Genomic DNA, 56244 nt, shown 5'->3' with positions numbered 1-56244 from the left:
CGTCACCCTTGGCGACCGTCTTGCCCTCGCACCGGCACAGCTCGATGATCCGGCCGCGGATCAGGCTGGTCACCTTCGACCAGCGCACCGGCTCCACGGCCCCGGTCGCGTAGACGATCTCGGCCGCGGTGCCGCGCGCCGGATTCACCACGGTCACGTCGCGACCGCGGCCGTAGAGGAACCACCACGCCGCGCCGACGGCGAGACCGAGCAGCAGGATCACGACAGCACGGCGCAGCATCGGCCCCTCATCGGACAGCGGCGGCGCGACGCCGCGCCGGAGCCGACGTCACCGCGGCGAATCGACCTTTCGCGCCAGCATGGCGAACGCATAAGCATATTCGGGACCGGCGCGCCGACCAAGCACGCGCAGAATCTCGACCACCTCCGGATCCTCGTCCGTGATCGTGCGCACGTGCTCGTCGATGCCGGGAAGACCCCAGTAGGGAAACAGCAGGATGCCGTCGGCGTGCTCCGGCTCGAAGCCGGCGGCGCTCAGGAGCGCCGTCGTCTGCGGCAGCGAGAACTCGGCGATGTGCTGGTAGTTGGTCTTGAACTCCGGATAGCCGAGCTTGCGGGCCATCACCTGATTGAGGCTGCCGGTGTTGGCGACGGTGAGGAACAACCGGCCGCCCGGCCGGGTCACCCGGCCGATCTCGGCGAGGACGTGGGCCGCATCGCGCACATGCTCGATGGCGTCGACGAACAACACGGTGTCGAAGGCCCCGTCCGGAAAATCGAGGCGATGCGCGTCCATGGCGGCGAACGTGAACCGCGGCTGGTCGCGATGCCGCTCGCGCGCGATCTCGACGGCGGCGTCGGAGACGTCGACGCCGACCACCCGCTCGGCCGCCGTCAGGATGCCGGCGAGCCGGCCGGACCCGCAGGCGACGTCGAGCACGGTGTCGCCCGCCCCGTCGCCGACCCGGGTGGCGATCAGCTCGTCGATCTCCTCGTAATAGGCCTTGTCGCGCCGCGTGTCGTAGCGGTAGCCCCCGGCGCGCCAGAACGCGTTCATGGCGTCGCGGAACTGCACGTCGTCGAGGGTCTCGAACTTGACGATCTGGCCGCTCTCGGACGGCAGCGGATCGGCCGCCGGCGGCGCGGCGTCGAGCGCGGCGAGGCGCTCGGCGAGCGCCCGCAGATGCACGGACTCCCGGTCGAGCGCGGCCGTCCGCCCGGCCGGTCCGAACACGACGAACACGGCGTTGGCGAACAGCGGGATGGACTCGTGGGTGATGCGAGCCAGCACGGCCGGGGCGATCTGCGCGAGCTCGCCCTTGTGGACGACCGCCCAGTCGTAGCGCGCGTCGGGGTGCAGGCGCGTGTCGGCATACCGGTAGATCCGGTCGAACTGCCACCAGAAGATATCCGGCGCCAGGATGCGCTCGCCGGGTCGCGCATGCGCGCCGACGAAGGCCGCCGTCTCCGACCAGTATGGGTCATGATGCGGGAACGACATGACGTTCGACCTCACCTCGTCGGTGCGACAGCGAGGCGCCGGCCCGCATCGTCTCCCGCGACAGAAACCCGGCGCCTCAGGCGCAGCCGAGGCTCCCGTACAGCGCCGCAACCTTGGCCCGATAACGCGCGGCTGAAAACCGCTCGGCCTGCGCCCGGCCCGCATGGCCGGCGGCCGCGATCTCGTCCTCGCGCCAGCGCGAGACCGTGCGGACGGCCTCGCACAGCGATGCGCCATCGTACGGGTCGATATAGACGGCGGCATCCCCGCACACCTCGGGCAAGGCGCTGGTCTGCGAGGCGATGACCGGCGTGCCGAGCGCCATCGCCTCCAGGGCCGGAAGCCCGAAGCCCTCGTACAGCGACGGGAAGACCAGGGCCCGCGCCCCCTGGATCAGGGTCAGCAGCATGTCGCGCGGCACGTAGTCGAGAACCATGACCCGCGGCTGCAGATTGGCCCGCCCGTCCGGCACCGGGTTGCCGATGTGATGAAGGACGTGGCCGTGCCGCAGCTCCTCGGCGGACAGTGCGCCGCGCGGCCCGCAGATCACCAGCGGATACGGGCTGGCGCTGGCGATGTGCGCTTCGATGGCCCGAGCCGTGTTCTTGCGCGGCTCGATCGAGCCGACCATCAGGAAATAGCCGCGCAGGCCTAGACCGAGGAAGGTCTGCAGCAGCGCCTCGGTCGTCGCCGGCGGACGGGCCAGCACGGCGTCCGGAATGTCGGTGGCGAGCCCGGTGTTGACGACGCGCGACTCGTCGGCGCCCAGGATGGTCACGATGTCGCGGCGCGACGATTCCGAGTCGGTGGCGATCACGTCGGCCGTGTCGACGCAATGCTTCACCAGCCGGAAGTACAGATCCTTGTTCTCCAGCGTGTAGTAGGGCAGCCGCAGCGGGATGAGGTCGTGGATCGTGTAGATGTTCTTCGCCCCGCGGACCCGGATCGGCAGGTTCCAGGTGAAATGCGCGACCGCGACCGGCTCCGGCGGCGTCACCTCCAGCATCCGGCCGGTGGCGTCGAAGTAGCGCATCGACGCGCGGAACACGTCGTTGACGTTGACGAGCTCGTCGAAATGCCCGAGTCGGTCGCGCATGACCTTCATCTCGACCACGTCGGTGTCGTCGATCTTGACCGGGGTCGTGCCGCCGACCGAGTAGCCGAGCTTCATCGCCAGGGTACGGGCCGAGAAGATCGGGTTCCTGACCCACCACGGCACGCCTTCGCGGGTCATGGTGCCGACGCTCGATTTCTCACTGCCCGGATGATCGAAGGCGAGCACGGCGCGGGGCGGCATGGGCTTCTTGGCCGAGCCGCCATGCCGACGCCGCTGCCGCCCGCCGGTGAGCAGCGTCACGGTGTGGTCCAGCGCGTGGACGGTCCGGGTGAGGACCCGCGCAAACGACGCGATCCCGGTGCCTTCGGGGCTCGCTGTACAGAACGTGTCGACGAGCACGCGCTTCGGCATGGATCGGGGGGCCCTCGGTCGCGATCCGAACACCGGACCGGCCGACGCTTATGGCATGCCTTCGGGCCGACCGAAACAGACAGAAGCCCGAACCGGCGCATCATAGCGCGCCGGTCCGACGTCCTGCGTCACGACGGCGGCACCGCCGCAGGCGGCACCGCCGCAGGCGGCACCGCCACAGGCGGCAGGATGATCAGCGGCGCCCCGGCGGGCGGCACGATGGCGTATTGCAGGCGCACCGGCGCGACCTTGCCGCCGGCCTGGCGCGGCAGCATCACGCGGCCCCGCACCGTCGCGCCCGGGAACGTCTTCATCCACTCCTCGGCCAGCGCCGCGCCCTGCTCCTCCCAGACGATCAGCACGCCGCGCTTCGTCACGTCGTCCATGTCGATCCACGGGCTGAGCCTGGGGTCGCCGTGGACGATGACGTGCGGACGCGTCGGTCCATAGACGGCGACATTGTTGGCGGCAAACTCGGTGCCGGCCACATAGGTGAGCGGCCGCCCGGTCTTCTCGAAGAAATCACGTGAGACGATGTCGGCGAGGCGGCGGCCGGGGAACTGGGTCGCCTTGGGCCGGTCGCGCAGCATCGGCTCGACCTCCTCGACCGCCACATAGGCGAGCGGCATGATCACCATGACGGCGATGACGGCGGCGGCGAAGCGCCACAGCCGCACCGGCTCGAACGGCTGGTCGCGCCACGCCACGATGGCGAGCGGCAGCACGCTCCACAAGGGATAGCCCCACATGGCGACCGGCAGCCGGCCGAGCGGCAGCGCCACCAGGGTCGTCACCAGGAACGGCCCGATCGCCAGCCAGGCGAGATAGCGCCGGTCGAACGCCCCGGAGCGGATCACGTTGGGCTCGACCTCGCCGATCGTCAGCGGCGCCGTCGTGATCCGCCACGGCGCCGGATAGAGCAGTGCCACGAGGCCGAGCGTCGGCAGCAGGAAGAAGAGCTGCCCAAAGCTCCATTGCAGCGGAAACCAGACGTACTGCCACCAGTGCACGGCCGTCTTGGCGCGCGCGTCGACATAGCGGAACGGCAAGAAGTCGCTCTGCACCAGCGCCCAGGCATTGGGCGCGATGACGAGGACAAAAGCGATCGCCATCACGTAGGGCCCCGGCGTGCGCCACGCTTTTCGCGCGTCGCGGTCGACGAGAAGAAAGAGGCCGAGCGTCGCGGCGAGCGCGAAGGCGGCGTATTTGGACCAGAAGGACAGCGCCAGAAACGCGCCGGCCAGCGCCCAGTCGAGCACGCGCAGGCGAGCCTGCTCGCGGGTCAGCGCGCGGTGGAAGAACAACGCGGTCAGCGCCCAGAATGGAAGCTGGCACTGGTCGTGCGCGAACTTGACGACCGAGAAATTGAAGAAGTGCAGCCCTTCGAGGGCGAGCACCGCGAGCAAGGCGGGAAATCCGCCGACGATGTCCTTGCCGAGCCGCCAGACGGCCCACATCGCCACGGCCGCCGACAGCGGCCCGAGCAGATAGACGATCCGCACGTCGCCGGTGAGCTGATAGAGGCCGGCGGCGATCCACCACGGCAGCGGCGGATGCTTCCAATAGACGAGCTGCCACTCCTTGCCGAGCGCCAGATCCTCGGCGAGGTCGAGCTGCAGGTTGGCGTTGAGCAGAGCCGGCATCATGGTCCAGACGAAGACATGCACGACCAGCACGATGATCAGCACGTCGAACGGCTCGCGCCGGGCGAAGTCGACGAGCGGCACCAGGCCGAAACGGCGCGAGGTCATGGGAGGCTCCGCGACGAGCTACGCATCGCTTTCCCGTCATTCCGGGGCGCGCCGCAGGCGCGAGCCCGGAATCCATACTCACAGACAGGGGTTATGGATTCCGGACAGCCGAGCTTCGCTCGGCTTCCGGAATGACGGAAAAGGAGCCTCATGCCACCGCCTTGATGATGCGCGCCGTCTTGTCGACGATCTCGCCGATCTCGGTCTCGGTGACGATCAGCGACGGCGACAGCGCGATGGTGTCGCCCGAGATTCGGACGATGGCGTCCTGTCGGAAGAAGCCCTCGTCCATGGCGGCGTAGCCGCGCTTGCCCGGCCCGTCCGGGCTCGGCGCCAGGTCGATGCCGGCCGCGAGGCCGACGGTGCGGATGTCGAGCACGTTGGGCAGGCCCTTCAGGCTCATCACGGCATCGGCGAATTTCTGCTCCAGCGCGGCGCTGCGCTCGAACAGCTTCTCGTCGCGATAGAGGTCGAGCGTCGCCAAGCCGGCCGCGCAGGCGAGCGGGTGGGCCGAGTAGGTGTAGCCGTGAAAAAGCTCGGCCACATGCTCGGGCCCGCGCATGAATGTGTCGTAGATGCCCTTGCGGACCAGCACGCCGCCCATCGGCACGGTGCCGGACGTGACGCCTTTCGCGAACGTGATCATGTCGGGCTCGACGCCGTAGCGTTCCGCCGCAAAGCACGGGCCGAGCCGGCCGAACCCGGTGATCACCTCGTCGAAGATCAACAAGAGGCCGTATTTGTCGCAGATTTCGCGGAGCCGCTTCAGATAGCCCTTGGGCGCCGGCAGCACGCCGGTCGAGCCCGCCATCGGCTCTACAATGACGGCCGCGATCGTGGAGGCGTCGTGCAGGCCGACGATGCGCTCCAGCTCATCGGCGAGATGGGCGCCCCACTCCGGCTCGCCCTTGGTGAAGGCCTGCTGCTCGCGATTGTACGTGGTCGGCAGATGGTCGACGCCGGCCAAAAGCGTGCCGAACAGCTTTCGGTTGGGCACGATGCCGCCGACCGAGATGCCGCCGAAGCCGACGCCGTGATAGCCGCGCTCGCGGCCGATCAGCCGCGTGCGGGCGCCCTGCCCGGAAATGTTCTGGTACGCCAGCGCGATCTTGAGCGCGGTGTCGACCGCCTCCGAGCCCGAGTTGCAGAAGAAGACGTGGTCGAGATCGCCCGGCGCGAGCTGGGCGATGCGGCCCGCCAGCTCGAAGGCGGCCGGATGGGCGTGCTGGAAGGCCGTGACATAGTCGAGCTCGGCCGCCTGGCGCTGGATCGCGGCAACGATCGGGTCGCGGTTGTGGCCGGCATTGCAGCACCACATCCCCGCGATGGCATCGATCAGGGCCCGCCCGTCCGCCGTGTAGACGCGCATGTCCTTGGCCCGCACCACCAGCCGCGGTGCCTTCTTGAAAGCGCGGTTGGCCGTGAACGGCATCCAGTAGGGCTCGAGATCGTTGGGCACCCCGGCGGGGGTCTGGGCGGCGGCCTTGGCGGCGATCGACATCTTTGCAGGCTCCTACGGACGGCGCCCGCCGCCCGGCGGCCGGACCCTACCCGGATTTTTCCGCCAGCGGAACGGCTTGCCGGGCCGGATGGGGTGAGTTATCGACGGCAGCCGGCCGCGCGGGCACGCGTTTCCCCTCCGTCATTGCCGGGCTTGACCCGGCAGTCCATCCTTCTGAAAAGAATGTCTTTTTCGAAGATGGATACGCGGGTCGAGCCCGCGTATGACGCGCAGAGTGTGGACGAGCGCGCGTGCGCGACGACGCGATACGGAAAGAGTCACGCAGATCATGGCCACCGACAAGAAGAGCAAGCTCAAGGCGCGGCTGCCGCGCGGCCTCGCCGACCGCGGCCCGGGCGAGATCGCCGCGACGCAAGCGATGATCGACAAGATCCGCGCCGTCTACGAGCTGTACGGTTTCGAGCCGGTGGAAACCCCCGCGATCGAGTACACGGACGCGCTGGGCAAGTTCTTGCCCGACCAGGACCGGCCGAACGAGGGCGTCTTCTCGTTCCAGGACGACGACGAGCAGTGGCTGTCGCTCCGCTACGACCTCACCGCGCCGCTCGCCCGCCACGTCGCCGAGAATTTTCAGAACGTCGCCCTGCCCTATCGCTCGTATCGCTTCGGCTGGGTTTTCAGGAACGAGAAGCCCGGCCCGGGCCGCTTCCGCCAGTTCATGCAGTTCGACGCCGACACGGTGGGCAGTGCCTCGCCGGCGGCGGACGCCGAAATCTGCATGATGGCGGCGGACACCATGGAGGCGCTGGGAATTCCACGCGGCTCGTATGTGGTGAAGGTGAACAACAGGAAGGTTTTGGACGGCGTGCTGGAAGCCATCGGCCTGGGCGGCGACGCGAATGCCGGCCGCCGGCTCACGGTGCTACGGGCGATCGACAAGTTGGATCGGCTCGGCATCGAAGGCGTACGTCAGCTTCTGGGCGAAGGCCGCAAGGACGAGAGCGGGGATTTTACCAAAGGCGCTGGACTGGAAGACTGGCAGCGAGACCGGGTGCTGCTACTTTTTGGGTGGTCTCAAGGCTGGACCGAGACCGATCTCGATGGACAACAACGAACTCTATCCGACGTTCGAACAAACGTTACGAAATTGCAGCAGTTTGGGTCTCTGAGCGACTCGAATGCCTTAATTGATAACGGCGTCGAGGAGCTTCGAGCCATTGCCGAGCTGGTTTCGGCGTCAGGATACGACGAGACTCGTATCCGCATCGACGAAACCGTAGTTCGCGGCCTGGAGTACTACACCGGCCCCGTCTACGAGGTGGAGCTACTGCTCGACACCAAGGACGAGAAGGGGCGGCCCGTGCGGTTCGGCTCGGTCGGCGGCGGCGGGCGGTATGACGGGTTGGTATCGCGCTTCCGCGGCGAGCCGGTGCCGGCGACGGGTTTTTCCATCGGCGTGTCGCGCCTGCAGGCGGCGCTGCAGCTTCTGGGAAAGATCGACACCACGCCGGCGCCCGGCCCGGTGGTGGTGACGGTGTTCGACCGCGCCCGTCTCGCCGACTATCAGAAGATGGTGGCGACGCTGCGCGCGGCAAAAATCCGGGCCGAGCTATTTCTCGGCAATCCCAAAAACATGGGCAACCAGCTCAAATACGCGGACCGGCGCAGGAGCCCGTGCGTCATCATCCAGGGATCGGACGAGAAAGATCACGCGAGCGGCGTGCCGCACGTGATCGTCAAGGATCTGCTGCTCGGCGCCGAACTGGCAAAGCTCGACAAGGACCGCGAGGACTATCTGCAGCGGCAGGCGGACGCGCAGTTGCTGGTCCCGCAGGACGATCTCGTCGCCGCGGTCCGCAAGGTCTTGGACCGCCACGACGTACGGTGGGGCTGAAGGAACTCCGTCATTCCGGGGCGCGCCGCAGGCGCGAGCCCGGAATCCATAAACACAGTCCGGGGTTATGGGTCCCGGGCTCGCCGCTTCGCGACGCCCCGGGATGACGAGGCAGCGCCGTCTGTCACCGTCTGAGCTGGAACGCGAACAGCGCCGCGATCATCACGGCGGCGCCGACCGCCTGCACGGGCGCAAAAACCTCGCCCAGGAAAATCGCGCTGAGGATGGTGGCGAGCAGCGGCTCGAGGTTCATGGTCAGGGCGGTGCGGAACGGGCCGATTCGCGTGGTCGACATGAACAGCACGGCGACGCCGGTCGTGGTCGTCACGGCGAGCAGCACGATCCACAGCCAGCCGATCGCCACCACGGGCGGGACGAAGTGCAGCGTGGCGAGCGAGCCGACGCCGAACAAAACTGCCGTGGCCAGCCCCGAATACCAGGTGCTCAGCCGCGCGTCGGCGCGCATCAGCAGCTTGCGGCTGATCAGCAGCACGGCGATCCGGCAGGCGGCGCCGGCGAGCGCGTAGACAATCCCGAGCACGCTGAGATCGCTCGGGGAGGCCCCGATCATCACGGCGAGGCCGACGAAGGCCGCCAGCGCCGCCAGAAACCCGCGCCAGCCGAGCGTCTCGATGCCCATCAGGGCGCCGAGGAGACCGGTGACCAGCGGATAGATGAAATAAGTGAGGATCGCCATCGGCACAGTCAAAAGCTCGATGGCCTTGAAGACGCAGAAGATGATGCCGGCGTAGAGCACCCCGACCGCCAGGGCGACGCGGCGCTCGGTGCGGGTCAGCGGCACCGGAGTGCGGCCGAGCCCGATCCACAGCCCAGTCAGGCCGATGCCGAGCACCGAGCGCGCCGTCGCCATGGTGATCACGTCGGTGCCGGTCGCCAGCGCCACCTTGGTGAACAGGTCGGCGCCCGCGAACGCGACCGCCCCGGCGAGGCCGGGGCCGTAGTCGTGGAGCTTGCGGCCGATGTCCGAACGGGAGTTCACGGAACCTCGCTGGTTTCACCCTCCCCTGGGTTCCGCGGCTTCGCCGCGGCGGGAGGGTCGGGCGTGCGCGTCAGCGCACGACCGGGGTGGGGTGAAGCCCAGAACGCCGGCTTCGCCGATCACCCCCTCCCGCCGAGCTTCGCTCGGCGACCTCCCCCCTCCAGGGGGAGGTGAAAGGAGTGAGCCGGACCGGCGGAGATGAGGCGAAACAAGCCTGCCCGAAGACACGCCCGCGCCACTCCTCACTTCTGGCACGCCGGGCAGAAGAAGGTCGAGCGCCCGGACTGGACGATCCGCCGGATCGTCCCCTTGCAACCAGGGGTGACGCAGGCCTCGCTCTCGCGGTCGTAGACCCGGAAGCGATGCTGGAACAGGCCGAGCGTGCCGTCGGTCTGGCGGTGGTCGCGCAGCGACGAGCCGCCGGCACGAATAGCGTCGGCCAGCACGGCCTTGATGGCGTCGGTGAGCGCCACGGCCTTCGGGGTCGGCACCCCGCCGCGGCCGACCACGGTGCCGGCCGCCCGACGCGGCGACAGCTTCGAGCGGTGCAGCGCCTCGCACACATAGATGTTGCCGAGTCCGGCCACCACGGTCTGGTCGAGCAGCGCCGCCTTGAGGGGCGCCGCCTTGCCGGCGAGGGCTAAAGCGAGACGTGCCGCGTCAAAAGCCGGGTCGAGCGGCTCCGGCCCGACCTCGCGCATCAGCGGGTGCTCGAAAAGCTCGGCCGCCGGCACCACCAGCATCAGGCCGAAGCGGCGCGGATCGTTGAACACCACCCGGGCGCCCGACGACATCTCGAGCACCACATGGTCGTGCGCCAAAACCTCGGAGCGGGCGTGGTAGTAGGCGCCGGGCGTCAGGGTGGCGCCGTCCGCCAGCTCGACCCGGAACGATCCCGACATGCCGAGATGCATCACCAGCACGTCGCCGGTGGAGAGATCGGCGAGGAGGTACTTGGCCCGCCGGCGCAGAGCCGTGACGGTCGCTCCCTCCAGCCGCTGGCGGAAATCGTTGGGAAACGGCCGGCGCAGATCGGGCCGGCGCAGCGTCGCGACGAGGATTTTGGCGCCCTCCATGGCGGGCGCCAGGCCCCGCCGGACGGTCTCGACCTCCGGGAGCTCAGGCATGGTTCGCGACCGCTGCGCCCAAAATTCCGCTCATCCCCGCGAAAGCGGGGATCCAGAGCCTCGGACCGTGTGGCCCCTGGGTCCCCGCCTTCGCGGGGACGAGCGGATCGAGAGGCATCGGCTTGGCGTCTCGGCGGTTTCGGGTGGCGGACGGAGAGCGAGGGGCCATGGCACCTCAGAGATAGCGCCACCGCATCGCCCGCGCTATGGTCCGCCGCGCAAAAGCACGAGCCCGTCACAGACATCCCATGCCGACAGATCATTCCACAGAAACCCATTTCGGCTTCCGCACCGTGCCGCTCGCCGAGAAGCAGGCCCTGGTGGACGACGTTTTCCACACGGTGGCACGCCGCTACGACCTGATGAACGACCTGATGTCCGCCGGCCTGCACCGGGCCTGGAAGGACGTGCTGGTCACCGCCGTCAATCCGCCCAAGAGCGACCGGCCGTTCAGCCTGCTCGACGTCGCCGGCGGCACCGGCGATATCTCGTTCCGCACCATCGAGGCCGGCGGCGCCGGCACCCGCTCGACCGTCTGCGACATCAATACCGACATGCTGGAGGTCGGCCGCGAGCGCGCCTTTTCCCGCGGCGTCGACGACGTGGTGACGTTCGTCGAGGGCAACGCGGAAAACCTGCCGTTCCCGGACCAAGCCTTCGACGCCTACACGATCGCCTTCGGCATCCGCAACGTGCCGCGCATCGAGGCGGCGCTCGCGGAAGCCTATCGGGTGCTGCGCCCGGGCAGCCGGTTCCTGTGCCTGGAGTTCTCGACCGTCGACGTGCCGGGGCTGGAGAAGCTCTACGACCTCTACTCGTTCAACGTGATCCCGCGGATCGGCAGCATGGTGGCGGGCGACGCCGAGGCCTACCGGTATCTCGTCGAATCGATCCGTAAGTTCCCGAAGCCCCAGGCCTTCGCCCGGATGATCGCCGCCGCCGGATTCCGCCGGGTCGACGTGCGCATGATGACCGGCGGCATCGTCGCCCTGCATTCCGGCTGGCGGCTGTGAGGGACATCCGCCGAATAGCGTCATGCGCGGGCTCGACCCGCGCATCCATCCTCGAAAAGGATTCGTTTCGACACGATGGATTGCCGGGTCGAGCCCGGCAATGACCCCGTGGCCGACTCGATCCAACGGTTCCCGATGATCCCTCCCTTCTCCCACCTGATCCGCCTGACCCGCGCCGGCTTCGTTTTGGCCCGCGAGGGCGTCTTCGCCCTTGTCGATCCGACGCCGCTGCCCGGCGCCGCGCAGCTCGGCCTGAAGCTCGCGCGCCTGCTGGAACGCCCGACCGCGGCAACCGGCGCGGGCCGGCTGTCGGCGGCGCTGGGCCGGCTCGGCTCCAGCTACGTCAAGCTCGGCCAGTTCCTGGCGACGCGCCCGGACGTGGTCGGCATCGCCATCGCCACCGACCTTGAGAGCCTGCAGGACAGGATGCCGCCCTTTCCGCAGGACCAGGCGGAGGCGGCGATCGAGCGCGCGCTCGGCCGCCCCCTGCACGTCGCCTTCGCATCCTTCGGCCCGCCGATCGCGGCCGCCTCGGTCGCCCAGGTGCACCGCGCCGAGATCGTCACCGACACGGGCCGCAAGCAGGTGGCCGTCAAGGTGCTGCGGCCCGGCATCGAGCAGAACCTGCGCGCCGACATCCAGGCCTTCTTCTTCGCCGCCCGGATGGCCGAGAGGTTCTCGGCCGAGGCGCGGCGCCTGCGGCTGACCGAGGTGGTGGCGACGCTGGCCCGCTCCGTCACGGTCGAGATGGATCTCCGGCTGGAGGCGGCAGCCGCCTCGGAAATGGCCGACAACGTCAAGGACGACGACGATTTCCGCGTCCCGACCGTCGAGTGGGACCTGACCGCCCACAACGTGCTCACCACCGAGTGGATCGACGGCACGCCGCTGTCCGACCGCGGAGCTCTGGAACGGCGCGGCCTCGACCTGCCGAAGCTCGGCCGCTCGGTGATCCAGAGCTTCCTGCGCCACGCGGTGCGGGACGGCTTCTTCCACGCCGACATGCATCCCGGCAACCTGTTCGTCGACGATGCCGGCCGGCTGGTGGCGGTCGATTTCGGCATCATGGGCCGGCTCAACGAGAAGGAGCGGCGCTTCCTCGCGGAAATCCTCTACGGCTTCATCAGCCGCAACTACCGGCGGACCGCCGAGGTGCATTTCGAGGCCGGCTACGTGCCACCCTATCATTCGGTCGAAGCCTTCATGCAGGCGATCCGCGCCATCGGCGAGCCGATTCACAACCGCAGCGCCGAGGACATCTCGATGGCCAAGCTGCTCACCTTGCTGTTCGAGGTGACGGGGCTGTTCGACATGCGGACAAGGCCCGAGCTGCTGCTGCTGCAGAAGACCATGGTGGTGGTCGAAGGGGTCGGCCGCATGCTCGATCCCAAGCTCGACATGTGGCGCACCGCCGAGCCGGTGATGCGGGCCTGGATCGAGCGCAATCTCGGCCCGGCCGGCCGGGTCGAAGGTGCGGTGGAGGGCGCCGGCGAGGTCGGCCGCTTCCTCGGCGGCGTGCCGGAGCTGCTGGCGCACGGCGCGCGGATCGCCGCGCAGCTCGACCGCGCCACCCGCGACGGCATCGTGCTCGCCCCCGAGACGGTCGCCGGCATCGGCGAGGCGGAGGCCCGCCGCGGCCACGGCACCACGATCGCCCTGTGGGTGATCGCGTTGCTGCTGTTTTTGCACCTGTGGCGGTGAGGGTTCGCCGGTTTTGAGCCTGCCGCATGCGGTGATATGTATTCGCCGCGCATTCTGCACCGTCATGCCCGCGCTCGTCGCGGGCATCCACGGCGCGGCCGAAGGCCGCGAAACAAGTGGATGGCCGGGACAAGCCCGGCCATGACCGAGGTGAACATCCCTCAACGGGCGAACACCCGAGCCCCATGACCCTCTCCTCGACAAAAATCCTCCTCGTCATCAGCGGCGGCATCGCGGCCTACAAGGCGCTCGACTTGATCCGGCGGTTTCGCGAGCGCGGCGCCTCGGTGCGGGTGGTGATGACGCGCTCGGCGCAGGAATTCGTCACGCCGCTGTCGGCCGGCGCGCTCGCCGGCGAGCCCGCCTATACGGATCTGTTCGACAGCAAGACCGAGTTCGACATCGGCCATATCCGGCTCGCCCGCGAGACCGACCTGGTGGTGGTGGCGCCGGCGACCGCCAACCTGATGGCCAAGATGGCCGGCGGGCACGCCGACGATCTCGCCTCGACGGTGCTGCTGGCGACCGACAGGCCGATACTGATCGCGCCCGCCATGAACCCGGTGATGTGGGCCCACAAGGCGACGCGCCGCAACGTCGCCCAACTCGCCACCGACGGCATCACGATGGTCGGCCCGAACGCCGGCGAGATGGCGGAGAGCGGCGAGGCGGGCGTCGGCCGCATGGCCGAGCCGCTGGAGATCGTCGCCGCCGCCGAGGCGCTGCTCGCGACCCGCGATCCGGCGGCACGTCCCCTCGCCGGCCGGAAAATGTTGATCACCTCGGGGCCGACCCACGAGCCGATCGATCCGGTGCGCTACATCGCCAACCGCTCGTCCGGCAAGCAGGGCCACGCCATCGCCCGCGCCGCCGCCGCGGCCGGCGCCGCCGTCACGCTGATCTCCGGACCGGTGACGCTCGCCGACCCGCCGGGCGTCACCGTGGTGCGGGTCGAGAGCGCCCGCGAGATGCTGGCCGCCGTCGAGGCGGCGCTGCCGGTCGATGTCGCGGTGTTCGCGGCGGCGGTCGCCGATTGGCGGGTCGCCACCGCCGGAACCCACAAGCTGAAGAAGGGCCAGGCCGGCACGCCGCAGCTCGCGCTGGTCGAGAACCCGGACATCCTGGCGACCATCGCCCGCCGGACGAGCGAGCGGCCGCGTCTCGTCGTCGGCTTCGCGGCCGAGACCGAGAACGTCGTCGCCAATGCCCGCGACAAGTTGGCGCGAAAAGGCTGCGACTGGATCGTCGCCAACGATGTCTCGGCGGCGAGCGGCGTGATGGGCGGCGACCGCAACACCGTGCACGTGGTGACGGCAGCGGGTGTCGACTCCTGGCCGATCCAGTCGAAGGAAGAGGTCGCGCAGGCGCTCGTCGCCCGCATGGCCGAGACCCTCGAGGAATCCGTATGAACCACGTGGATCTGCGTATCCTGCGCCTGCCGCACGGCGCCGACCTGCCGCTGCCCGCCTACCAGAGCGCAGCCGCCGCCGGGCTCGACCTCGTCGCCGCCGTTCCGGCCGACGCACCTGTGACGATCGCGCCGGGCGCCCGCGCCACCATCCCGACCGGGCTCGCCATCGCGCTGCCGCCCGGCACCGAGGGCCAGGTGCGGCCGCGCTCCGGCCTCGCGGCACGGCACGGTGTTACGGTCCTCAATACGCCCGGCACGATCGACGCCGATTATCGCGGCGAGGTGCAGGTGGTGCTGGCGAACTTCGGCGACGCCCCGTTCCAGGTCGCGCGCGGCGCCCGCATCGCCCAGCTCGTGGTCGCGCCGGTGCTGCATGTCATGATCAGCGAGACCGGGACTCTCGACGAGACGGCACGCGGTGCCGGCGGCTTCGGATCCACCGGACTGCACGAGACGCGCTGATCCGAAAGAGCGCCGAACGTCCGCTCGTCGACACCAGCGGCTAGCCCACATCATCCGATGGCGCAGGCGGATTCGCCGTTCGCGCGCGGCCCCGCCGCATCGGCATGACGGAATTTCGAGAACGATGTCGACGTTCACCGTCTGGACTCTTCCGGCGCGAGTCCGGTTGAGGGTAGATTGACGGGCGATTCGCGAGCGCCCCACGGGAGGCGATCGTGGGGACGGCGGCGGCGCGTTGCGCTGATCGCCGTGGGGTGAAGTTCCAGCGTCTGTATCCGACCGAGCAGTGGCGCCCGTTCCGGCGAGCGAGAGCGCATATACGAGTTCGATCGGGCCGGCCCGGATCAAACCGGACCGGGACCGGCAGGGGTGAGCACACGATGCGGGACGCGGGCGCGACGGCAAGCGGGGTTCGTCCGCCGCCACGACACCTCGGGAGACATCTCGAGATTCGCTCGCTCGCCCCACGACGCCTCCAGACACCGTTCTTCACGTCCGGCCGCATCTTCCTCGCCCTCGCTGTGGCCACCTTCGGCTCCGCCCGGACGGCGACCGCCGAGGTCTCGTTCGGAACACCGTATCTCGACGCCGTCTCGCGGCTCGGCACCCAGGCGCTGACGACGCTGGTCCTGGTGATCGGCGTCACCGCCTTCGCCGTGGTCACGGCGATCGCGCTGGTGCGCACCCGCAACCGCGCCGCCACCGAGCAACAGAGCTCGCGCGCCGAGATCGCCTCGCTGCATTCCGACGTCGACCGTCTCGCTGCACTGCTGATGTCGGAGCCGCAGGTGCTGGTCGTGTGGACGGCCGGCCTCGGCGAGCCGGAGGTGATCGGCGAGGTGTCGTTCATCGCGCCCGCGCTCGCCCCGCACGACATCCTCGCCTACGGCCAATGGCTCAGCCCGGAGCTCGCCGGCGCGCTCGGCGACGCGATCGACCGGCTGCGCGTCAAGGGCGAAGCCTTCGCGCTTCTCCTCACCACCCTGCTGGGCCGCCATGTCGAGGCGGAGGGGCGCCCGATCGGCGGCTTCGCCGTGATGAAGCTGCGCAACGTCACCGGCATCAAGCGCGACCTCGCCGAGTCGAGCGTGCGCGCCCAGAAGCTGCAGAACGAGGCCGACGCGCTGCGCAGCCTGGTCGAGATGCTGCCGACGCCGGTATGGATGCGCGACGGCGCCGGCCAGCTCACGCTGGTGAACGCCGCCTATGCCCGCGCCGTCGACGCCACCGGTCCGGTCGCTGCGGTGGCGCAGCACACCGAGCTGCTCGGCCGCGCCGAGCGCGAGGCGATCACCCGCACGCTCGACACCGGCAGCGCCTTCGCGGGCCGGCTGCCCGCCATCATGGCCGGCGCGAGACGCAGCATGGACGTGCTGGAGCTGCCGGTGGCACAGGGCCGCGTCGGCATCGCCATCGACGCCACCGAGGCCGAGCGGCTGCACGCCGAGCTCGACCACATCCAGGCAGACCACCGCCGCACCCTCGACCATCTCGCCACCGGCGTCGCCGTGTTCGGAGCCGATCGCCGTCTCGACTTCTACAACACCGCCTACCGGACCCTGTGGGATCTCGACGCCGAGTTCCTCGCCGACGGCCCGAGCGACTCCCAGGTGCTCGACCGCCTGCGCGCCGCCCGCCGGCTGCCGGAGCAGCAGGACTTCCGCCAGTGGAAGCTCAACCTGCACAAGGCGTATCACTCGACCGCGAGCGAGACCTCCGAATGGCACCTGCCCGACCGCCGCACCCTGCGGGTGGTCACCACGCCGAATCCCGAAGGCGGCGTCACCTATCTGTTCACCGACATCACCGAGCGGCTCGAGCTCGAGCGCCGCGCCGACGCGCTGACCCGGGTGCAGGGCGAGACGCTCGACAATCTCGCCGAGGCCGTCTCGGTGTTCGGCAGCGACGGCCGGCTGCGGCTGTTCAACCCGGCCTTCGCCACGAGCTGGAAGCTCACGCCCGACGTCCTGTCGCTGCGGCCGCACATCGAGCAGGTGATCGATCTGTGCCGGCCGCTCTACCGCGACGAAACCACCTGGCAGGCGCTGCGCGCCGCCGTGACGGCGCTCGACAATCGCGACCCGCGTGCCGGCCGGATCGAGCGTGGCGACGGCTGCGTGATGGACTTCGCCACCGTGCCGCTGCCGGACGGCGCGACGCTCGTCACGTTCCACGACGTGACGGATTCGGTGAATGTCGAGCGGGCGCTGCTCGAGCGCAACGAGGCGCTGATCGCCGCCGACGAGCTGAAGCTCGACTTCGTCCACCACGTCTCCTACGAGCTGCGCTCGCCGCTGACCAACATCATCGGCTTCGCCCACTTCCTCGGCGACCAGACGACCGGCCCGCTCAACGACAAGCAGACCGAATATCTCGGCTACATCACGGTCTCGACCAACGCGCTGCTCGCCATCATCAACAACATCCTCGACCTCGCGACGATCGATGCCGGGGCGATGACGCTCAATGTCGGCTCGGTCGACATCCGCGCCACCATGGAGGCCGCTGCCGAGGGCGTGCAGGATCGGGTGGTGCAGAACGACCTCGTGCTCGATCTGCGGGCCGACCCGACGATCGGCGGCTTCACGGCGGACGGCCGGCGCATCCGCCAGATCCTGTTCAACCTGCTGGCCAACGCGATCGGCTTCTCGCCGCCCGGCGGGCGGGTGACGCTGGCGGCCGAGCGCACCGCCGACGCCGTGGTGTTCACGGTCAGCGACCAGGGCCCCGGCATCCCGCCCGAGCTGACCGACAAGGTGTTCGACTGGTTCGAGAGCGATCCGCGCGGCTCGGGCCATCGCGGCGCCGGCCTCGGCCTGTCGATCGTGCGGTCCTTCGTCGAGCTGCACGGCGGCACGGTGCGGATCGACACGGCGATTGGACAGGGCACCACGGTGGTGTGTATTTTCCCGCTGGTGACGACGGCGGTGGCCCGCACCGCCGCCGAGTGAACGCCGCCCGAGAGATCGCCCCTTCCCCATGGAACCGTCCCGGACCGGCGCCACGCCCATCACGCTGACGCTACCGGACGAGCAGGCGATGCAGCAGCTCGCCGTCGACCTCGCCTCGGCGGTCGATCCCGGCGACGCGGTGATGCTGTCCGGCGACCTCGGGGCCGGCAAGACGACACTCGCCCGCGCCATGATCCGCCATCTCGCGGACGACCCGGAGCTCGACGTGCCGAGCCCGACCTTCACGCTGGTGCAGAGCTACGACCTTCCCCGCTTCACCCTGATGCATGCCGACTTCTACCGCCTGTCCGGGTCGGAGGAGCTGACCGAGCTCGGCCTCGACGACATCCCGGCCGGTGCCGTGGTGCTGATCGAGTGGCCGGACCGGGCCCCCGACCTCGCCCCGCCGGACCGGCTGGAGATCGAGATCAGGCTCGACCCGGACACCGGTCCGGACGCCCGCGTGGTGCGACTCACCGGCCACGGCAGCCTCGCCGGCCGGGCCGAGCGGATGCTGCGGCTGCGGGAGTTCCTCGACCGAAACGGGCTCGGCGAGGTGCGGCGCGAGCGGCTCGCCGGCGACGCCTCGGCGCGCTCCTACGAGCGACTCCTGCTGCCGCACAAGCCGCTGCTGCTGATGAACGCGCCGCGCCGCCCCGACGGCCCGCCGATCCGCTACGGCCGCAGCTACAGCGCCATCGCGCATCTCTCCGAGGACGTGAAGGCCTTCGTCGCCGTCGCCGAGGCGCTGCGCACGCTCGGCTTCTCGGCCCCCGCCATCCATGCCGCCGACCTCGCCGACGGCTTCGTGCTGGTCGAGGACCTGGGCAACGAAGGGGTGGTCGAAGGCAATCCGCCCGCCCCCGTCCCGGAGCGCTACCGGGCCGCCGTCGACCTGCTGGTCGCCCTGCACGGCCACATGCTGCTGCCGAGCGAGCTGCCGGTGACCCAGCAGCTCACCTACCGGCTGCCCGACTACGATCTCGACGCCTTCCTGATCGAGATCGAGCTGCTGCTCGAATGGTACCTGCCGCGCCTCGCGGCCGTGCCGACGACGCCGGCCCGCAGCGCCTTCCTGTCGTTCTGGCGCGACGCCCTCAAGCCGGTGCTGGCGCAGACCCCGACCTGGGTGCTGCGCGACTTCCACTCGCCCAACCTGATCTGGCTGCCGGAGCGGCGCGGCATCGAGCGGGTCGGCGTGATCGACTTCCAGGACGCCGTGATGGGCCCGGCCGCCTACGACCTCGCCTCGCTGCTGCAGGACGCCCGCGTCACCGTGTCGGAGGACCTGGAGATCGAGCTGCTCGGACGTTATGCGCGGGCGCGGCGCGCCAACGAGCCTGGCTTCGACGTCGGCCTGTTCGCCCAGATCTACGCCACCGTGGCGGCGCAGCGCGCCACCAAGATCCTCGGTATCTTCGCCAGGCTCGCCCAGCGCGACGGCAAGCCCCAGTATCTGCGCCACATGCCGCGGGTGGCGACCTATCTGCAGCGGGCGCTGGCGCACCCGTCGCTCGCTCCGCTCAAGGCCTGGTACACCGCCTACGTGCCGCCGCCGCCGGCCCCGCCGGCCTGAGCCGGCGGGGGCTGAGGCGGAGAGGGCCGAGGCCGGAACGCGCGTGCCCGCATGGGCGGCCGTCAGGCCGCCCGCACCGAGGAGACGAACTGCTTCAGCGCATCGTTGAGGCGCGTGCTCTCCTGGGCGAGCGACCGCGCCGACATCAGCACCTGCTCGGCCGCCGCGCCGGTCTCGGACGCGCCACTGTTGACGTTGGCGATGGTGCAGGCGACCTGCCGGGTCCCCTCGGAGGCGCGGTGGACGTTGCCGGCGATCTCCTTGGTGGCCGCGCCCTGCTGCTCGACGGCCGCCGCGATGGCGGCGCTGATCTCGGAAATGTGGCCGATGGTCGTGCCGATCTCCTTGATGGCCGAGACCGAGTCCTGGGTCACGGCCTGCATGGCGGCGATCTGGCCGCCGATGTCGCCGGTCGCCTTGGCGGTCTGGGCAGCCAGCGCCTTCACCTCCGAGGCGACGACAGCGAAGCCCTTGCCGGCCTCGCCGGCCCGCGCCGCCTCGATGGTGGCGTTCAGCGCCAGCAGATTGGTCTGCTCGGCGATCGCCGTGATGAGCTTCACCACGTCGCCGATGCGGTTGGCCGCCTGCGACAGCTCGCCCATCCGGCTGTCCGTCTTCTGCGCCTGGGCCACGGCCTCGCTGGCGATGCGGTTGGAATCCTGCACCTGGCGGGCGATCTCGTGCACCGAGCCGCTGAGCTCCTCGGTCGCGGCCGCCACGGCCTGGACATTGCCGGAGGCCTCCTCGGAGGCTCCCGCCGCCTCCGCGGTGAGGCCGGTGGTCGCCCGCGCGGTCTCGCTCAACGAGCCGGCCGTCGCCTGCAGCTCGGTCGAGGCGGCCGACACGGTGTCGATGACGTTCTTGAACGCGCTGCTCAGATTGTCGATCAGCTCCTGCTTCGCCGTCAGGCCCGATTCCAGATAGACCGAGATCGAGAAGTCCATGTCGAGCAGCGCCGCCGTCGTGATGGCGGCCAGCAGCCTCGCCTTGTGGGCCCGCTTCTCCCGCGCCTTCTTGCCGAACAGGCCGCTGTCGATCTCCGTCTCGATCGCCCGCTGCAGCCCGCCCATGACGATGCTGTAGGAGGCGATGTACCATTGCGGGTCGAGGCCGAGCCGATGGTGCGCCTTGCCGATCCGGGTCACCGAGTCGACGTAGCTCTGGTCGAACTTTCCCTCGGTGATCATGGCCCAGTGCTTGATCTGCTTGTCGCGGGCGTGCGTCTGGTGCGCCTTGTCGCGGAACATCCGCGCCATGTCGGGGAACTGGTCCACATGTGCGTAGAAGTCGTCGAGCAACCCCGGCAGCACGCGCGCCACCAGCGGCTGTAGTTCGCGCAGGCAGCTTCGGACCTCATCGTCGATGCGAATGAATGCCAGACGAGTCGGCAGAGACGTCTTTGACATCTGAGGTGTTTCCCGCAGCTATACTTTGACAAAATAGCATATTAGACGAGAGTAATTCAATTGTATTAGCTCTCGCCAGTCTTGCGCTCAACGAATATTGCCGTCGGGTGCTTAAGAAGGCTTTAATCGGATTTGCGAAATGCCCTCGGCCGCGACGGTAAGGCGTTGTTCAAGGTTGGCCGTGTAAAAACGAGCGAGCGCAGCGGGCATCGGGACTGCCGGTCATGAACACGGAACGACGAGCGGGGGATCGGGTCGAGTTCGAGCACGGCTATGCCGCGCGCATCATGAGCATCGACGGAACCTGGCAACGTGAGGTGCTGCTCGAGGACGTTTCCGACAGCGAGGCGAAACTGACGGTGTTCGGCTCGACCGAGGATATCAACCTCGACGAGTTCTTCCTCGTCCTCTCCAACTGGGGCCATGCCCACCGACGCTGCGAGCGGGTGTGGCTGAATGGCGACCAGATCGGCGTGCGGTTCCTCAAGAACGTGCAGCAGAAGCCCCGCCGCGAACGCAAGCGCCCGAAATTCGAGATGTGAACCTGCGAGCTGGCCGGGGACTCTCACGCGAGCGTTTCCAGCGAAGTGGCTCGCGTTTCGCGGGAAGAATACGCTCCAACTCTAAAATCTGGAGTGCGTTCGGACGCCAAACCGGAATTCGCCTTTGCTGAACGCGCTCCTGTCCCGGGTCATTGCCGCGTCATCCCCAGCCGCCACGGTCCGCATGGTCGCACCGATTCGGTTGCTGTTGAGCCGCGCGACAGAATCGTGTGCAACAAGGGCCCCTCGAAGAGGTCGCCGATGCTGTCGCCCGCCGTTGCTCGCCCCCGAAACGCCATGGTCCTCGCCGCCGGTCTCGGCACCCGCATGCGGCCTTTGACCGACACGCTGCCGAAACCGCTGGTGCCGGTCGGCGGCAAGCCCTTGCTCGACCACGTCCTCGACCGGCTGGTCGCCAGCGGAGTCGAAACCACGGTGGTCAACGTTCATTTCTTCGCCGACCAGATCGAGCGCCACCTCGCCGGTCGCCACCGCCCCCGGATCGTCATCTCGGACGAGCGCCCGGCCCTGCTCGGCACCGGCGGTGGCGTCGTCAAGGCGCTGCCGCAGCTCGACAATGGACCGTTTTTCCTGGTCAATGCCGATACGCTGTGGATCGACGGCGTGAAGACGAATCTGGACCGGCTCGCCCAGATGTTCGACTCCGCCGCCATGGACGCCCTGCTGCTGCTCGCCGCCACCTCGGCCAGCATCGGCTACTCCGGCCGCGGCGATTTCGGCATGACGCCGGACGGGCGCCTGCAGCGCCGCGCCGAGCGCGAGGTGGTGCCGTTCGTCTATTCGGGGGTGGCGCTGCTGTCGCCGGCCCTGTTCGCCGACGCGCCCGACGGAGCCTTCGCGCTGACCCGCCTGTTCGACCGCGCCGAGGCGGCCGGCCGCCTCTTCGGCCTGCGGCTCGAAGGCCTGTGGATGCATGTCGGCACCCCGGAGGCCATCGCGGCGGCCGAGAAGGCCATCCTGGCGAGCGCGGCGTGAGCGATCCTGGAACTCCATCCTCGGTCATTCCGGGGCGTGGACCGTAGGTCCGCGAGCCCGGAATCCACCCACATGCTCGCTGCTTGCCGCTGGATTCCGGGTTCGCACCTTCGGTGCGCCCCGGAATGACGGGGTATTTCAATAAAACGGCGCGACCTGGCCGACCTTGAACGGCCCGAGCAGCACGGCACCGTCGGAAAAGCGCAGCGGCAGCTTGACGGCGCGCTGGCCTTCGAGCTCGACCGACGGCCCGAGCGCCTCCGCGCCGGCAGCCCCGCCGCCCGGCGCAGGCGCGCCGCGAAGAACGTTGCCGAGGCCGGGCATGAGCTTGTCGAGGCCGGGGGCGAGCTTGTCGCGGGTCGCCTGCGGCAGAAGCTGGGTGACCAGCCGATCGACCCCGAGCAGCGGCAGGAGCTTGTCGGCATTGACGACGGTGAGCTGCAGCTCGCCGTCCAGCGCGCCGCGCGGCGACAGGCCGAGCGTGCCGGTGCCGATGGCGACGATGTCGCCCTGCTGGACCCGGGCGCGGGAGATCTCGAGGCGGCCGTTCGCCGCCTGCAGGGTCCGCAGCGTGTCCTTCAGGGAGCGCGGCGACAGCGACGGCAGGCCGCGCAGCACACCCACCATGTCGAGGTCGAGCGGCAATGCGGCAGCGCGGCCGAGCATCGGCGCCAACGCCTGGTCGAGCGTCAGGGCGAGGTCGAGCACCGGGTCGCGGCGAGCCGAGCCGCCGGCGATGCGGGCGTGAAACTCGGCCCGGTTGGCCTGGCCGATCAGCCCGGCTGCCGAGCCGTCCAGCGAAGTCGCCAGCGGCCGGTCGAGCACCACCGAAAGGCGCTCCGGGTCGGTCGGCAGGCCGCGCAGGCTCGCCTGGGCGAGCGACCAGTTGATCGACAGCACGGGCGCAGCGCCGACCTCGCCGATCAGGAGCGGTCCAGTCGCTTCGCCGATCACCAGGGTCGGCTGCCAGACCTGGGCAACCACCACGGTGCTCTTGGCGGCGAGCGCAGCCGGCGGGGTGGTCGAGCGCAGCTCGGCGGTCGGCTGGCTGCAACGCAGCTCGAAGCGGAACGGGAAGCCGCCGACGTCCTGCTCGGCGCACTTGTAGGTGCGCCCGAGCGCCGCCTCGTTCGCCTGCCAGCCGGCCAGCACGGAGCGGCTGACCGAGGCGGCCTGGAACCAGAAGACCGTCCAGCCGAGCCCGATCGCCACCACCAGGACGAGCGGCAGGGCGATCAGCCACGGCCGCCGCTTGCGGCGAACCGGCAGGGGCTCGTCTCCGATCGACCTCACGGCTGGTCCTTTCGCGGTTGGCCGGCATTTTCGCCCGGCACCTCGCCGGGACGGACTTGTCCCGGGCCGGACCGGCTGTTAGGCGAGCCTTGTGGCAGTCTGGTGTCAACCGGTCCGGGATCGTCGGGCGCGGTTTTCGGCAATCCGAGCGCCCCGAGGCCGGCGCCACCCGGACCATGACCGTGACGAAGACCGCCGAAATCGACCACGCCGACGAGGATCTTTGGGTATTCGGGTACGGTTCGCTGATGTGGCGGCCGGGCTTCCCCTTCGTCGAGCGCGTCCCGGCCCGGCTGGTCGGGCTGCACCGCGCGCTCTGCGTATTTTCGTTCGTGCACCGCGGCACCCCCGAAAAGCCAGGGCTGGTGCTCGGACTCGACCGTGGCGGCACCTGCCGGGGCATCGCCTTCCGGGTCGACAAGGCGCTCCGGGCCGAAACGCTGGCCTATCTGCGGGCCCGCGAGCAGGTGACCCATGTCTATCTCGAGACCCTGCGGCCCGTGACCCTGCTCGCTCCCCCGCCCACCCCGGCGGCAGGCGGGCACGCCGAGGCCGCGCGACGCGTGCGGGCGCTGGTCTATGCGGTCGACCGCGGCCATCCCCAATATGCCGGCCGGCTCGATCTCGCGGCCCAGCTCCATCTGGTCCGCCAGGGCCACGGCCAGTCGGGGCCGAACCGCGACTATGTGCTGGCGACCGTGCGGGAGCTGGACCAGCAGGGCTGCCGCGACACGCAGCTCCACGCCATCGCGCGCCGCCTCGCGGCGGCGGAGGCCCGGCCGCCTCACGACCGCCCGGCCGACACGCCGTCGACCTGAGCGAGCCTGCGCTCGTACCCTGCGGCGGCGAGCGCCGCCTCGCCCTCGGCGACGAGGCGTTCCGTGGCGGGCTCGATCGTCTCCTGCAGGCGCTTCAGGAACGCCCGCCGGGCCAGGCCGGGCGGAATCGGATCGAGGACCTCGACCAGGATTTTTCCGGGCGGTCGCAGGAAGCGACGGCGGGGCCAGTACAGGCCGGTGTTCAGCGCGATCGGCAGGCAGGGCACGCCGAGCTCGCCGTAGAGCAGCGCGATGCCGGGCTTGTAATCGGGCGCGGCGCCGGGGGCGCGGCGGGTGCCTTCGGGGAAGATGATGATCTGGCGGCCATGGTCGAGCAGCACGCGGGCGGCACGCGCCATCCCCAGGAGCGCGCCGCGGCCGGCTGTACGGTCGACCGGGATCATGCCGGCCTTGCGGGTGTACCAGCCGAAGAGCGGCAGCCAGGTCAGCTCGCGCTTGAGGATGAAGCTCGGATTGTCGAACAGCGACAGCAGCGCGAAGGTCTCCCACATCGACTGGTGCTTGGATGCGACCAGGAGGCCGCCGGGGGGGATGCGGTCGAGCCCGCGCCACTCGACCCCGACGCCGCAGATGACCCGAAGGAGCCACACGCTGGTGCGGCCCCACAGCTTGGCCATGCCGACGATGGCCCGCCTGGGCAACACCAGCAGCGGCAGCGCGGCGATCAGGTACAGCGCGAGGGTGACGTAGAAGGCGACGTTGAACAGGACGGAGCGGACGACGATCACGATGCGGGTCCGTGCTGCGCGGCCGGTCCCGGGCGCCGGCGCTGTTCGGCTTCGGCGAGATCGACCACCGGCTCGATCCGCATCCGCGCCAGCGCGACGATGTACTTCACGTATTCGGTCATGAGAAGCTTGGCGTTGGCGGCGCTCGACCACCACGGCTCGGCGCGCGCCTGGGTCACCACCGGATACGGGATCAGGGCGACGCCGGGCAGCCGGTGGCCGAGCTCGGCCATGGCGCGGGGCATGTGATAGCTCGAGGTCACCACGACGAGCGAGCGGAAGCCGCGGCCGAGCGTCCAGCGGCGCGTCTCGATGGCGTTGCCGATGGTGTTGCGGGCCTCGTGGTCGAGGTCGATGCAGCAGGCGAACAGGCGCTCGAAGTCGGGCACGCCGCGGGCGAGCTCGCTCGAATTGGTGGTGCGGTGGACCCCGGTGATCAGCAGGCGGCGGCCGCGGCCGGAGGCGAGCAGCTCGACCGCGTCGACGACCCGCGAGGCGCCGCCGGTCAGCGCGACGATGCCGTCGGCCGTGACGGTGAGGGCCACCTCCTCGCGCGGCACCCGCCAGGCGAACCACAGGAAGCCGATCAGGAAGGTGGCGACGCCGGCGACGCCGAGCCCGAGCAGGACGAGCGCCAGGCGCCGCAACGGGTGGTGACGCACCGGACCACGGGATCCTGTCGGCCGCGCAGACGGAGGCTCACGCGGGGCGTCGCCCGCGACCTCTCGCGCCGGTCGTCCGTCCTCGATCGCCATACTCGTCACGTCCCGCGGTCGAGAATATCGCCAAATTCGGCGGTGGAAAGGCGTATCCGGGTCCGGTCGGCCCTCCCACCGGCCCGCCGACCGCCTGTCTTTCGGCCGGCGCGAGCCTCAGCTCACCGCCTTCAGGGTCGTCCGGACGATGCGCCGCGAGGTCAGCGCCGTCACCACGGCGACCAGGGCGACCTGGGCGAGCAGCACCAGATAGCCGCCGAAGCCGAGCGAGGCGCCACCGAACAGGGCGCCCGCATCGGACCCGCCGACCAGTCGTCCGCTGATCAGCCCGAGCAGCAGGAAGAGCAGCACGGCGGCGCCGCCGCCGATCCCCCCGCCCTGCAGGCCGAGCAGCAGGAAATGCCGCATGAACTGGCCGGCCACATAGGCGTCCTTGGCGCCGATGAAGTGCAGCACCTCGACGGTAGGCCGGTTGGTCGCCATGGCGCCGCGGGTGGCGAAGGCGACCGACAGCACGGTCGCGGCCATCACCAGCGCCAGGATCGCGAGCCCGCAGGCGACCATCGTGTCGGCCATGGCGCGCAGCCTGCGGGAGAAGCCGCGATGATCGTCGAAGCTGGCGCTCGGGATCTCGGCGGCGAGCCGCGCCTTGAGGGCGGCGAAGTCGGGCGGGCGGCCCGGCGTCACCTGGACGACGATCAGGCGGGGCACCGGCAGGCTGTCGAGCGACAGGCCGGAGCCGAGCCACGGCTCGAGCAGTCGCGCCGACTCGGCCTTGTCCTGCGCCCGCACGGCCGTGACGCCGGCCGCGCTGCGGGTGATGTCGACGGCGCGCAGCACGTCCGCCTCGATGTCGCGGCCGGCCATCGGGCGGACCTGAACCGTGACCTCGCGGGCGACGTCGGATTGCCATTCCGCCGCGGCGCCCAGCACCACGACGACGGCCCCGGTGGTCAGCGAGGCGAGGAACGTCATGATGGCGACGACGGCGATCAGCGCACTGCCCGCGATGGAGGCCCGCGGCACGATCGGGGTCTCGCGCGGGTGTCGCCGCAGCAGCGCCATCAGGCCCGCCAGGGACGCCAGGCGGACGGAGGGGCGCGGACTTTCTGCGTTCCGGTCAGTCATAGACGTGGATCCGCCCTTCGTGCAGCACCAGACGGCGCGCGTCGTACTGGTCCATCAGGCCGATGTCGTGGGTGGCGATCACCACCGACGTCCCCGACTTGTTGAGCTCGATGAACAGCCGCAGCAGCCGCTTGGCGAGATTGGGATCGACATTGCCGGTCGGCTCGTCGGCGAGCAGGAGCTGCGGCCGGGCGATGACGGCGCGGGCGATGGCGGCGCGCTGCTTCTCGCCGCCGGACAGGATCGGCGGCAGCGCCGCCATGCGCTCGCCGAGCCCGACCCAGTGCAGCAGCTCCTCGACCTCGTGCCGGTAGCTCTCCTCGTCGCGGCCGAGGACACGCAGCGGCAGCGCCACGTTCTCGTAGGTGGTCATGTGGTCGAGCAGGCGGAAGTCCTGGAACACGATGCCGATGCGCCGCCGCAGCACGGCGAGCGAATCCTTGTCGAGCGTTGCGACGTCGTGATCGAACAGCGTGATCAGGCCGCGGGTCGGCTTGAGCGACAGGAACAACAGACGCAGGAGCGAGGTCTTGCCGGCCCCCGAAGGCCCGGTGAGAAACTGGAACGAATGCGGCTCGATGCGGAAGGTCAGGTCGCGAAGGACCTCCGGACCCAGCCCGTACCGCAATCCCACATTCTCGAACCGAACCAAGCCGTTCTCCGCTTCCCCCTGCCGTATGGGGACCTCCGCGCCCGTCGCGTCGCGCCTGGGGTGCCCCCGCGGCGCGATTCGCTCCCTTTTACTAGAACCCGGGGCCGCCGGCACGTCGGCACCGGCGAAGCCTTCGGATCGCAGCACTGCCGCTCCACCAGAGCGCCATCAACTTGGTTTCCGGATCATTAACGAAGCCGGGGCTAGAATGGGGCAGTTGGGGAAGGCGGTGCGTTCGGTGTCATGAAGATCGTCTGTCCACAGTGCGAGGCTTGGTACGAGGTTCCGGACGCGTCCAGCGGCCGCAAGGTGCGCTGCGCGGCGTGCCGGACCCTGTGGAGCGCCAGCGCCGCCGACGCCGCCGCCCTGGAGGCGGCCGGCCGGGCCGCCACCCGCCGGGCGAACGAGGCCGCGGCTGCGGCTGCGGCTGCGGCTGCGGCTGCACCCGCCGGCGCCTTCGCGACCGCCCAGGCCGACGACACCAGCCCCGACACGGGTATCGGCACTGACGCAGACGGCTGGCCGGACGACCTGTCGCCGCCGCCGCGCGAAAACGCCGCCGTCGACCTCGACGAGGAGGCCGGCGACCGCGGCACCGTCGAGGATGCCCCCTCGGTCGTGCCCGAGCACGATCCCTTCGCCGAACCCGATGCCCCGCCGCGCGACTGGGACGCCGAGTTCGAGGCCGCCGAAACACGCCGGCTCGCCCGCGAGCAGGCCAAGCCGAAGCCCAAGCGGCAGTGGACGCTGCCGCGCCCGAGCTTGATCACGGTCGTCCTGTCCCTGATGGTGGTGATCGGCGTCGTGCTGGCCTGGCGGGCCGACGTGGTGCGGGCGATGCCCCAGACCGCCTCGCTGTTCGCCAAGCTCGGCCTGCCCGTCAATCTGCGCGGGCTCGCCATCGAGGGCGTCAAGATCGAGATGGACACGGCCGACAACGTCGCCGTCGTGGTCGTCGAGGGTGTCGTCGTCAACGTCGCCAAGGTCCGTATCGAGGTGCCGCGGCTGCGCTTTTCGACGCGCGACGCGAGCGGCGCGGAGATCTATACCTGGACGGCGCTGCCCCAGAAGGCGGCGCTCGCCCCCGGCGAGGCGCAACCGTTCCGCACCCGCCTGGCCTCGCCGCCGGCCGAGAGCCGCGACATCCAGGTGCGGTTCTTCACGCGCCGCGATCGCTGATCGACGACTGTTTTGGACGAGGACCCGGTGGCCCGCATCCTGATCGCCGAAGACGAGGACACGCTGCGCGACCTGATCGTGCGCGGCCTGACCCAGGACGGCCACGCCGTGACGGCGGCCGCCGACGGCGCCGAGGCGCTCGACGTGCTCGGCCGCGAGCAGGGCCGCTTCGACCTGCTGCTCACCGACATCCGCATGCCGCTGATGGACGGCATCGCGCTCGCCCTCTCGGCGGCGCGCGACTATCCGGACCTGGTGATCCTGCTGATGACCGCCTATGCGGACCAGCGCGAGCGGGCCTTCGGCCTCGAATCGCTGATCCACGACGTGATCACCAAGCCGTTCACGCTGGCCGAGCTCCGGGTCGCGGTCGACGAGGCGCTGACCTCGCACGGCAAGAGCTGAGCGGCGCCGCCGCACCTCGCACTCCCGCCTCGTCCACTCCGGGCTGGCGCGAAGAGCGCCGCCGCCCTACCCTGCCGGCATTCTTCGATCCGGGAGGACACCATGCTGCGCGCACTGCTCGTCGCCCTCGTGCTGCTGGCCGGGCCGGCCTTTGCACAAAACGCTTCGGCCCAGAACATCGACCCCACGACCGCGGCGTTGCGCCAGTCGGTCGAGACGATCTGCCGAGCGTGGGAGGACGCCGTCGCCAAGCAGGATTCGGAGGCGGTGGCGGCGCTGTTCACGGCCGACGGGACCTTCGTGACGCCGGCCGGCGTTTTGGCCGACCGCGCGGCGATCAAGACCTTCTACGACGGCTTCTTCAAGCAGGGCTGGAACCACGAGGTGGTCAAGCTCGACCAGGCGCAGCCGGTCGGCACCGCGGCGCTGGCCTATGGCGAGTACACGCTCGCCGGCCAGGGACCGAGCGGGGCGCTGTCGCGCGCCGGTCGCTGGAGCATGATGTTCGCCCGCGACGGCGAGGCCTGGAAGATCCGCCTGCTCACCGCCAATGTCACGCCGCCGGCCCCGGCGACGGCCAAATAACCAGCCTCGTAGGGCGCAATGAGCGCAGCGAATTGCGCCGGTAGAAGCGTTCTTCTCGGCGCAATTCGCTGCGCTCATTGCGCCCTACGGCGTCACCGCATCCGCACGCCCTTGGTGGTGAAGCGCTGCGGCTTGGCGCCGTTGCGGATCGGACGTCGCGTGCCGGCGGCTTTTCCGGTGCCGGGCGGCTGCACGGCGGGCACGAGCTGGTCGGGGCGCGCGCCGATCAGGTCGGCGCGGCCCATGCTTTTGAGTGCCTCGCGTAAGAGCGGCCAGTTGTCGGGGTCGTGATAACGCAGAAAGGCCTTGTGAAGCCGGCGCTGGCGCAGCCCGGTGATCGCCTCGACCTTGTCGGAGGCGCCGCGCCGCACCCCGCGCAGCGGCGACACGCCGGTGTGATACATCGCGGTCGCCACCGCCATCGGCGACGGCAGGAAGGTCTGCACCTGGTCGGCCCGATAGCGGTTCCGCTTGAGCCACAGCGCGAGATTCATCATGTCCTGATCGGTCGTACCGGGATGCGCCGCGATGAAATACGGAATGAGAAAATACTGCTTGCCGGCCTGCTTCGCCGCTGCGTCGAACATCGTCTTGAAGCGGTCGTAGGCGCCGATGCCCGGCTTCATCATCTTGTCGAGCGGCCCACGCTCGGTGTGCTCGGGCGCGATTTTCAGGTAGCCGCCGACGTGATGGCTGACGAGCTCCTTCACATAGGCCGGGCTCTCGACGGCGAGATCGTAGCGCACGCCCGAGGCGACCATCACCTTCTTGACGCCCTTCACCTCGCGCACCTTGCGATAGAGCCTGATCAGCTCGTCGTGGGAGGTGTTCAGGTTCGGGCAGATGCCGGGGAACACGCAGGACGGCCGCCGGCACGCGGCCTCGATCGTCGGGTCCTTGCAGGCCATGCGGTACATGTTGGCGGTCGGCCCGCCGATGTCCGAGATGACGCCGGTGAAGCCCGGCGTCCTGTCGCGGATCAGCTCGATCTCGCGCAGGATCGAGCCCTCCGAGCGGTTCTGGATGATTCTCCCCTCGTGCTCCGTGATCGAGCAGAAGGTGCAGCCGCCGAAGCAGCCGCGCATGATCGTCACCGAGAATTTTATCATGTCCCAGGCGGGGATCTTGGCATCGCCGTATGATGGATGCGGTGCCCGCGCGTAGGGAAGATCGTAGACCGCATCCATCTCGGCCGTGGTCAGCGGGATCGGCGGCGGGTTCAGCCACAGATCACGGTCGCCATGGCGCTGGACCAGCGGCCGCGCATTGCCGGGATTGCTCTCCCGGTGCAGCACCCGCGAGGCGCGGGCATAGGCCTCCTTGTCCTGCTCGACCTGCTCGTAGCCCGGCAGCCTGATCACGACGTCGCCCGACACCTGCCGCGCCCCCTCGTCGGCGGAGTCGAGATCGTCGGCATGCAGCTCGATGAAGTTTTCGGGAATTCGCCTGAACAGAGCGACGCCGCGCACATCGGCGAGATCGCGCGAGAGTTCGCCGGCGGCGACGCGATGCGCGACCTCGACCAGCGCGCGCTCGGCATTGCCGTAGATGAGAAGATCCGCCTTGGCGTCGGCCAGGACCGAGCGGCGCACCTTGTCGGACCAGTAGTCGTAATGCGCGATGCGGCGCAGCGATGCTTCGATGCCGCCGAGCACGATCGGCACATCCTTGAAGGCCTCGCGGCAGCGCTGGGCGTAGACGATGACGCAGCGGTCCGGCCGCCGGCCGCCCTCGCCGTTCGGCGAGTAGCTGTCGTCGTGGCGCAGCCGACGGTCCGCCGTGTAGCGGTTGACCATCGAATCCATGTTGCCGCCGGTGACGCCGAAGAACAGTCTCGGGCGGCCCAGGATCTTGAACGGCTCGGCCGACTGCCAGTCCGGCTGGGCGATGATGCCGACCCGGAATCCCTGCGCTTCGAGCAGCCGCCCGACGATCGCCATCCCGAAGCTCGGATGGTCGACATAGGCGTCGCCCGTCACCAGGATGATGTCGCAGGCGTCCCAGCCCAGCCGCGCCATCTCGGCGCGGCTCATCGGCAGGAACGGCGCCGCGCCGTCCGGGCTCGGCCGGTGCTTCGGCCGGGCGAACAGCGGCGTGATGTTTTCGTCGGGGGTGTTCATGGCAGAAGGCTTAAAGCCCCCAGCCCGTCAGTTCAACCAAGTCTTCGTGGTCCTAGTAGGGCGCAATGAGCGCAGCGAATTGCGCAGCGACGGCTTTTGAAGGCTTTTTCGGCGCAATTCGCTACGCTCATTGCGCCCTACACGTTGTGCGGCTAGACGACGCCGACGAGCCAGAGGACCAGGACGACGCTCAACGGCACACCCAACCACCACAGAATGACCGGCATGACGCTCTCCACTGTTGGTTCCCGGTACCTCAACAGCGCCGTAGCGGCGGGCGTTCCCTCGCCGGTGGTCACGGGCGTGCGACCGCGCGCCGCGCCGACCGGCGCCGTCACCCCGGCAGGGCCCGCACCGCGATGCCGGCGCAGACGATCAGCATCATGACAGGGAGCGCCCATTTGATCTGGCGCTGCAGGGCGACGCAGCCGGCGTGGAAGCGGGCGGTGGGGTCGGCGCAGGCCGCCGTGAGGCCGACCTCGATCATCAGCACCAGCACCAAATACAGATAGCCGAGCGAGATCATCTGGGCGACCGGCGTGTTGAGCGAGATCGAGCCCGGGAAGCTCGACTCGAACGTGAAGCTGATCGCGGCGAGCGCCAGCAGCGAGGAGAAGATCATCGTCCCCTTGTCCTTCTCCTGCCCGCGCAGCGCCGGCGACCACAGCACGAACAGCGACACCGAGAGCACGGCGAACAGCGGCACGAAGATGCGCAGGATGTAGCGGTCGGAGTGGCGCGCCAGCACGGCCGTCACGGCCAGCCGCGAATAGCTGCGGGCGTTCCAGCCCATGCTCTCCTGGTTGGCGAAGCGCAGCCGCATCGGCTGCCAGTAGACCATCGAGGGCGCCTCCTCGATGCCGGAGAGCTGCCGGTCGGTCTCGGTGGCGATCAGGATCGCCTCCTGCTTGGCGTAGCGCGGCAGCGACAGCGACAGCGTCAGCTCCTGGCGGTCGAACGGAAAGGCGTCCATGTTCATGCGGAAGCGGAAGTCGCTCTCGAACCGCTCGATCAGCACGACGTCGCCATTGGCATAGGTCGCGACCGCGACGGTGCGCGACTCCTTGCCGCCGATCTGATTGTCGATGACCAGCCCGGGCGTCCAGATGCCGGCCAGATACGCGTCGGCCTCGCCGGCGATGCGATCGATGCGGCCGGAGCCGACCGCGACGGCGTCGAAGGTGAGCCGCGGATCGGTCCAGCGCTGGGTGATCTCGACATGGAAGCGGCCCTGCCCGGCCGTCTCCTTGACGTCGAGCACGTTGAGGACCCGCAGCGCCAGCCGCACCCGCACCGGCAGCTCGACCGAATCGGGCAGGCTGGTCGCCGGCAGCGCGGGCGCGGCAAATCCGGGCGTAGCGGGCCCGGCCGCGCGCTCTCCGGCGAAGCCACCGCCGATCGAGACGCAAAGCAGCGCGACGGCGAGAAGGTGCCGCCTCACCGCCGGCTCCGATGCACGACCGCGAGCGCGTGGCGGAACAGCACGGCGAAGACGACCCAGGCGAGGATGCCGCCGCACAAGGCCGTGACGATCAGCTCGGTGCGCAGCCGCCCGCGCGTGTTCGCCATCTCCTCCAGGGCGATCGTCATGCCGACCTGCCGGCCCGAGAAGTCGACCAGCGGCTGCGACAGCATGCTGAAGCGCCGCCCCTCGATCTCCCGCGTGTCGACCTCGACGTCGCGCAGGGCGCGCGGCCGTGTCGTCTTCAGCATCGCGGCGAACAGGTCGTCGTCGGTGGACAGCGCCAGCACCAGATCGCCGAAGCGCGGCAGCTTGGGATCGAGCGCGACGCCGACCATCGAGGGCGCGATCACCACGGCGATGTCGGTGTTGGTCGAGGCCTTGACCAGGTCGAGGATCGGCCGGACGTCGAGGCCGACCTCCATGGTGCCGACCGGCTGCCGGTCGGAATTACCCGACCCGCCGCCCGGAGCGGCCGACGCGCCGCCGCGGTCGACCAGCGCAACCCCGCGGATGCCGAGGCCGGCGATGCCGATCTCGAAGCCGGTCTGGGCGCGGCGGCCGCGGTTCGCCGCGACGATCATCGGGCGGAAGCCCGAGATGTCGTCGCCGAACGCGTCGAGCCGGTGCATGCGCAGCAGATAGCGCAGATCCATGGTGTGGTAGCCGTAGATCTGCACGCCCGCCTGCCGGCTGAGATAATCGTAAGGTCCCTGCGAGAGCACCTGCAGGCGGCCGCGATCGCCGGCGGCCAGCGCCTCGACCACGTCCGGACGCCGGGCCGTCGCCTCGGCGAGCGACAGCGCGAACTTGCCGGCATTGTCGAAGGCGCCGTTGAGCGTGCCGGCGACCAGCCGCAGGCGGGTGTCGCGGTCGCGGCTGTCCGCCTCGTCCTGGCTGTGCATCTGCAGCCACACCATCGCGGCCAGAACGGCACCGAGCACCAGCGCGACGATCCAGGACGCGCCGCGGCGCGACGCAGCGCGGCGCCAGGCCGCGGCGATACGCGTCGACGCGCCGGCGTCCGCCGCGGAGGGCGGAGTCAGGGTTTCGGTGGACATCGGGACTCTTGCGGTTCGGGGAGGGGCAGGTCGGGGGTCCGGGCTTGGGCGCCGGCGGCCTTACGGAAATGCAGTCACGGCATGGTCTGGGTCGGCCCCCGTGGCAGTGACGCACCGCGCATTCTGCGATGTCATGGTGCGACGCATCGCGCTTCTAGCGTCGCCGGCACGGTCACGCAAGCCGACGTCCTGCACGCGCAACGTGCAGAGACTATTCAGAAGGCCGACCGGCCGGGCCAGCGCTCCGGCGCGGCCGCCTCGGGCTCGTGTCGGCCCGGCAAACCGGCTGCGTCACCTTGACGTCACGAGCCGTCTGTAGGGCCGGCGCGACGAGCCGACACGATCCTTGCCAAGGGCCGCCCGCTCGTTGTCTACAACGGCCGTGTGTCCCGGCCGGGACGTTGCGGCGACGGGCCCCGGCCCGCCGGGGCCGAGGCCGGGACGACGCACCCCGCGAATACGACAGGAGCGGCACAGCATCGTGAAGGGCCGGGCGAGCACTCCGATCTCGGTGCAATCGCGCCGGCCGCCGTTCAGCGTCTGGGACGTCGTCGCCGTCGTCCTGGTGCTCGGCGTGCTGGTCGTCCTCGCCGAGGCCGGGCGCGGGCTCGCCATGCCCATCGACACGCTGGACACGACGCCGATCGGGCTCGACCCGGGCAACCTGCCCGGATACGCCGCCCGCACCGCGCTGCGCATGCTCACGGCACTGCTGCTCTCGCTGGTCTTCACCTTCACCTATGCGACGCTGGCGGCGCGCAGCCGCCGCGCCGAGCTGGTGCTGGTGCCGCTCCTCGACATCCTCCAGTCGGTGCCGATCCTCGGCTTCATCTCGGTCACCATCGTGTTCTTCATGTCGCTCGCGCCCGGCCGGGTGCTGGGCGCCGAGCTCGCCGCCGTGTTCGCAATCTTCACCAGCCAGGCGTGGAACATGGCGTTCAGCTTCTACCAGTCGCTGCGCACCGTGCCGGACGACCTGGTCGAGGCGTCGCGCTGCTTCCGGTTCGGCGCCTGGATGCGGTTCTGGCGGCTCGACGTGCCGTTCGCGATGCCGGCGCTGATCTGGAACATGATGATGTCGATGTCGGGCGGCTGGTTCTTCGTCGTCGCCTCGGAGGCCATCACGGTCGGCGACACCACCGTGACGCTGCCCGGCATCGGCTCCTACATCGCGCTGGCGATCGCGCAGCGCGATCTCGTCGCCATCGCCTGGGCGATCGGCGCCATGCTGGTGGTGATCACCATCTTCGACCAGCTCCTGTTCCGCCCGCTGGTCGCCTGGGCCGACAAGTTCCGGTTCGAGCAGGAGACCGGCGTGCCGCCGCCGACCTCGTGGTTCGTCACCATGGTGCGCGGCTCGCGGCTGGTCCGGATGACGGCGGCGCCGGTCGCAGCGGCGATGCGCTGGAGCTACCGGATCGCGCCGAAGGGCCGCGCCGCGGGACACGGCAAGTCGCGCTCGAGCGCCGGCTCTGTCTGGGCCGACCGCGCCTGGGCCGCGACCGTGCTGTTCGTCGTCGCCGTCGCGGTGTGGCAGATCGCCCTCTACGTCCTCTCCGGCGTGCCGCTTTCCGAGGTCGCCACCACGGTCGTGCTCGGCCTCGCCACCATGACGCGCGTCTTCGTGCTGATCGCCATCGCCAGCCTGGTCTGGGTGCCGATCGGGATCCGGATCGGCCTGAACCCGCGGCTCGCCCGCATCGTCCAGCCGATCGCGCAATTTCTCGCGGCGTTCCCGGCCAATCTGCTGTTCCCGATCGCCGTCTCGGGCATCGTCGCGTTCCGGCTCGACCCGAACATCTGGCTGAGCCCGCTGATGATCCTCGGCACCCAGTGGTACATCCTGTTCAACGTGATCGCCGGCGCCACGACGATCCCGAGCGAGCTGCGCGACGTCGCCGCCAACTTGAAGGTGCGCGGCTGGCTGTGGTGGCGCAAGGTGGCGCTACCGGCCGTGTTCCCGTTCTACGTCACCGGCGCCATCACGGCGTCGGGCGGATCATGGAACGCCAGCATCGTCGCCGAGGTGGCGAGCTGGGGCCAGAACCGGCTGGAGGCGGCGGGGCTGGGCTCCTACATCGCCAAGGCGACCGAGGCCGGCGACTATCATCGCGTCGTGCTCGGCATCGCCGTGATGAGCGCCTTCGTGGTCGTCATCAACCGGACCTTCTGGCGGCCGCTCTATCTGTACGCGGAACGAAAGTTCCGGCTCGGCTGAACGCAGGTCGACCGGCAGGAAGGATCGTGCCCATGGACAACGCGGTGCTCTTGGACGTGCAGGGCGTGCGCAAGACCTTCCCGCGGCCGGACGGAGGCGAGCTGCTGGTGCTCGACGACGTCAACCTGCGCATCGCCGACGGCGAGATCGTCGGCCTTCTCGGCCGCTCCGGCTCCGGCAAGTCGACGCTCCTGCGCCTGATCGCCGGCCTGTCGCGCCCGGCCGGCGGCCGCGTGTCGTATCTCGGGACCGTGGTGGACGGGCCGCCGCCCGGCATCGCCATCGTGTTCCAGAGCTTCGCGCTGTTTCCGTGGCTCACCGTGCTGGAGAACGTCGAGATCGGCCTCGAGGCGCTCGGCCTGCCGCAGCCGGAGACCCGCCGCCGCGCCCTGGAGGCGATCGACCTGATCGGCCTCGACGGCTTCGAATCCGCCTATCCGCGCGAATTGTCCGGCGGCATGCGCCAGCGCGTCGGCTTCGCCCGCGCACTCGTCGTCCACCCGAACATTCTGCTGATGGACGAGCCGTTCTCGGCCCTCGACGTGCTGACGGCCGAGACCGTGCGCACCGATTTCCTCGATCTCTGGTCGGACGGCAAGCTGCCCATCAAAGGCGTCGTGCTGGTCACCCACAACATCGAGGAGGCGGTGCAGATGTGCGACCGCATCCTGCTGTTCTCCACCAATCCGGGCCGCATCATCGGCGAGATCGCGGTCGACCTGCCGCAGCCGCGCGACCGGCTCGACCCGAGCTTCCGGGCGCTGGTCGACCGCATCTACATCGCCATGACGGCGCGCCAGGAGGAGGCACAGCGCCATCTCGCCCGGCTGGACCGGCTGCCGGGCATCGGCATCGACACGATCCTGTCGGAGGTGTCGACCAATCTGCTGTCGGGCCTGCTGGAGCGGCTCGCCGGAGCGCCCTACAACGGCAGCGCCGACCTGCCCGTGATCGCCTCGGCGCTGCACATGGAGGTCGACGACCTGTTCCCGGTGGCCGAAACCCTGCAGATGCTGCGCTTCGTCGAGATCGAGGGCGGCGACATCAAGCTGACCGAGGCCGGCACCGAGTTCGCCGATGCCGAAACCGACCTGCGCAAACAGCTCTTCGGCCGCAACCTGCTGCTGCATGTCCCGCTCGCCGGCCACATCCGCCGCATCCTCGACGAGCGCACCCACCACACCGCGCCGAAGGGCCGCTTTCTCGACGAGCTCGAGGACCACATGACGCCGGACGCCGCCGAGCAGACGCTGCGCGCCGTCACGAGCTGGGCCCGCTACGGCGAAGCCTTCGCCTACGACGATCAGAAGCAGACCTTCAGTTTGGAGAACCCGGCCTGAAGGCGACCGATACGGCGAAATTCACGCCGTCATTCCGGGGCGCACCGCAGGTGCGAACCCGGAATCCAGCCACAAACGCTCAGATCTCGGCTGGATTCCGGGTCCGGCGCGTTTCGCCGTCCCGGAATGACCACCAGGCAATCTGCCTGGACGTCGCATGTCCCGGTCTCAGAAATACGAGCCGCTGGTGGACGAGCTGCCGCCGTCCAGCATGCTCTGGATGCTCGACACCGTCTTGTAGTTCTTCAGGATCTTGTCGGTGAAGTCGTCGCCGAAGCCGAGCACGGCCCGCTCCTCGGCGCTCATCGAGGTGTATTGCTTGATCAGCGCCGCGCTGCGGGTCGCCGCATCGCCGCCCGACCCGGTGAAGGCGGACAGCATGGTGGTGCGGGTGCGCTGGTCGAGCTCCTTCTTGGCCGCTCGCGTCTCCTCGGCCGAGAACTGGCCGTCCTTGTTCTGGGCAACGGTCGCGAGCGTGCGGTTGTCGAACTTCTGGAAATCGACCTTCTGCCCGGATTGCGACGCGTTGAACACCAAGTCGGTGCCGGCGTCTTTGGCCGCATTGGCTTGTGCGTCGAGCGCGCCGCGCGCCTTCGCGGCGATCGTCGCGGCGTCCTGGGTCTTGCTGGGCGTCTGCGACGCCGTCGCGCTGGCGTCGAGCATCGTCCGCACCGGATCGTCGGCATTGCCGGTCTTGGGCGCCTTGCCGAAGCTCGCCTGCGCGACCGCGAGCCCGTCGGCGACCGCCTTGCGCTGTTTCGTCCAGGCCGTGGTCCCGCGTTCCTCCGGGCCGGCCGCGTCGAGATAATCGGCCGCCGCCGCATAGAGGCTCGCATAGTCGCCGGTGTGGCGGGCAATCACGGCATGCGGCGCCATGGCGTCGTCGAAGCGAGCGTGCAGCGCCGTCGCGGCCGCCTTTGTCTCGTCCGCCGTGAACAGATCGCCGGTGTCGGCGGCGATCACCGCCAGAGTCGAGCGGCTCTGGCCCGAAAAATCGACGGCCGTCTGTCCGTCGACCAGCGCCGAGGAGATGCCGAGCGTCTGGTATTGCTGATCGAGCCAGGCGCGCGCCGCCTGTGCGCGCGCCTGCGCCGAGCCGGACGGCGGGTTGTCGGCCGTCTTCGACATCGCCGCCAGATAGGCCTTGGCCTCCTCCGACAAGGTCAGCGAGGTCGCGGACGTATTGGTCGAGGTGGTCGTGTCGCCGGTGACGAGCGGCGAGATCGCGGTCTGCACGCCGGTCGTTTTCTGCCCGTAGGCCCCGGTCGCATAGCCCAGCAGCGACGACGTGCTCGCCCCGATGACAGTGGACATGTCGAGCCTCGGCACCTTTCGAAACGTGCCGTAACATTTAGGAAATCATGGTTAACGGGAGGTTAATTGTCGGAACAGACAGCGCGGACCGCAGCCCGCCCGGAGCGCAGCCCACTGCGGGCTGCGACGGGGAACGGAGAAGCGTACCGACGGCACGACATTCTCGCTCCGCCGTTCGCGGACGCGACCCGCGAATTCCTCCTGAAAAACGATTCGGATCGAAGAGATGGACCGCCGGATCAAGCCCGGCGGTGACGACCGACGGGTCGGTGTCTGCTGCTCCTGACGTCAGATCGCATAAGCCGCGACGTTGTCGCGGATGCGCTCCAGGATCGGCTGACCTTTTTCGCGCGGCGTCAGCGACCGGCCGGTGAGTCGCGAAAAAATCTGCTGATAACGAACGGCCAGCTCGGCGACGAGCGCCTGAGGCGCCTCCGGGATCACGGCGTCCTTGTACGGGTCGCAGTGCTCGACGAACCAGTGCCGCAAAAACTCCTTGTCGAAATAGTCGGGCTCCTGCCCGGCCGCGACACGCGCCTCGTAGGTGTCGGCCATCCACCAGCGCGAGGAGTCGGGCGTGTGGATCTCGTCGATCAGCGTCAGCTCGCCGTCGGCGTCGAGCCCCATCTCGTACTTGGTATCCACCAGGATGAGGCCGCGGGAGAGCGCGATCTCCTGGCCGCGGCGGAACAGCTTTTGCGCCGTGTCATCGACCTGCTCCAGCAAGTCGGCGGGCAGCAGGCCGCGTTCCAAGACCTGCGCCGGCGTGATGGTCTCGTCGTGCGTCGCCTCCTTGGTGGAGGGCGTGAACGCCGGCGCCGGCAGCGGCTGGTTCTTGCGCATGCCGTCCGGCAGCACGATCGAGCCGAAGTCGCGCCGGCCGGCCTGGTAGTGCGTCCAGATCGACGTCGAGGTGACGCCGGTGAGGTACCCGCGCATCACGATCTCGATCTTCAAGGGCGTGCAGCGCCGCGCCACCGTGACGTTGGGGTCGGGCAGCGCGATCACGTGGTTTCGCACGATGTCGCGCGTCGCGTCGAACCAGAACGCGCTGGTGCGGTTCAGGATCTCGCCCTTGCCCGGGATGTGGGCGACGATGCGGTCGAACGAGGAATGGCGATCCGTGGTGACGAGCACCAGCCGCTCCGGCTGCACGTAGATGTCGCGCACCTTGCCCTCGATGCGCTCGCCGAGAGTCCGGAAATCGGTGCGGCGGAGGGTTTCCAGGTTCGCGATGTCGGGCGGTGCGTTGTCGTTGGTCATGATAGAGATCTCCCCTACTCCCCGTCCGCCATGTAGGGGCGCGGCAGCGGCGGCAGCTTTTCGTGCGGGCGGCCGAAATCCGGCGTGTCGGAGTCCTGGCCGATCGAGACGATGCCGCGGCGGATGGCACGCGTCCGTGTGAACAGCTCGAACAGCGTGTCGCCGTCGCCGCGGCGGATCGCGCGGGTGAGCTTGGCGAGATCCTCGCTGAAGGTGCCGAGCATCTCCAGCACGGCGTCGCGATTGGCGAGAAAGACGTCGCGCCACATGGTCGGATCGGAGGCGGCGATGCGGGTGAAGTCGCGAAACCCGCCGGCCGAGAATTTCAGCACCTCGGAGCGCGTCACCCGGCCGAGCTCGTCGGCCGTGCCGACGATCGTGTAGGCGATCAGGTGCGGCAGATGGCTGGTGATGGCGAGCACCAGGTCGTGATGCTCGGGCGACATGGTCTCGACATTGGCGCCGAGCGCACTCCAGAAGGTCGCGAGCTTGTCGGTGGCGCCCGGATCGGTGCCGTCCGGCGGCGTCAGGATGCACCAGCGGTTGATGAACAGCTCGGCGAAGCCGGCGTCCGGGCCGGAGTTCTCGGTGCCGGCGACCGGATGGGCCGGCACGAAGTGGACGCCGGCCGGCAGGTGCGGCGCGACGTCCTTGACGACCGACGCCTTCACGGAGCCGACGTCCGAAATGATGGCGCCGGGCGCAAGCCGCGACGCGATCTCTTCCGCCACCGGCCCGCATTGGCCGACCGGGATACAGAGGATGACGAGATCGGCACCCTCGACGGCGGCCGCGTTGGTGTCGACCACCCGGTCGGCGATGCCGAGCTCGGCGACGCGGGCCCGGGTCGCGCCCGAGCGCGCCGTCGCCACGATGCTGCGCACGACCCCCTGCTCGCGCGCCGCCCGCGCGATCGAGGAGCCGATCAGCCCGACGCCGATCAGCGCCATCCGATTGAACAGGGGTGTGGTCATGTCCGAGCCGTCTTTGTGGAACGATCGCCGCGGCGCGATCTGCTCCGAAATATGCGCCGTGGCGCACGTTCCACCTCTCCTCGCCGTGCGGAGAGAGGTCGGATCGCGAAGCGATCCGGGTGAGGGGGCATTTCGAGGATACGGAGGCGCCCCCTCACCCCGACCCTCTCCCCGCGTGCGGGGAGAGGGAGAACCGGCGCCGTGCCGCGAGCAGCAGACTCGTCCTGTACGGTCGTGATCACGCCGCCATGAACTCGGCGAGCGACGCCACCACCAGTCGATTGGCCTCCTCGGTGCCGACGCTCATGCGCAGCGCGGCGGGAAGCCCGTAGCTCGCCACCGAGCGCAGCACCAGGCCGCGCGCGGTGAGGAAGGCGTCGGCGGCCTGCGCGGTGTGGCCGTTCGTGCCCGGGAAATGGATCAGCAGGAAGTTGGCGACGCTCGGCGTCACGGTGAGGCCGAGCTTGCCGATTTCCTCCGACAGCCACGGAAGCCAGCGGTCGTTGTGGGCGCGCGAGAGCTCGATGTGCCCGGCGTCCTCGACAGCCGCGATGCCGGCGTCGATCGCCGGCGCATTGACGTTGAACGGTCCGCGCACGCGGTTGACCGCGTCGACCACATGAGCCGGGCCGACCATCCAGCCGAGCCGCAGCGCCGCGAGCGCGTGGATCTTCGAGAAGGTCCGGCACATCACGACATTCTCGCTCTCGGCCACGAGCTCGAGGCCGGTCGAATAATCGTTGCGGCTGACGTACTCGGCGTAAGCCGCGTCGAGCACCAGCAGGATGTCGGGCCGCAGGCCGCGATGCAGCCGCTTCACCTCGTCGAACGGGATGTAGGTGCCGGTCGGGTTGTTCGGGTTCGCCAGGAACACGACTTTCGTGCGCGGCGTCACGGCGGCCAGGATGGCATCGACGTCGGTGGTGAGATCCTTCTCGGGCGCCACCACGGGCTTGGCGCCCGTGCCCATGGTGGCGATCGGATAGACCAGGAAGCCGTATTGCGAGTGGATCGCCTCGTCGCCGTCGGCCAGATAGGCCCGCGCGATCAGGTTGAGGAGGTCGTCCGAGCCGGCGCCGCAGATGATGCGGGCGGGATCGAGCCCGTAGACGCCGGCGATCGCCTCGCGCAGCCGGGTCGCGGCGCCGTCCGGATAGTCCTCCAGATGCTGGCCGACCGCCTGGTAGGCCGCGATGGCATGCGGGCTGGGGCCGAGCGGCGACTCGTTCGAGGACAGCTTGAACACCTTGGCGGCGCCGGGGGCGCCGCTCTTGCCGGGCACGTAAGCGGAAATCGACAGGACGCCGGGGCGCGGCTGCGGGCGGGAACTGGACATGACAAAACCTTCAGCGGTATCGGCCGTTCTGTCCTCGGTCATGGCCGGGCGTGTCCCGACCATCCACGTCGTTGCGTAGCCTGAGGCCACACCGCGGATCCCCGGCCCCAGGCCGGCACGACGAGTCAGAATTCTGGGCGGTCAGTGCCCGGTCGGGACCAGGGCGCCTTCCGCCGAGACGGTATAGCGGGTCGCGTGGCCGCCGACGAGGGTCTGCGAACGCACCGAGGCCCCCGCTCCGACCAGGGCCGCGATGACCTCCTCGATGGTCCGCCCGGCCGGCACCGACACCAGCAGGGCTGCCCCGTCGAAGGCGCCGTCCGGCACCGCGACAACCTCGGCGAGCATGCCGACGGCCTGCGCAGCCTTCAGGCTCCAGCCCGAGACCCGCACGCTGTAGAGCCGCACCTCGGTCACCAGCGCGTCCGGATGCGGCCTCGCGATGGCGAACACCGGCAGGCCGGCCGGGTGATCGGCCCGCTCGACGAACGGCAGCCGGGCGATGATTTTCGGCGCGTCGGGGCCTTCGAGGGCGGTCCACCAGGCACCGCCTGCGCTGGTGGCGGCCGGCACCAGGCCGAGGTCGCCGTGGGCGCCGTCGAGGGCCTTGATCACTCCGGCAGCGCCGAGATGCCCCTCGAACGGCACCGTGAAGCCGAAATGGAAGCGGGCGCTGTCGCGCATCGCCGCCTCGCCGGTCGACAGGTCGGCATGCACCCGGTAGGGCGCCTGGACATAGGTGAAGGTGGCGATGATGACCCGGAGAATGCTCTCGGCCGTGTCGAGCGGCAGAATGCCCCGGTGCCGCTCGACCAGCCGGCGCATCATGTCGGCCTCGCGGGCGGGGCGGAACGCCGAGCCGGTCTCGGCCGTGCGCTTCACCTCGATCAGCCGGGCGATGATGTCGCCGCGCTGCATGAGCAGGCGGTGCATCGCCTCGTCGATGCGGTCGATCTCGGCGCGCAGGCCGGCGAGCGAGGGATCGGGGGGGGCCATGGCAAGCACTCCTGGCGGCGGGCAGGACGGGCGGCGGGGCTGCGACCACGACCGTGGCGTGCTGCCCATCTCACGGATGTGGTTGATAATTTGCTGCTCGTGCGAAGGCAAAGAAAACATTGACAGGGCGCCGGCCCGCCCTATGTAAGCCCGACCCGTGTCGGCCCACCGTCGCTTCCGCGGCGGCCGAGATGGCTTGCCCGAAGGCCGGTTTGCCCCGACCATGGGGGGCCCGCCGACGGGCGACACACCGGGAGGCCCGCCCGACCGCAATGAGCACGACCCCCGCCAAGGCCGAGACGAAGCTGCCCGTGCTGGTGCGCGAGGCCGACCGGCCGCGCTCGAAGCTGGCCGAGTTCGGGCGGGACAAGCCGCTGCAGCTCGACTGTGGCGTGGCGCTGGCGCCGTTCCAGGTCGCCTACCAGACCTACGGCACGCTCGACGAGACCAAGAGCAACGCCGTGCTGATCTGCCATGCCCTCACGGGCGACCAGCATGTCGCCAACGTCCATCCGGTGACCGGCAAGGGCGGCTGGTGGGACATCATGATCGGCCCCGGCCGGCCGATCGACACCGACCGCTACTTCGTCATCTGCTCGAACGTGGTCGGCGGCTGCATGGGCACCTCGGGGCCCTCCTCCACCGACCCGGCCACCGGCGCACCCTACGGACTCGACTTCCCGGTCATCACCATCAAGGACATGGTGCGGGCCCAGACCATGCTGCTCGACCACCTCGGCATCGAGACGCTGTTCGCGGTCGCCGGCGGCTCGATGGGCGGCATGCAGGTCCTGGAGTGGTGCGCCAGCTACCCCCGGCGGGTGTTCTCGGCCCTGCCGATCGCCACCGCGACCCGCCACTCGGCCCAGAACATCGCCTTCCACGAGGTCGGCCGCCAGGCCGTGATGGCCGATCCGGAGTGGCGCAACGGCCGCTATTTCGTCGAGGGCACCAGCCCGCGCCGCGGCCTGTCGGTCGCCCGCATGGGCGCACACATCACCTATCTGTCGGACACGGCCCTGCACCGGAAGTTCGGCCGGAGATTCCAGGACCGCGACAACCCGACCTTCTCGTTCGATGCCGACTTCGAGGTCGAGAGCTATCTGCGCCACCAGGGCTCGACCTTCGTCGAACGCTTCGACGCCAACAGCTATCTGTACCTCACCCGGGCGATGGATTACTTCGACCTCGCCGCCGATCACGACGGCGTGCTGGCCAAGGCGTTCAAGGGCACCCGCACGCGCTTTTGCGTGATCTCGTTCACCAGCGACTGGCTGTTTCCGACGCCGGAATCGCGCGCCGTGGTGCATGCGCTGAATGCCGGCGGAGCGCGCGTCTCCTTCGCCGAGATCGAGACCGACAAGGGCCACGATGCCTTCCTGCTCGACGAGCCGGAGTTGCTCGGCATCGTGCGCGGCTTCCTCGATTCGGCCGGCCGGGCCAGGGGGCTCGTAACGTGAGGATCGTCATCGAGAGGATCGCATCGTGATGCTCGCCCGCGCGCCGCGTGATCTCACCATGGCCGAGACCGTCCGCGGTCCCGGCGGTGCCCGCGTCGACCTGCTGCTCGTCTCCGAGATGGTCGAGCCGGGCTCACGCGTGCTCGACGTCGGCTGCGGCGACGGCGAGCTGTTGCGCCTGCTGGAGGCGCGCGGCGTCGACGGGCGCGGCATCGAGCTGTCGCGCGAGGGCGTCAACGAATGCGTCGCCAAGGGCCTCGCCGTGGTTCAGGGCGACGCCGACACCGATCTCGCCAGCTATCCGGACGACGCCTTCGACTATGTGATCCTGTCGCAGACCCTGCAGGCGACGCGGCGGCCGCGCGACGTGATCGAGCACATGCTGCGCATCGGCCGCCATGCTATCGTGTCGTTCCCCAATTTCGGCCACTGGCGCATCCGCCTGCAGCTCCTGTTCTACGGCCGCATGCCGCGCACCGCCAACCTGCCCGAGACTTGGTACGACACGCCCAACATCCACTTCTGCACCATCAAGGACTTCAACGAGATGTGCGCGCTCACCGGCGCCCGCATGGAGAAGGCGGTGGCGCTCGACCCGTGGGGCACGGCGCTGAAGATCGACGCCCCCTGGTGGTTCTGGAACCTGTTCGGCGAGCAGGCCGTGTTCGTGCTCAGCCGCAAGCCGGGGTGAGGGGCGGCACGCTCGGTCGGTAAAGGCACGGCGGACACCGCTCCGCGACGGCTTGAAACAGAAATCTCGACGTCGTTTCATAGTGCTCGCAGCCGACGACGGGCTCCGGAGCAGCCCTGGACGACGGCTCGTGCATTTACAAATGCCTATACAAATGCCTATATAATTGCGAGCCAGATGCAATGGACGTCGCCGGCTTCGATTGGGACCGGGGCAACCGAACGAAATGCCAGAAGCACGGTGTGTCCGTCGCGGAGATCGAGAGCCTGTTCCGACGACCCATAATGGTGGCGCCCGATCCTCACCACTCGGCCCAGGAAGAACGGCTCAAGGCAGTCGGGACGACTGACGCAGGGCGGCACGTGTTCGTCGCCCACGCTGAGACGGCGCGGCGACGACACGCTCATCCGGCCCGTGAGCGCCCGCTACATGCACCGCAAGGAGGTGCAGCATTATGAAAAAGAAGCTGCAAAAGCTGCCGACACTGAAGACTGACGCCGAGGCAGAGGCGTTCGTGGCCGGAGCGGACCTGACCGACTACGACCTATCCGACATGGTCCCGATGCGCTTCGAGATGAAGCCCAAGGACAAGTCGGTCAATCTCCGCCTGCCCGAGGCGCTCCTGAAGGCCGTGCAGCAGCAGGCGAAGCGCGTCGGCGTGCCCTATCAGCGGTTCATCCGCATGGCGCTCGAACGCGCCCTGCAACAGGGGCCGCGGTGATCTCGCCGGTCGAGCCCGGCCATATTCACGATGAAGGCGAGTTGTCGCAGAGCGCCGAAACGCCGCTGCTCACCGCCTGGCGGGCGGCGCTGGCGGGGGAGTGCCGGGCGGCGCAGCAGGCGGTGCGGCGCCTGGCTCGATCGAGCCGCAATTCTTGTCGACCGCAGCCTGGCGGAGGATCTTCTGCTCGGCCCGCACCTGGGCGAGGTCGGCCGAATAGGCGGCGCTGCTCACCACGGCGCCGGCCGGCTCCTGATTGGCGCGGCTGATCAGGTCGTCGAGCTGCTTCTCGCGGGCGACCGCCCCCGCGAGGCGCGGCGGCAGGTCCTGGCATCGCAGATAGTCGTACTTGCCCGGCGCCGCATAGAGGATGCCGAGGTCGAGATTCTGGGCGCAGCCTCCGAGGAACGGGGCGAGCACCACCAGGAGACGCACGGCCCACCGGCCTGCGCTCGCTTGGCCGGTCCTCGCTTGGCCGGTCCTGTGCCGGGCTGTCATCGCACGCTTCACGTCCAAACGCGGCTCCGGTCCATTGCCGTTCCGGCCTGAGGGGCCCTGCTCTAGCACAAAGTCTCCAGGCGAAAAAATTTACCCGTGATTGCGGTTACCTCGCGGCGGCCGGCGCGGTCGCCGCAGCTCCCGCGAGGGCCCGCGCCGCCAGCCCGAAAAAGGACGCCGGTGCACCACGTTGCTCTTTCGTCGCGGCCGTGTAAGGTCGCCGCGCTTTCGCCCACCGGGACGTTCCATGGCTCGTGACGTGATCGATATGACGCCGCTCCAGTCGCGCGACGACCTCGTCGCGTGGTTCGCCGCGGGCGAGAAGCCGAAGGAGCGGTTCCGGATCGGCACCGAGCACGAGAAGTTCGCCTTCACGCTCGCCCGCCACGAGCCGGTGCCCTACGAAGGCCCGCGCGGCATCCGCACCCTGCTCGACGGCATGCAGATGATCCTCGGCTGGGAGCCCATCCTGGAGGCGGACCGCATCATCGGCATGGCCGACGTGACGGGCGGCGGCGCCATCTCGCTGGAGCCGGGCGGCCAGTTCGAGCTCTCGGGCGCGCCGGTCGAGACCATCCACCAGACCTGCTCGGAGCTGCAGGCGCATCTGGCCCAGCTCCGCGAGGTGGCGGGGCCGCTCGGCATCGGCTTTCTCGGGCTCGGCATGGCGCCGACCTGGACCCGCACCGAGATGCCGGTGATGCCGAAGGGCCGCTACCGGATCATGACCAACTACATGCCGAAGGTCGGCAAGCTCGGCCTCGACATGATGTACCGGACCTGCACGGTGCAGACCAATCTCGACTTCTCGTCGGAAGCCGACATGGTCAAGAAGCTGCGCGTCTCGGTGGCGCTGCAGCCCGTCGCCACCGCCCTGTTCGCCAACTCGCCGTTCACCGAAGGGCGGCCGAACGGTTTCCTCTCGTTCCGCTCAGAGATCTGGCGCGACACCGACGCCGACCGCTCCGGCATGATCCCGTGGGCGTTCGAGCCCGGCATGGGCTACGAGCGCTGGGTCGACTACGCGCTCGACGTGCCGATGTATTTCGTCAAGCGCGGCGACACCTATATCGACGTCGCCGGACAATCGTTCCGCGACCTGATGGCCGGCACGCTCGCCGTGCTGCCGGGCGAGCGCGCCACCCTGTCGGACTGGGCCAACCACGTCTCCACCATCTTCCCGGAGGTGCGGCTCAAGCGCTATCTGGAGATGCGTGGCTCCGACGCGGTGCCGTGGCGCAGCCTGCCGTCGCTGCCGGCCTTCTGGGTCGGCCTCCTCTACGACGACGCCGGCCTCGACGCAGCCTGGGATCTGGCCAAGCACTGGACCGCCGAGGAGCGCCAGTCGCTGCGCGACCAGGTGCCGCGGCTCGGCTTCAAGGCGACCATCGCGGGCCGCACCATCCTGGATCTCGCCCGCGACTGCCTGGCCATCGCCCGCGCCGGCCTCGTTCGCCGCGCCCGCCAGGACTGGATGGGCCGCGACGAGACGCGCTTCCTGGCGCCGCTCGACGACATCGCCGCGCGCGGCGAGACGCCGGCCGAGACCTTGCTGGCCAAGTATCACGGCGCCTGGGGCGGCTCGGTCGACCCGGTGTTCAACGAATCCGCCTACTGATCGACCCACCACCGCCGGGGACCTGCCATGGCGAAAGGAACGCCGGCCACCCAGGCCCTGCAGAAGGCCGGTGTCGCCTTCACGTTGCACGAATACGATTATGACCCCGACGCGCCCCGCATCGGCCTGCAGGCCGCCGAGGCGCTCGGCTTCGACCCCGGCCGCGTGCTGAAGACCCTGATGGCGCGGGCCGACCGCGAGGCCGTCTGCGTCATCCTGCCGTCCGACCGCGAGGTAAGTCTGAAAAAGCTCGCCGCCGCGGCCGGCGCCAAGCACGCCGAGATGCTGCCGCCCGCCGAGGCCGAGCGCATCACCGGCTATCATGTCGGCGGCATCTCGCCGTTCGGCCAGAAGAAGCGCGTGCGGGTGTTCGTCGAGCAGGACGCGCTGAAGCATCCGACCGTGGTGCTCAACGGCGGCCGCCGCGGCCTGCAGGTGGAGATGAAGCCCGGCGATCTCGTCGGCCTGCTCGGCGCCACCGTGGTGTCGCTCGGCTGACCGACGGGCCTGGCCGTCCCGAGCGACAAAGCGGGGCGATGGCATGCCGGCGCCTTGGCCTCCCGCGCTGTTCGGCCGCCGGCTTTTGCGCTACATCTCGGCCGACACACCCGACGTACAACCACCGCGCACGAGCGAGGCGGAGCCGACGATGACGCGAGCCACAGTGTCGTTCTGCGCCCGCCTGAAAAACCCGCTCCATCTCGTCCCGTTCCGTCTGCTCCCGCTCTGCGTCGTCTCGCTCTGCCTCCTCGTCGTCACGAGTCTCGCGCCTGTCTCCGCCCAGGTCGGCTTCGACCGCCCGGGCAGCGACTACTCGACCTTCGCGGTGCGCAGCGCCGACCCGGCCGTCTGCGCGGCGCGCTGCGAGCGCGACGTGCGCTGCCGTGCCTGGAGCTTCATCTATCCGACCGCCGAGCGCGGCGCCGCCTGCCGGCTGAAGGCACAGGTGCCGCCGCGCAATGCCGACGGCTGCTGCGTCTCCGGCGTCAAGGGCGCCGGCGTCATCGAGCCGCAGGACGGGCGCGCCGAGATCGGCATCGATCGTGCCGGCGGCGACTTCCAGACCCTCGACCTCGCCGCCGACGCGACCTGGCAGACCTGCAAGGCCAGTTGCGAGGGCGAGAGCCGCTGCCGGGCCTGGACGTTCCTGCGCGCCGGCTATATCGGCCCGGCGCCGCGCTGCTATCTCAAGGACCGCATCGTGCCGCCGCGTCAGCGGCCCTGCTGCGTCTCCGGCGTGGTGAAATAGCGCCCCCATCACCGACCGACCGCGCCGCCGCCGCGCCGGATCGCGCATGTGCCCATCGTATGGCGCATGGCCGCCCCGCGATCTTTGCGCGCCTGGTGACGCTTCATTAACGGGACGACGCCTACGCTGCCGCCGAGGAGCGAGCCATGGGAATCGTCTCGTCGCAGTTCAACTGGGTCTCGACGCGGTCGAGCTACGACCAGGTGACCAACTGGCGCACCCGGCAGCGGGCCTACAACACCCAGGCCGAGACGAACCTGGCGACGGTCAGCGACGTGTTCTCGAGCTCGTCCCACAACCTCAGCGGCGGGTTGGCCGAAATCGCGGCGAAACGCGCGGCCGCACGGGTGCAAGCCGAGGCCCAGGCGAAGGTCGCCAAGGCTCAGCTCGACACGTCCGTGTGACGACTTCGGCGTGACGGCCTCGACGCTGTCATGCCGCAAACAACGACGAACAGGCAGGCAGAGTCATGGATACGTCAGCACTCGCAGCGGCAGCAATCAGCGCCCAGACCAGCCAGGTCCAGATGGCCGCCGCCGCCAAGATGGTGAAGATGGGCGCCCAGCAGGACGCCGACATCGCCAAGATGGTCGAGGCCGCCGCCGACAACGGCCAGCGCCTCGCCAACGTGGCGCACGGCATCGGCACGGCGATGGATATTTCGGTCTAGGCAACAGTCGGAACGCGTTACCGCGCCAGCGCGGCCCGGACCAGCGCCAGCGCGTCGGGGCTCGCCCACTCGGCCGGGCCGGCGAGCGTCGCCACGGTGCAGCCCGAGGGGTCGACCAGAACCGTGGTCGGCAGGCCGAACACCCCGAGCTCGCGCATCAGCTTGCCGCTCGGGTCGGCGTAATAGGCCAGTCCCTCGATCCCGACCTCCTTGAGCCAGGCGCGCGGCTTGTCCGGGTTGCGGGTGTCGACATTGACGGCGACCACCTCGAAGCCGGGTCCGCCGAGGCTGCGCTGGAGCGCGTCGAGGGCCGGCATCTCCTTGCGGCACGGCACGCACCAGGTCGCCCACAGGTTGAGCAGAACGGTCCGCCCCTGCCAGTCGGCGAGCGTTTTTGGCGCCCCGGCGCCGTCCGAAAAGGCGAGCTCGCGCAAGGACCGCGGCGTGTCGGCCGCCGCCACGGCCGCCACCTCGCCGCGCGACAGGGGCGCGATCTTTCGCGCCAGGCTCAGGGCGGGGCCGCAGGCCGCAGTCTGCGGCGGATTGCGCCCGAAACCCGTCAGGCCGTATACCGCCCCGGCGCCCACCGCGACGGCGACGCCGAGCGCGAGCCCGGCGAGCAACATCTTGCGCGGCGCACGGGCGGGGGTGTCTCCGGCGGCCGACGGTGCGCCGGTTGAACCGTCACTCGCCGAAGAGCCGGTCTCTGGGATCGGAGTTTCAAGATTCTCGGTCATGGGCCGACACTGCAGGAACGCGCGATGAGCAACAAGATGTGGGGCGGACGGTTCGAAAGCGAGCCCGCCGCGATCATGGCCGAGATCAACGCCTCGATCGACTTCGACCGGCGCCTCTTCCGGCAGGACATCGCGGCGAGCAAGGCGCACGCCGGCATGCTCGCCGAACAGGGCATCATTTCGACCGCCGACGCCGCCGAGATCGCCCGGGGGCTCGACGCCGTGCTGGGCGAGATCGAGGCCGGGACGTTCCAGTTCAGCCGCGCGCTCGAAGACATCCACATGAACGTCGAGTCGCGCCTCGCGACCCTGATCGGGCCGGCCGCCGGCCGGCTGCACACGGCACGCTCGCGCAACGACCAGGTGGCGACCGACTTCAAGCTGTTCGTGCGGGACGCCATAGACGGCATCGACGCGCTCCTGGCCGACTACCAGCGCGCGCTCGCCGAGAAGGCGCTGGCCCATGCCGGCACCGTGATGCCGGGCTTCACCCATCTGCAGACCGCCCAGCCCGTGACGTTCGGCCATCACCTGCTCGCCTATGTGGAGATGGCCGGGCGCGACCGCGGCCGCTTCGCCGACGCGCGGGCGCGGCTCAACGAATGTCCGCTCGGCTCGGCGGCGCTGGCCGGCACCTCGTTCCCGCTCGACCGCCACCACACCGCGGCGGCGCTCGGCTTTTCGCGGCCGACCGCGAACTCGCTCGACGCCGTGTCGGACCGCGATTTTGTCCTGGAGACACTGTCGGCGGCGGCGATCGCCTCGGTGCATCTGTCGCGCTTCGCCGAGGAGATCGTGATCTGGACGTCGCCGCTGGTCGGCTTCCTGAAGCTCACCGACGCGTTCACGACCGGCTCGTCGATCATGCCCCAAAAGCGCAATCCCGACGCGGCCGAGCTGGTGCGGGCCAAGACGGGCCGCATCTGCGGCTCGCTGACCGCGCTCCTGATGGTGATGAAGGGGCTGCCGCTCGCCTATCAGAAGGACATGCAGGAGGACAAGGAGGGCGCCATGGACGCGCTCTCGGCGTTGGAGCTGTCGCTCGTCGCCATGGCCGGCATGGTCCGCGACATGACTCCCGACACGGACCGCATGCGGGCCGCCGCCGGCGCCGGCTACGCGACGGCGACAGACCTCGCCGATTGGCTGGTGCGGGTGCTCGGCATGCCGTTCCGCGAAGCCCACCATGTGACGGGCAAGATCGTGCAGGCGGCCGAGAAGCGTGGCGTCGACCTCGCCCAATTGCCGCTCGCCGCGATGCAGGAGGTGGAGCCGCGGATCACCGAGGCGGTGTTCGGGGTGCTGACCGTCGACAGCGCCGTCGACAGCCGCGCCAGCTATGGCGGCACGGCGCCGAAGAATGTCCGGGCGCAGGCCTCCGCCTGGCTGGAACGCCTCGCCGGGCCGGCGGTCTGAGCCGGTCGGCCCTCGGCCGACCTCCCGGTTCAGCAGAGGTTTCCGCGACGGCGCCGGCACGGAGCCTTCCCGGCGTCCGGCGGCGGGTCACGGGGCGGGGAATCCGGGCCGCGATGATGCAAGGATCACACGGTCGCGCCAAAAAACGCCGAGTCTCCCCGAAATGGCCCGATTTCCGCTCGCCGATGCGGTAGGGTCCGGTTCGGTGTCCGGCGGTCGGCCGGCTTGGATGATTCCGCTCGCTCCGGCGGCGGACAGTCCGGGATCCGGCCCGCACGGGGGAGTGATGCGATGGGGCGTGACAGGCTCGTGGGTCGGACCCGGATGCTTCGGGTGCTGGCGCTGGTGACGCTCGCCGCGGCGCTGGGCCTCGCCGGCTGCGGCCGCAAGAGCGCGCTCGATGCGCCGCCCTCCGCCCAGGCCGTGCCGACGCCCGCCGAACAGCAGCAGCAGCCCGGCTGGCGCTCGCCGTCCGGAATCGTGCCCGAGCTGTCGGGCCAGAGCCAGCCGTCCCAGCAGACGCTGCCGCCGGCGCGGCAACGCGGCTTCCTGCTCGACCCGCTGCTCAATTAGGGCGCTGCGACCGGGATCGCGCCTATTCGGGCTGGCGACGCGCGCTCGATCGGCAGGGCCACATTGTCGTGCGCAAACCGGTTTCCGTTCCGCCGGAAAATGCTCTAAACGCTGGCCCGTGAGCCGGTTCCGGCGGGCGCGCGGCGCGACGTGCGCCCATGCCGCGCCAAACCGAAACCCGTTCCCACCGACACGCTGCACGAAAACGCCGTCCGAGGCCGCCCATGAACCATTTCGAGTATCGCGACGGCGTGCTGCACGCCGAGGCGGTCGACCTCGTCCACGTCGCTGAAGTCGTCGGGACGCCGCTCTACTGCTACTCGACCGCAACCCTGGTGCGACACTACCGGGTGTTCGCCGACGCCTTCGCCGATGTTCCGGCGATGATCTGCTACGCCATGAAGGCGAACTCCAACCAGGCCGTGATCCGCACACTGGCCAGGCTCGGCGCCGGCGCCGACGTGGTGTCGGGGGGCGAGCTGCGCCGGGCACTGGCGGCCGGCATCCCGCCCGAGCGGATCATGTTCTCGGGCGTCGGCAAGACGGCCGAAGAGCTGGCGCTGGCGGTCGACACCGGCATCCTGAGCGTCAACGTCGAGTCCGAGCCGGAGCTCGCGCTGCTGTCCGAGATCGCCGCCGCCAAGGGCCGCCACGCGGCGATCTCGCTGCGCGTCAATCCGGACGTCGACGCCGGCACGCACCACAAGATCGCGACCGGCAAGGCGGAGAACAAGTTCGGCATCCCGATCGAGCGCGCCCGCGCCGTCTATGCGCGCGCCGCGAAAATGCCGGGCCTGCAGGTCGCCGGCGTCGACATGCATATCGGCAGCCAGATCACGGCGCTCGATCCGTTCCGCGACGCCTTCGCGCTGCTCGCCGACTTCGTGCGGGTGCTGCGCGCCGACGGCCACACGATCTCGCACATCGACTTCGGTGGCGGGCTCGGCATCCCGTATCGCGAGGAGGACGAGGAGCCGCCGCATCCCGGGGCCTATGCGGCGGTGGTCAAGCAGGCGACGCGCGGCCTCGGCTGCACGCTGCTGTTCGAGCCGGGCCGCCTGCTGGTCGGCAATGCCGGCATTCTGCTGACCCGCGTCCTCTACGTGAAGCGCGGCGAGGCCAAGACCTTCGTGATCGTCGACGCCGCCATGAACGACCTGGTGCGCCCGACCCTCTACGACGCTTTTCACGCGCTGCGCCCGGTGGTCGCACCCGTGGCCGGCACGCCGCACCTCGTCGCCGACGTGGTCGGCCCCGTCTGCGAGTCCGGCGACTTTTTGGCGCTCGACCGCGACATGCCGGAGCCGAAGGCCGGCGACCTGATCGCCGTGATGTCGGCGGGCGCCTACGGCGCCGTGCAGGCCGGCACCTACAACACCCGCCCGCTCGTTCCCGAGGTGCTGGTCGACGGCGACAAATGGGCCGTGGTGCGCCCGCGGCTGGAGGTCGCCGACATCATCGCGCACGACAGGCTGCCGGAGTGGCTGTGAGGCGACGTACAATCGGCGCGATCGCGGTTGCAGAGTCGGGTCGGCTCGCCGATATTGAGACCATGAAAGACGCTTCGACATCCACCGGACGGGCTACCGCATCCGCGGCACGATCGCGTTCGACGAAATCGACGGCAGCGAAGAAGCCCGCCCCCAAGAAGGCCGCCGCAAAACCGACAGCCAAAAAAGGCGCGGCACGAAAATACGGAGTCGTCGGCACGACACGGGACGGAGTCGTCATTCTCGGCCCGGCCGTGAAGCCGACGCACTTCACCTCCGACGAAATTCGCACGACCATCCGAGAGCTGTTCAAAAAGGCATAGGCGGGTGCGCCGGATGGCCGCGACCAACCGGAACGTCTTCATCAACTGCCCGTTCGATTCGAAGTACCAGCTTCTCTTCAGGGCGATCGTCTATACCGTCAAGCGGTCCGGGTTTCAGCCCCGCTGCGCGCTCGAGGTGGACGACGCCTCCGAGACCCGCCTCGAAAAGATTTGCAAGATCGTCGCGGCGTGCCGATACGGCGTTCACGATATCTCGCGGACGGAGCTGGATCGGAAAAGCCGTCTCCCCCGATTCAACATGCCGTTCGAGCTGGGCGTCTTCATCGGCGCCAAGAAATTCGGACGAGGCCAGGGAACGAAGCGCTGTACGATTTTCGACACCGAGCCGTACAGATACCAGAAGTTCATCTCCGATATCGCCGGACAGGACGTCCACGCGCACGGCGACGACCATCGTCGGTTGATCAAGGACCTGGCCGCGTGGCTGAGGGATCAGAGCAACGACCCGAAGGTGCCGGGCGGTCATGCGATCGCGCGTGAGTTCGACAGGTTTCTCGACCGGCTGCCCATCATCTGTCGCCAGCGCGATCTGGCCACGGACGAGCTCACATTCGGCGACTTGGCGCAGCTCTCCGCCGCATACATTGCCGAGACGGCATGAGAAGCCCCTTCGGCTCCTCCCCGGCCCGTCCCTTGCATGACCAGCCCTCGGGCGCGTCCTGACAATGGCGTGAACCGACGCAATTCGGCCGCGGCCGCATGCCAGGAGGGAACGACGCGTGTTATAGCCGAGAGGCTGACCATTATATCCCAGCAGCGGACACCCGAGAGGCCGCACCCCCGGAGAGCTGTTTGAGCGATCAGACCCCTGCCCCCGACCGGCCCGCCCCGTCCGCTCCCGACACGCCCGCGGCCGTTCTCGGCCCGGCGCTGACCCGGGCCCGCTGGGCGGTGTTCTGGGAGCGCCTGTGGCCGCCCCTCGCCCTGATCGCGACCGTGCTGGGCG

At 69.6% G+C, this 56244-nt stretch carries 52 protein-coding genes (1 of these 52 only partly in view); 29 read left to right on the top strand and 23 right to left on the bottom strand.

Annotated features, from left to right (window positions below; translation table 11 throughout):
- From HXX10_RS23635 to HXX10_RS23615, 5 genes are all read right to left on the bottom strand, one after another.
- A protein-coding gene (locus tag HXX10_RS23635) for an efflux RND transporter periplasmic adaptor subunit (RefSeq protein ID WP_296525723.1) crosses the window boundary here: on the bottom strand, positions 1 to 241 show its start. 767 nt of this gene lie to the left of the window's left edge; 241 of the gene's 1008 nt are visible here — the first part of the coding sequence; the start codon lies at positions 239 to 241; the stop codon falls past the left edge of the window.
- A gap of 48 nt (positions 242 to 289) precedes the next feature.
- The gene (locus HXX10_RS23630) at positions 290 to 1462 is read right to left on the bottom strand and encodes a class I SAM-dependent methyltransferase (protein WP_296525722.1); all 1173 of its coding nucleotides are present in this window, start codon (positions 1460 to 1462) and stop codon (positions 290 to 292) included.
- A 76-nt stretch (positions 1463 to 1538) separates the two neighbouring features.
- On the bottom strand, positions 1539 to 2930 hold the full coding sequence (locus HXX10_RS23625) for a glycosyltransferase family 1 protein (protein ID WP_296525721.1): 1392 nt from the start codon (positions 2928 to 2930) through the stop codon (positions 1539 to 1541).
- A 128-nt stretch (positions 2931 to 3058) separates the two neighbouring features.
- Positions 3059 to 4681, bottom strand: a complete 1623-nt coding sequence (locus HXX10_RS23620) for a glycosyltransferase family 39 protein (protein WP_296525720.1) — start codon at positions 4679 to 4681, stop codon at positions 3059 to 3061.
- A gap of 148 nt (positions 4682 to 4829) precedes the next feature.
- The gene (locus HXX10_RS23615) at positions 4830 to 6182 is read right to left on the bottom strand and encodes an aspartate aminotransferase family protein (protein WP_296525719.1); all 1353 of its coding nucleotides are present in this window, start codon (positions 6180 to 6182) and stop codon (positions 4830 to 4832) included.
- Positions 6183 to 6471: 289 nt separating this feature from the next.
- On the opposite strand from HXX10_RS23615, the gene hisS reads away from it, so the two are divergent.
- A complete protein-coding gene (gene hisS / locus HXX10_RS23610; RefSeq protein ID WP_296525718.1) occupies positions 6472 to 8037 on the top strand; it encodes a histidine--tRNA ligase in 1566 nt (521 codons plus the stop codon).
- Between the two features lie 124 nt (positions 8038 to 8161).
- Here the strand turns inward: hisS and HXX10_RS23605 are convergent, their stop codons facing one another.
- Positions 8162 to 9037, bottom strand: a complete 876-nt coding sequence (locus HXX10_RS23605; RefSeq protein WP_296525717.1) for a DMT family transporter — start codon at positions 9035 to 9037, stop codon at positions 8162 to 8164.
- A gap of 242 nt (positions 9038 to 9279) precedes the next feature.
- Entirely contained in the window at positions 9280 to 10164 is an 885-nt protein-coding gene (gene mutM / locus HXX10_RS23600; protein WP_296525716.1) for a bifunctional DNA-formamidopyrimidine glycosylase/DNA-(apurinic or apyrimidinic site) lyase, read from the bottom strand.
- A 248-nt stretch (positions 10165 to 10412) separates the two neighbouring features.
- Here mutM and ubiE point away from each other — a divergent pair, with 248 nt between their 5' ends.
- The 6 genes from ubiE (at position 10413) to tsaE (ending at position 19278) form a co-directional block, all read left to right on the top strand.
- Complete coding sequence (gene ubiE, locus HXX10_RS23595) at positions 10413 to 11177, top strand: bifunctional demethylmenaquinone methyltransferase/2-methoxy-6-polyprenyl-1,4-benzoquinol methylase UbiE (RefSeq protein WP_296525715.1); 765 nt, start codon at positions 10413 to 10415, stop codon at positions 11175 to 11177.
- Positions 11178 to 11312: 135 nt separating this feature from the next.
- A complete protein-coding gene (gene ubiB, locus HXX10_RS23590) occupies positions 11313 to 12878 on the top strand; it encodes a 2-polyprenylphenol 6-hydroxylase (protein WP_296525714.1) in 1566 nt (521 codons plus the stop codon).
- 185 nt (positions 12879 to 13063) lie between these two features.
- Positions 13064 to 14287: a bifunctional phosphopantothenoylcysteine decarboxylase/phosphopantothenate--cysteine ligase CoaBC gene (gene coaBC / locus HXX10_RS23585; RefSeq protein ID WP_296525713.1), complete on the top strand. Its 1224-nt coding sequence runs from the start codon at positions 13064 to 13066 to the stop codon at positions 14285 to 14287.
- Positions 14284 to 14751 (top strand): dUTP diphosphatase, encoded by a 468-nt coding sequence (gene dut / locus HXX10_RS23580; RefSeq protein ID WP_296525712.1) that lies wholly within the window; start codon positions 14284 to 14286, stop codon positions 14749 to 14751. The genes coaBC and dut overlap by 4 nt, the downstream gene beginning before the upstream one ends.
- Before the next feature lie 380 nt (positions 14752 to 15131).
- Positions 15132 to 17702: a PAS domain-containing sensor histidine kinase gene (locus HXX10_RS23575; protein ID WP_296525711.1), complete on the top strand. Its 2571-nt coding sequence runs from the start codon at positions 15132 to 15134 to the stop codon at positions 17700 to 17702.
- A gap of 28 nt (positions 17703 to 17730) precedes the next feature.
- Positions 17731 to 19278 carry a tRNA (adenosine(37)-N6)-threonylcarbamoyltransferase complex ATPase subunit type 1 TsaE gene (gene tsaE, locus HXX10_RS23570; RefSeq protein WP_296525710.1) on the top strand — a complete coding sequence of 516 codons (1548 nt, stop codon included), beginning with the start codon at positions 17731 to 17733 and terminating at the stop codon, positions 19276 to 19278.
- 62 nt (positions 19279 to 19340) lie between these two features.
- Here the strand turns inward: tsaE and HXX10_RS23565 are convergent, their stop codons facing one another.
- Positions 19341 to 20684 carry a globin-coupled sensor protein gene (locus tag HXX10_RS23565; protein WP_296525709.1) on the bottom strand — a complete coding sequence of 448 codons (1344 nt, stop codon included), beginning with the start codon at positions 20682 to 20684 and terminating at the stop codon, positions 19341 to 19343.
- A 224-nt stretch (positions 20685 to 20908) separates the two neighbouring features.
- Here HXX10_RS23565 and HXX10_RS23560 point away from each other — a divergent pair, with 224 nt between their 5' ends.
- Together HXX10_RS23560 and HXX10_RS23555 are read left to right on the top strand one after the other, a co-directional pair.
- Positions 20909 to 21226 (top strand): PilZ domain-containing protein, encoded by a 318-nt coding sequence (locus HXX10_RS23560; RefSeq protein ID WP_296525708.1) that lies wholly within the window; start codon positions 20909 to 20911, stop codon positions 21224 to 21226.
- A 261-nt stretch (positions 21227 to 21487) separates the two neighbouring features.
- Positions 21488 to 22222, top strand: coding sequence for a nucleotidyltransferase family protein (locus tag HXX10_RS23555; protein ID WP_296525707.1), 735 nt, complete (start codon positions 21488 to 21490; stop codon positions 22220 to 22222).
- Between the two features lie 138 nt (positions 22223 to 22360).
- On the opposite strand, the gene HXX10_RS23550 is transcribed toward HXX10_RS23555, so the two are convergent.
- Entirely contained in the window at positions 22361 to 23515 is a 1155-nt protein-coding gene (locus HXX10_RS23550) for a DUF2125 domain-containing protein (protein ID WP_296525706.1), read from the bottom strand.
- A gap of 176 nt (positions 23516 to 23691) precedes the next feature.
- On the opposite strand from HXX10_RS23550, the gene HXX10_RS23545 reads away from it, so the two are divergent.
- Positions 23692 to 24333 carry a gamma-glutamylcyclotransferase gene (locus tag HXX10_RS23545; protein WP_296525705.1) on the top strand — a complete coding sequence of 214 codons (642 nt, stop codon included), beginning with the start codon at positions 23692 to 23694 and terminating at the stop codon, positions 24331 to 24333.
- Here the strand turns inward: HXX10_RS23545 and HXX10_RS23540 are convergent.
- The 4 genes from HXX10_RS23540 to ftsE form a co-directional block, all read right to left on the bottom strand.
- Positions 24300 to 25082, bottom strand: coding sequence for a 1-acyl-sn-glycerol-3-phosphate acyltransferase (locus HXX10_RS23540; protein WP_296525704.1), 783 nt, complete (start codon positions 25080 to 25082; stop codon positions 24300 to 24302). The genes HXX10_RS23545 and HXX10_RS23540 overlap by 34 nt on opposite strands.
- Entirely contained in the window at positions 25079 to 25744 is a 666-nt protein-coding gene (locus HXX10_RS23535) for a YdcF family protein (protein ID WP_296525703.1), read from the bottom strand. Before HXX10_RS23535 ends, HXX10_RS23540 begins: the two co-directional genes overlap by 4 nt.
- Before the next feature lie 210 nt (positions 25745 to 25954).
- Positions 25955 to 26926, bottom strand: coding sequence for an ABC transporter permease (locus HXX10_RS23530; RefSeq protein WP_296525702.1), 972 nt, complete (start codon positions 26924 to 26926; stop codon positions 25955 to 25957).
- Complete coding sequence (gene ftsE / locus HXX10_RS23525; protein ID WP_296525701.1) at positions 26919 to 27578, bottom strand: cell division ATP-binding protein FtsE; 660 nt, start codon at positions 27576 to 27578, stop codon at positions 26919 to 26921. The genes HXX10_RS23530 and ftsE overlap by 8 nt, the downstream gene beginning before the upstream one ends.
- A gap of 243 nt (positions 27579 to 27821) precedes the next feature.
- Here ftsE and HXX10_RS23520 point away from each other — a divergent pair, with 243 nt between their 5' ends.
- The 3 genes from HXX10_RS23520 (at position 27822) to HXX10_RS23510 (ending at position 29747) form a co-directional block, all read left to right on the top strand.
- Positions 27822 to 28757 carry a DUF3426 domain-containing protein gene (locus HXX10_RS23520; protein ID WP_296525700.1) on the top strand — a complete coding sequence of 312 codons (936 nt, stop codon included), beginning with the start codon at positions 27822 to 27824 and terminating at the stop codon, positions 28755 to 28757.
- A gap of 27 nt (positions 28758 to 28784) precedes the next feature.
- Entirely contained in the window at positions 28785 to 29162 is a 378-nt protein-coding gene (locus tag HXX10_RS23515; RefSeq protein WP_296525699.1) for a response regulator, read from the top strand.
- A 102-nt stretch (positions 29163 to 29264) separates the two neighbouring features.
- A complete protein-coding gene (locus HXX10_RS23510; protein WP_296525698.1) occupies positions 29265 to 29747 on the top strand; it encodes a nuclear transport factor 2 family protein in 483 nt (160 codons plus the stop codon).
- A gap of 92 nt (positions 29748 to 29839) precedes the next feature.
- On the opposite strand, the gene HXX10_RS23505 is transcribed toward HXX10_RS23510, so the two are convergent.
- The 3 genes from HXX10_RS23505 to HXX10_RS23495 all read right to left on the bottom strand — a co-directional run bounded on the left by HXX10_RS23505 (position 29840) and on the right by HXX10_RS23495 (position 34390).
- Entirely contained in the window at positions 29840 to 31867 is a 2028-nt protein-coding gene (locus tag HXX10_RS23505; protein ID WP_296525697.1) for a YgiQ family radical SAM protein, read from the bottom strand.
- 334 nt (positions 31868 to 32201) lie between these two features.
- Positions 32202 to 33308 carry a neurotransmitter-gated ion-channel ligand-binding protein gene (locus HXX10_RS23500; protein ID WP_296525696.1) on the bottom strand — a complete coding sequence of 369 codons (1107 nt, stop codon included), beginning with the start codon at positions 33306 to 33308 and terminating at the stop codon, positions 32202 to 32204.
- Positions 33305 to 34390 carry a cache domain-containing protein gene (locus tag HXX10_RS23495; protein WP_296525695.1) on the bottom strand — a complete coding sequence of 362 codons (1086 nt, stop codon included), beginning with the start codon at positions 34388 to 34390 and terminating at the stop codon, positions 33305 to 33307. The genes HXX10_RS23500 and HXX10_RS23495 overlap by 4 nt, the downstream gene beginning before the upstream one ends.
- Positions 34391 to 34871: 481 nt before the next feature.
- On the opposite strand from HXX10_RS23495, the gene HXX10_RS23490 reads away from it, so the two are divergent.
- Positions 34872 to 36608, top strand: a complete 1737-nt coding sequence (locus HXX10_RS23490; protein WP_296525694.1) for an ABC transporter permease subunit — start codon at positions 34872 to 34874, stop codon at positions 36606 to 36608.
- Between the two features lie 32 nt (positions 36609 to 36640).
- On the top strand, positions 36641 to 37948 hold the full coding sequence (locus HXX10_RS23485; RefSeq protein WP_296525693.1) for an AAA-associated domain-containing protein: 1308 nt from the start codon (positions 36641 to 36643) through the stop codon (positions 37946 to 37948).
- Positions 37949 to 38116: 168 nt separating this feature from the next.
- Here HXX10_RS23485 and HXX10_RS23480 read toward each other — a convergent pair whose 3' ends face one another.
- The 5 genes from HXX10_RS23480 to HXX10_RS23460 form a co-directional block, all read right to left on the bottom strand.
- Complete coding sequence (locus HXX10_RS23480) at positions 38117 to 39262, bottom strand: hypothetical protein (RefSeq protein WP_296525692.1); 1146 nt, start codon at positions 39260 to 39262, stop codon at positions 38117 to 38119.
- 288 nt (positions 39263 to 39550) lie between these two features.
- Positions 39551 to 40525 carry a phosphoribosylaminoimidazolesuccinocarboxamide synthase gene (locus HXX10_RS23475; RefSeq protein WP_296525691.1) on the bottom strand — a complete coding sequence of 325 codons (975 nt, stop codon included), beginning with the start codon at positions 40523 to 40525 and terminating at the stop codon, positions 39551 to 39553.
- Between the two features lie 14 nt (positions 40526 to 40539).
- Positions 40540 to 41499 carry a prephenate/arogenate dehydrogenase family protein gene (locus HXX10_RS23470; protein ID WP_296525690.1) on the bottom strand — a complete coding sequence of 320 codons (960 nt, stop codon included), beginning with the start codon at positions 41497 to 41499 and terminating at the stop codon, positions 40540 to 40542.
- 238 nt (positions 41500 to 41737) lie between these two features.
- Positions 41738 to 42835: a histidinol-phosphate transaminase gene (hisC, locus tag HXX10_RS23465; RefSeq protein WP_296525689.1), complete on the bottom strand. Its 1098-nt coding sequence runs from the start codon at positions 42833 to 42835 to the stop codon at positions 41738 to 41740.
- 141 nt (positions 42836 to 42976) lie between these two features.
- Entirely contained in the window at positions 42977 to 43831 is an 855-nt protein-coding gene (locus tag HXX10_RS23460; RefSeq protein WP_296525688.1) for a chorismate mutase, read from the bottom strand.
- 272 nt (positions 43832 to 44103) lie between these two features.
- Between HXX10_RS23460 and HXX10_RS23455 the strand changes: the two genes are divergently transcribed.
- From HXX10_RS23455 to HXX10_RS23440, 4 genes are all read left to right on the top strand, one after another.
- Positions 44104 to 45291 (top strand): homoserine O-acetyltransferase, encoded by a 1188-nt coding sequence (locus HXX10_RS23455; RefSeq protein ID WP_296525687.1) that lies wholly within the window; start codon positions 44104 to 44106, stop codon positions 45289 to 45291.
- Between the two features lie 58 nt (positions 45292 to 45349).
- A complete protein-coding gene (gene metW / locus HXX10_RS23450) occupies positions 45350 to 45982 on the top strand; it encodes a methionine biosynthesis protein MetW (RefSeq protein WP_296525728.1) in 633 nt (210 codons plus the stop codon).
- A gap of 182 nt (positions 45983 to 46164) precedes the next feature.
- A complete protein-coding gene (locus HXX10_RS23445; protein ID WP_296525686.1) occupies positions 46165 to 46440 on the top strand; it encodes a BrnT family toxin in 276 nt (91 codons plus the stop codon).
- On the top strand, positions 46437 to 46703 hold the full coding sequence (locus HXX10_RS23440) for a BrnA antitoxin family protein (RefSeq protein WP_296525685.1): 267 nt from the start codon (positions 46437 to 46439) through the stop codon (positions 46701 to 46703). Before HXX10_RS23445 ends, HXX10_RS23440 begins: the two co-directional genes overlap by 4 nt.
- A 69-nt stretch (positions 46704 to 46772) precedes the next feature.
- Here the strand turns inward: HXX10_RS23440 and HXX10_RS23435 are convergent, their stop codons facing one another.
- Entirely contained in the window at positions 46773 to 47138 is a 366-nt protein-coding gene (locus HXX10_RS23435; RefSeq protein WP_296525684.1) for a hypothetical protein, read from the bottom strand.
- 310 nt (positions 47139 to 47448) lie between these two features.
- Between HXX10_RS23435 and HXX10_RS23430 the strand changes: the two genes are divergently transcribed.
- The 5 genes from HXX10_RS23430 (at position 47449) to HXX10_RS23410 (ending at position 50738) form a co-directional block, all read left to right on the top strand.
- A complete protein-coding gene (locus HXX10_RS23430) occupies positions 47449 to 48819 on the top strand; it encodes a glutamate--cysteine ligase (protein ID WP_296525683.1) in 1371 nt (456 codons plus the stop codon).
- Between the two features lie 27 nt (positions 48820 to 48846).
- Positions 48847 to 49317: a Cys-tRNA(Pro) deacylase gene (gene ybaK / locus HXX10_RS23425; RefSeq protein ID WP_296525682.1), complete on the top strand. Its 471-nt coding sequence runs from the start codon at positions 48847 to 48849 to the stop codon at positions 49315 to 49317.
- A 151-nt stretch (positions 49318 to 49468) separates the two neighbouring features.
- Positions 49469 to 50068, top strand: coding sequence for a PAN domain-containing protein (locus HXX10_RS23420; RefSeq protein WP_296525681.1), 600 nt, complete (start codon positions 49469 to 49471; stop codon positions 50066 to 50068).
- 146 nt (positions 50069 to 50214) lie between these two features.
- Positions 50215 to 50472 carry a hypothetical protein gene (locus HXX10_RS23415; RefSeq protein WP_296525680.1) on the top strand — a complete coding sequence of 86 codons (258 nt, stop codon included), beginning with the start codon at positions 50215 to 50217 and terminating at the stop codon, positions 50470 to 50472.
- 65 nt (positions 50473 to 50537) lie between these two features.
- Positions 50538 to 50738: a hypothetical protein gene (locus HXX10_RS23410; protein ID WP_296525679.1), complete on the top strand. Its 201-nt coding sequence runs from the start codon at positions 50538 to 50540 to the stop codon at positions 50736 to 50738.
- A 17-nt stretch (positions 50739 to 50755) separates the two neighbouring features.
- On the opposite strand, the gene HXX10_RS23405 is transcribed toward HXX10_RS23410, so the two are convergent.
- Positions 50756 to 51364, bottom strand: a complete 609-nt coding sequence (locus tag HXX10_RS23405; protein WP_296525678.1) for a TlpA disulfide reductase family protein — start codon at positions 51362 to 51364, stop codon at positions 50756 to 50758.
- Between the two features lie 135 nt (positions 51365 to 51499).
- Here HXX10_RS23405 and argH point away from each other — a divergent pair, with 135 nt between their 5' ends.
- The 5 genes from argH (at position 51500) to HXX10_RS23380 (ending at position 55899) form a co-directional block, all read left to right on the top strand.
- Positions 51500 to 52891 (top strand): argininosuccinate lyase, encoded by a 1392-nt coding sequence (argH, locus tag HXX10_RS23400; protein ID WP_296525677.1) that lies wholly within the window; start codon positions 51500 to 51502, stop codon positions 52889 to 52891.
- Positions 52892 to 53215: 324 nt separating this feature from the next.
- Positions 53216 to 53464 carry a lipoprotein gene (locus tag HXX10_RS23395; protein WP_296525676.1) on the top strand — a complete coding sequence of 83 codons (249 nt, stop codon included), beginning with the start codon at positions 53216 to 53218 and terminating at the stop codon, positions 53462 to 53464.
- 224 nt (positions 53465 to 53688) lie between these two features.
- Complete coding sequence (lysA, locus tag HXX10_RS23390) at positions 53689 to 54954, top strand: diaminopimelate decarboxylase (protein WP_296525675.1); 1266 nt, start codon at positions 53689 to 53691, stop codon at positions 54952 to 54954.
- Between the two features lie 62 nt (positions 54955 to 55016).
- On the top strand, positions 55017 to 55277 hold the full coding sequence (locus HXX10_RS23385; protein ID WP_296525674.1) for a hypothetical protein: 261 nt from the start codon (positions 55017 to 55019) through the stop codon (positions 55275 to 55277).
- Between the two features lie 13 nt (positions 55278 to 55290).
- Positions 55291 to 55899: a hypothetical protein gene (locus HXX10_RS23380; protein ID WP_296525673.1), complete on the top strand. Its 609-nt coding sequence runs from the start codon at positions 55291 to 55293 to the stop codon at positions 55897 to 55899.
- The last annotated feature ends 345 nt before the right edge of the window (positions 55900 to 56244 follow it).

This window comes from Rhodoplanes sp. (assembly GCF_013377085.1).
Classification (GTDB): Bacteria; Pseudomonadota; Alphaproteobacteria; order Rhizobiales; family Xanthobacteraceae; genus Rhodoplanes.
Note: the sequence above shows the minus strand (reverse complement) of the source record. Positions and strands in the feature narration are given on the sequence as shown.

What these genes read in the sequence shown, in the direction of transcription:
- HXX10_RS23630 (WP_296525722.1), bottom strand. Translation starts at nt 1,462, where the DNA reads ATGTCGTTCCCGCATCATGACCCATACTGGTCGGAGACGGCGGCCTTC.
- HXX10_RS23625 (WP_296525721.1), bottom strand. Translation starts at nt 2,930, where the DNA reads ATGCCGAAGCGCGTGCTCGTCGACACGTTCTGTACAGCGAGCCCCGAA.
- HXX10_RS23620 (WP_296525720.1), bottom strand. Translation starts at nt 4,681, where the DNA reads ATGACCTCGCGCCGTTTCGGCCTGGTGCCGCTCGTCGACTTCGCCCGG.
- HXX10_RS23615 (WP_296525719.1), bottom strand. Translation starts at nt 6,182, where the DNA reads ATGTCGATCGCCGCCAAGGCCGCCGCCCAGACCCCCGCCGGGGTGCCC.
- hisS (WP_296525718.1), top strand. Translation starts at nt 6,472, where the DNA reads ATGGCCACCGACAAGAAGAGCAAGCTCAAGGCGCGGCTGCCGCGCGGC.
- mutM (WP_296525716.1), bottom strand. Translation starts at nt 10,164, where the DNA reads ATGCCTGAGCTCCCGGAGGTCGAGACCGTCCGGCGGGGCCTGGCGCCC.
- ubiE (WP_296525715.1), top strand. Translation starts at nt 10,413, where the DNA reads ATGCCGACAGATCATTCCACAGAAACCCATTTCGGCTTCCGCACCGTG.
- ubiB (WP_296525714.1), top strand. Translation starts at nt 11,313, where the DNA reads ATGATCCCTCCCTTCTCCCACCTGATCCGCCTGACCCGCGCCGGCTTC.
- coaBC (WP_296525713.1), top strand. Translation starts at nt 13,064, where the DNA reads ATGACCCTCTCCTCGACAAAAATCCTCCTCGTCATCAGCGGCGGCATC.
- dut (WP_296525712.1), top strand. Translation starts at nt 14,284, where the DNA reads ATGAACCACGTGGATCTGCGTATCCTGCGCCTGCCGCACGGCGCCGAC.
- HXX10_RS23575 (WP_296525711.1), top strand. Translation starts at nt 15,132, where the DNA reads ATGCGGGACGCGGGCGCGACGGCAAGCGGGGTTCGTCCGCCGCCACGA.
- tsaE (WP_296525710.1), top strand. Translation starts at nt 17,731, where the DNA reads ATGGAACCGTCCCGGACCGGCGCCACGCCCATCACGCTGACGCTACCG.
- HXX10_RS23565 (WP_296525709.1), bottom strand. Translation starts at nt 20,684, where the DNA reads ATGTCAAAGACGTCTCTGCCGACTCGTCTGGCATTCATTCGCATCGAC.
- HXX10_RS23560 (WP_296525708.1), top strand. Translation starts at nt 20,909, where the DNA reads ATGAACACGGAACGACGAGCGGGGGATCGGGTCGAGTTCGAGCACGGC.
- HXX10_RS23555 (WP_296525707.1), top strand. Translation starts at nt 21,488, where the DNA reads ATGCTGTCGCCCGCCGTTGCTCGCCCCCGAAACGCCATGGTCCTCGCC.
- HXX10_RS23545 (WP_296525705.1), top strand. Translation starts at nt 23,692, where the DNA reads ATGACCGTGACGAAGACCGCCGAAATCGACCACGCCGACGAGGATCTT.
- HXX10_RS23530 (WP_296525702.1), bottom strand. Translation starts at nt 26,926, where the DNA reads ATGACTGACCGGAACGCAGAAAGTCCGCGCCCCTCCGTCCGCCTGGCG.
- HXX10_RS23520 (WP_296525700.1), top strand. Translation starts at nt 27,822, where the DNA reads ATGAAGATCGTCTGTCCACAGTGCGAGGCTTGGTACGAGGTTCCGGAC.
- HXX10_RS23510 (WP_296525698.1), top strand. Translation starts at nt 29,265, where the DNA reads ATGCTGCGCGCACTGCTCGTCGCCCTCGTGCTGCTGGCCGGGCCGGCC.
- HXX10_RS23505 (WP_296525697.1), bottom strand. Translation starts at nt 31,867, where the DNA reads ATGAACACCCCCGACGAAAACATCACGCCGCTGTTCGCCCGGCCGAAG.
- HXX10_RS23495 (WP_296525695.1), bottom strand. Translation starts at nt 34,390, where the DNA reads ATGTCCACCGAAACCCTGACTCCGCCCTCCGCGGCGGACGCCGGCGCG.
- HXX10_RS23485 (WP_296525693.1), top strand. Translation starts at nt 36,641, where the DNA reads ATGGACAACGCGGTGCTCTTGGACGTGCAGGGCGTGCGCAAGACCTTC.
- HXX10_RS23480 (WP_296525692.1), bottom strand. Translation starts at nt 39,262, where the DNA reads ATGTCCACTGTCATCGGGGCGAGCACGTCGTCGCTGCTGGGCTATGCG.
- HXX10_RS23475 (WP_296525691.1), bottom strand. Translation starts at nt 40,525, where the DNA reads ATGACCAACGACAACGCACCGCCCGACATCGCGAACCTGGAAACCCTC.
- HXX10_RS23470 (WP_296525690.1), bottom strand. Translation starts at nt 41,499, where the DNA reads ATGACCACACCCCTGTTCAATCGGATGGCGCTGATCGGCGTCGGGCTG.
- hisC (WP_296525689.1), bottom strand. Translation starts at nt 42,835, where the DNA reads ATGTCCAGTTCCCGCCCGCAGCCGCGCCCCGGCGTCCTGTCGATTTCC.
- HXX10_RS23460 (WP_296525688.1), bottom strand. Translation starts at nt 43,831, where the DNA reads ATGGCCCCCCCCGATCCCTCGCTCGCCGGCCTGCGCGCCGAGATCGAC.
- HXX10_RS23455 (WP_296525687.1), top strand. Translation starts at nt 44,104, where the DNA reads ATGAGCACGACCCCCGCCAAGGCCGAGACGAAGCTGCCCGTGCTGGTG.
- metW (WP_296525728.1), top strand. Translation starts at nt 45,350, where the DNA reads ATGGCCGAGACCGTCCGCGGTCCCGGCGGTGCCCGCGTCGACCTGCTG.
- HXX10_RS23445 (WP_296525686.1), top strand. Translation starts at nt 46,165, where the DNA reads ATGGACGTCGCCGGCTTCGATTGGGACCGGGGCAACCGAACGAAATGC.
- HXX10_RS23440 (WP_296525685.1), top strand. Translation starts at nt 46,437, where the DNA reads ATGAAAAAGAAGCTGCAAAAGCTGCCGACACTGAAGACTGACGCCGAG.
- HXX10_RS23430 (WP_296525683.1), top strand. Translation starts at nt 47,449, where the DNA reads ATGGCTCGTGACGTGATCGATATGACGCCGCTCCAGTCGCGCGACGAC.
- ybaK (WP_296525682.1), top strand. Translation starts at nt 48,847, where the DNA reads ATGGCGAAAGGAACGCCGGCCACCCAGGCCCTGCAGAAGGCCGGTGTC.
- HXX10_RS23420 (WP_296525681.1), top strand. Translation starts at nt 49,469, where the DNA reads ATGACGCGAGCCACAGTGTCGTTCTGCGCCCGCCTGAAAAACCCGCTC.
- HXX10_RS23415 (WP_296525680.1), top strand. Translation starts at nt 50,215, where the DNA reads ATGGGAATCGTCTCGTCGCAGTTCAACTGGGTCTCGACGCGGTCGAGC.
- HXX10_RS23410 (WP_296525679.1), top strand. Translation starts at nt 50,538, where the DNA reads ATGGATACGTCAGCACTCGCAGCGGCAGCAATCAGCGCCCAGACCAGC.
- HXX10_RS23405 (WP_296525678.1), bottom strand. Translation starts at nt 51,364, where the DNA reads ATGTTGCTCGCCGGGCTCGCGCTCGGCGTCGCCGTCGCGGTGGGCGCC.
- argH (WP_296525677.1), top strand. Translation starts at nt 51,500, where the DNA reads ATGAGCAACAAGATGTGGGGCGGACGGTTCGAAAGCGAGCCCGCCGCG.
- HXX10_RS23395 (WP_296525676.1), top strand. Translation starts at nt 53,216, where the DNA reads ATGCTTCGGGTGCTGGCGCTGGTGACGCTCGCCGCGGCGCTGGGCCTC.
- lysA (WP_296525675.1), top strand. Translation starts at nt 53,689, where the DNA reads ATGAACCATTTCGAGTATCGCGACGGCGTGCTGCACGCCGAGGCGGTC.
- HXX10_RS23385 (WP_296525674.1), top strand. Translation starts at nt 55,017, where the DNA reads ATGAAAGACGCTTCGACATCCACCGGACGGGCTACCGCATCCGCGGCA.
- HXX10_RS23380 (WP_296525673.1), top strand. Translation starts at nt 55,291, where the DNA reads ATGGCCGCGACCAACCGGAACGTCTTCATCAACTGCCCGTTCGATTCG.